This window comes from Streptacidiphilus monticola, assembly GCF_042658505.1.
GTDB classification, from domain to species: Bacteria; Actinomycetota; Actinomycetes; order Streptomycetales; family Streptomycetaceae; genus Streptacidiphilus; species Streptacidiphilus monticola.
Window position 1 is genome coordinate 11,865 of record NZ_JBHSQJ010000082.1, and the last position, 56,922, is coordinate 68,786.

Below are 56,922 nucleotides of genomic sequence, written 5' to 3' on the forward strand. Positions count from 1 at the left end.
GCCGCCAGCGCGGCCAGCGGGATGCCGACGACGAGCACGCCGGGGACCACGCCGCTGCCGCCCGGGCTGAGCAGCAGCAGGCCGAGCGGCGTGGCGGCGGGGCCGACCGCGCCGGGGATGCCCGCCTCGAGCAGCAGCCGTCCGGGGTGCAGCAGCAGCCCCAGCGACCAGGGCGCCAGCACCAGCAGCGGGACCAGCACGATCACGGCGCAGCGCGGCCCCAACTGCCGCAGCGCGCCGAGTCCTTGGCCGAAGGCGCCGCCACGCAGGTAGGCCGCGGCCAGTGCGCCGGCCGCCAGCAGCAGGCCGAGCACCCAGGCCAGCGGCACGAAGGCGGTGCCGATGGTCAGCAGCAGCGCCGCGACCCACGCGCTGCGCCAGCCGGGCCGACCGCCGCGTGCCGCGGTCTCGGTGCGGATGCCGAGGCCGACCGCGATCGCCGCGGCCCGGGCCAGCGGCGGCAGCAGCACGGCGAGGACGGCGGTGCCGAGCCGGCCCTGGGCGATCGCCCCGGTCGCGGCGGGCAGGAAGGCGTAGCAGGCGGCGGCCCAGGCGCGGACCAGCCGGGAGTCGATCAGCGGGCGGGACACCAGGTAGGCGGAGACGCCCGCGAGCGGGACGGCGAGCAGCAGGACCAGCTGGACGGCGAGCGCGGGGCTGCCGAAGGCCAGGCTGGAGAGCGCCGCGAGGATGCCGAGGTAGGGCGGGGCGCCGTTCCCGGAACCGGTGCTGACGGTCTGCCAGGTGCTCGCGTACTGGGACCACAGGTCGGTCGCGCCGTCCGGGGTCGGCAGCAGGGCGCCGCCGTAGAGCTGACCGCCGCCGAGCAGGCCGCGGCAGGCGACGAGGGTGAGCGCGAGCAGCGCGGCGAAGAGCACCGGCGCGGGCCTGCGGGCGATCCGGCGCAGCATGGCGAACTGCTCGACCTCGAGGAACTCGTTGTCCTCGTCCACCGGCCCGGACTCGACCGCGCCGTGGCGGCTGGAGAACGCCTCCCCCGCGCGGTTCCCGCCGAGTTCGGCGATCAGGTTCTCCACCGTCTGCCGCGCGCTTGCGCCCGGTGCGGGGAAGAGGCTGCGGTCGTCGAGCGCGTCGTGGCTGCGGGTGTGCCGGCGCCGGGCTCGGCCGGCCAGCACCAGCGGCAGCCGCAGCAGCACGTGGCCGAGGCCGGAGATCTCGTCGACGGCCAGGCCGCCCTGCTTGCCCAGCAGGTAGCCGAGGGTACGCAGCAGGGTGCTGAGCACGACCCGCAGCATCACGTAGGGCAGCAGCAGGGCACGGGAGTTGACGAGCAGCGTGTGCACCGCGCCGGCCTTGTCGATCCGGTGCGGGCGGTCGGAGCGGGTGACGTCGATGGGCCGCCGCTCACGGCTGGCGGCCTCGGCGTGGCGGAGCACGGCGTCCGGAGCGACGACGGTGCGGTGCCCGGCGGCGGCGACGCGCCAGCACAGGTCCACGTCGTCGCGCATCAGCGGCAGTGCCTTGTCGAAGCCGCCGAGCTGCTCGAAGACGTCGCGGCGGATGAGCATGCCAGCGCTGGAGACGGCGAGGACCGGGCGCACCTGGTCGCGCTGACCCTGGTCCTGCTCGCGGCGGTCGAGGCCGGTCCAGCGCTTGCCGCTGCGGGCGATGGAGACGCCGACCTCGAGCAGCTGCCTGCGGTCGTACCAGCTGCGGATCTTGGGACCGACGACGGCGGCGGTGGGGGTGGACTCGGCGATCTGCAGCAGCTTGCGCAGCGCGTCCGGCGCGGGCTCGCAGTCGTCGTGGAGCAGCCAGAGCCACTCGACGGGTTCGGTGGAGCCACCGGCCAGCAGCTGGTCCGCGGCGAGCTCGTCGTGGTGGCCGAGCGGGTCGCCGAATTGGTCGTGTCCGGTGGACTGGCTCGGGTCGAGCGGGTCGTAGCCGCCGCCGTGGATGGCGTAGGGCAGGTCCTCCGGGCGCAGCGCCGGGAGTTGACGGACCGTCTCGTTGACGGCCGCGCCGAAGCCGGTGCGCCGCCCGAAGTCCAGGACGTTCTCCGCGCCGAGCGACTCGGCGAGCAGGCGGGGCGTGGCGTCGGTGGAGCCCGTGTCCGCGGCGACGATCCGCTGTGCGGGCCGGTCCTGACTCAGCAGGCCCCGCAGCGCCTGCGGCAGCCAGCGCGCTCCGTCATGGGCCACGAGCACCGCTGTGACGAGGTGCCGCGGATAGGCGGGCGGCCGTCCGGCGGACGGGTACCCGGGCTGGTGGCTGTGGACAGTCATCGCGTGTGCGGACCCCGGTTCGCTGGGTGTCGGTTCCCGGCCACGCGGCGAGGCGTGCTCCGGTTCGGCGGACCACCCTAACGGGTACCGGTGTGGGCGATGTGCCCCGGCGGGCAGAAACGGTTCACTGACCCTCCGTCAGGGGCGTGCCACCGACGGAGGAAGCGCGTCACTGAGGGTTCACGCCCCCTGCCGGGGGCGGCGCAACGTCACTGAGGGTTCACGCCCCCTGCTGGGGGGCGGCGCAACGTTTCGGCAGGAGGGCGACGGGGACCGGCCCGGCTTCAGACCACGCTCTTCTTGAGGCGCCGGCGCTCGCGCTCCGACAGGCCGCCCCAGATTCCGAACCGCTCGTCGTTGGCCAGGGCGTACTCGAGGCACTCGGTACGGACCTCGCAGGCCAGGCAGACCTTCTTCGCCTCGCGGGTGGAGCCGCCCTTCTCCGGGAAGAAGGACTCGGGATCGGTCTGGGCGCACAGGGCGCGTTCCTGCCAGCCAAGCTCTTCCTCGGTGTCCTCACCGATCATCAACTCAAAGAGCTCGCTCATCAGTGCGCCTCCTGCCCCTCTGTTCTTTCATCCCCGTGAGGAGCGGTCCGTACCCGGTGCTCCTCGTGATGCGTCCGTTATCCAAAGCGACGAATGGACACGGGTGAAATTACAAGTGCGCTCTTCTCCCCCAGTCAAGCCGTGGTCTGGTATTGCCCCCGGGATTCACTCCCTGGAACCACACGGTCACCATAAGTGTGCAAATCCGGACAAACCGGCACCCCGCCTCTGAGCAGCGAAGAGACCGCTGCGCCTTGTCATCACTGGGCGGCAGGCGGCATCTGACGCACCCTCCGGCCCCGTGCACGAAATGCACCGGACGCGGGCGCCGAAACCCCTCGTACGCATTGACGATCCGTCAGCGCAAAGCGTTCCGGGGCAACCGGAAATAGCGACGCGGATCACAGCGGGATCACGGTGAGGCAACGGCCGGCGGCTTCAGCCCTGCTGCGCCGCGGGGCCGCGTCGACCTCCGTCGAAGCGCGACCTGCCCGGCCTGACGCCCCCTCAAACCAGGGGGGTGATTTTTCCGCCGATCAGGTGAGATGAGGCACTTGGGACAGGCGCAGGTTGACACACGCCCCGGTGACACGGTCTGCTTGGCCCCATGTCAGAGCACCGCGCCGCCACCACGAGCCTCCACGGGGGGCTCCGTCGTGCCGCCAGCGCGCTCTGTTGCTGCTGTTGTCGCTGACGCCGCCCTTCCCGCAGCCGAGCGCCATCGAGCGCCGACCGGTCCGGGCCGCCTCCGCGAGAGTCCGCGCCAGCCCGCCCCGGTCCTGCCCAGTGCCGGACTCCCAGCAGCCCCAAGGAACTTCGCCCCGTGTCCTCGACCTCCGCCTACCCGGACGGACTCAGCGACGTCAGCATCGCCGGCGACCCGCTCGCCTGGCCCCACCTCGCGCCCGCCCCGGTTCCGCACCCGACCACCGTCGGCGGCTTCGCCGCGCTCGCCCGCCGCGTTGCCGCGGACCGCGAGCGCTGGGCGCCCCTGGTCCGCTACGACGCGCTGACCCGCTGGTACGCGCGGCTGGAGACCGGCCCGGGCTACGAGGTCTGGCTGCTCAGCTGGCTGCCCGGCCAGGGCAGCGGCGGCCACGACCACGGCCGCTCCTCCGGTGTACTCACCGTGCTGGAAGGCACTCTGACGGAGCGTTCGCTGACGCCCGGCGCGGGCAGCGTGGAGCGTGAGCTGAGCCCCGGCGCCCAGCGCGTCTTCGCCCCCGGCTACCTGCACGAGGTGGTCAACACCTCGCTGGAGCCGGCGGTCAGCCTGCATGTCTACTCGCCCGGCCTCACCGAGATGAACCCCTACGGCACCGGCTGGCCCCTGCGCGCCACCCGCCCCTCCGTCAGGTCGCGGTGACCCCCGGGCCGCTGGGGGCTGCGAGGATGGCCCCATGCGCATCACGGTACTGGCCGGAGGAATCGGCGGAGCGCGCTTTCTGCGCGGACTGAAGGCGGCGGCCCCGGACGCCGAGATCACGGTCGTCGGCAACACCGGCGACGACATCCATCTGTTCGGGCTGAAGGTCTGCCCGGACCTGGACACCCTGATGTACACCCTCGGCGGCGGCATCCACGAGGAGCAGGGCTGGGGCAGGGCCGAGGAGACCTGGTCCGTCAAGGGCGAGTTGGCCGCCTACGGGGTCGGCCCGAGCTGGTTCGGGCTCGGCGACAAGGACTTCGCCACGCACATCGTGCGCACCCAGATGCTCGCCGCCGGCTACCCCCTCAGCGCGGTCACCGAGGCGCTGTGCGACCGCTGGCAACCGGGCGTGCGGCTGCTGCCGATGACCGACGACCGGGTCGAGACCCACGTCGTGATCGACGACCCGGACAGCGGCGAGCGCCGGGCGGTGCACTTCCAGGAGTACTGGGTGAAGCTGCACGCCGCCGTGGACGCGCACGCGATCGTGCCGGTGGGCGCGGACGGCGCCAAGCCGGGACCCGGAGTCGTCGAGGCGATCCGCGAGGCCGATGTGGTCCTCCTCCCGCCGTCCAACCCGATCGTCAGCGTCGGCACCATCCTGGCCGTCCCCGGCGTGCGGGAGGCCGTCGTCGCGACGACGGCGCCGGTCGTCGGGCTCTCGCCGATCATCGGTGGTGCGCCGGTGCGGGGCATGGCGGACAAGGTGCTGGAGGCCGTGGGCGTGGAGACCAGCGCGGCGGCCGTCGCGCTGCACTACGGCGCGAGGGCCGCGGACCGGAGCGGCGCGGGCCGGGCCCCGGCGGAGCGCCCGGCCGGGGTGCTGGACGGCTGGCTGGTGGACAGCTCCGACGCGGCCGCGGTACCGGCCGTCGAAGCGGCGGGCATCTCCTGCCGGGCGGTGCCGCTGTGGATGACGGACACCGAGGCCACCGCCGCGATGGCCCGCGCGGCGCTGGCGCTCGCCGAGGAGGTGCGCGCGAAGTGACGGGGCGTCGAACCGCCTTCGAGGTCCGGGGCGTACCGGGGCTCCCCGAGGTCGGATCCGGCGACGATCTGGCCGCGCTGCTGCTGGCGGCCGAACCGGAGCTGGCCGACGGGGACATCCTGCTGGTCACCTCGAAGGTGGTGAGCAAGGCCGAGGGCCGCGTCGTCCGGGCGGCGGACCGTGAGGCCGCGATCGACGCGGAGACGGTGCGCGTGGTCGCCCGCCGCGGCCGGACCCGGATCGTGGAGAACCGCCAGGGGCTGGTGATGGCGGCGGCGGGGGTGGACGCGTCCAACACTCCGTCAGGAACCGTGCTGCTCCTGCCCGAGGACCCCGACGCGTCGGCGCGGGCGCTGCGCAAGCGGCTGCGGGAGCTGACCGGACTGCGGCTGGCCGTCGTCGTCACCGACACCTTCGGCCGCCCCTGGCGGAACGGCCTCACCGACGTGGCCATCGGCGCCGCGGGCCTGGACGTGCTGGAGGACCACCGGGGCCGCCGGGACAGCCACGGCAACGAACTGGCGCTGACCGTGACCGCCACGGCCGACGAGCTGGCCGCGGCGGCGGACCTCGCCAAGGGCAAGGCCACCGGGACGCCGGTCGCCGTCGTCCGCGGCCTGGGCCACCTGGTCCGCGACGAGGACGGCGAGGGCATCCGCCCGATGATCCGCTCCGCGGCGGACGACATGTTCCGGCTCGGCACCTCGGAGGCGGTGCGGGAGGCGGTCTCCCTGCGGCGCACGGTACGGGAGTTCACCGACGAGCCGGTCGACGGCGCGGCGGTGCGGCGCGCGGTCGCCGCGGCGGTCACCGCCCCCGCCCCGCACCACACGACGCCCTGGCGCTTCGTCCTGGTCGAGTCCGCGGCCGCGCGCACGGAGCTGCTGGACGCCATGCTGGCCGCCTGGCGGCGGGACCTGCGGGAGCTGGACGGCTGGGACGAGGAGCGGATCGCCCGCCGGACCCGACGCGGCGACGTGCTGCGCAACGCCCCGTACCTGGTGGTGCCCTGCCTGGTGACGGAGGGCTCGCACGACTACCCCGACGCCCGGCGGGCGGCGGCGGAGCGCGAGATGTTCGTGGTGGCGCTGGGCGCGGCGGTGGAGAACCTGCTCGTCACCCTGGCCGGTGAGGGGCTGGGCTCGGCGTGGGTGTCGTCCACGATGTTCTGCCGGGACGTGGTGCGCACCGCGCTCGATCTGCCGGGCGACTGGGACCCCATGGGCGCGGTCGCCGTCGGCCGCCCCCGCCACGACGCGCCACCCCGCCCGCCGCGCGACCCCGAGGCCTTCATCGCCGTGCGGTAGGCGTGTCCTCGGGCGCGGGGCCGAGGACAGGTGCGGCGCCACCATGCCACCTGCCCCCGCCAGGAAGGCAGGCCGCGGTTGCGTCGGCCCGCCGGGGCTGCGGGCTCGCCTGCCCCAGGGCGGCGGCGCGCCGTGGCGCGGACGGCCGACGGCCCAGCACCTGACCGCCCGTCAGAACCTGCTGATGTCCAGGGGGGCGTAGCGGGGTGCACGGCGAGGAGCCGCGCCGGAGGAGAGAAGGATCAGCCGGCAGGCACGGTAGCGGTGGGGGCGGTAGGGCTCCAGCAGCTCCAGCATCTGCTCGTCGTCACTGCGCTCCCGCCCCGCCAGCGCCCAGCCGACGCTGTTGGGAAGATGCAGGTCCCCCACCGAGACCGCGTCGGTGTCGCCGTTGCTGCGCTGCAGCGTCTCCGCCGCCGTCCACAGCCCGATGCCCGGCACGGAGGTGAGGCGGGCAACGGCCTCCGCGGGCGGGAGGACTGACGCCTGCTCAAGTCGCGGAGCGAGCCGCGCGGCACGCACCACCGCCGCGGAGCGCTTGCCGTCCACCCCCGCGCGGTGCCATTCCCAGGAGGGGATGCGCGCCCAGTCCCGCGCCGCAGGGGGCGCGTGGAGGCCGCCGTGCACCGGCGTGCCGTACCGCACCACCAGCTCGCGCCACGCGCGGTACGCCTCCCCTGTGGTGACGCGCTGCTCCAGGATCGCCGGGACCAGACTCTCCATCACCAGCCCGGTCCGGCCGATGCGCAGGCCCGCGTGGCGCCGGTGCGCGTCCCGCAGCAGCCGGCTGCCACCGGGGTCGAACGCCGACGGATCGTCCTGGGCGCCCAGCAGGTCGGGCACCCGGTCCAGCAGCCAGTCCCCGCCGTCGCCCCAGGCCGTGGCATGCACCGACCCCTCCGCGGGGCGCGCCGCGAGGCGGACCACGCCGACGCCGGCCGGGGTCCGTGACGCACGCCACACCGCCCCGTCGCGGGTGCGCCGGAAGCACGGGTCGAGCCCGCCGCGCCGGAGATGACCGACCGTCAGGCCCAGGTCCAGCGGGCCCGCAGGCCGCCAGACACGCTCACGCGCCGCAGTCGCCGCACCCGTCCCAGACACCCACCCACCATAGGGGGTTCCGTGACGGAGGGGAGCACGTAGGCTTGGCGGCACCATGAGCCAGACTTCCTTCAGCGGCGCAGCCACTCCCGCCGATCTGCTGCGCTCCCTCCTCGACGCCGATCCCGCCCGACCGCTGATCACGTATTACGACGACGCGACCGGCGAGAGAGTCGAGCTCTCGGTCAAGACCTTCGACAACTGGGTCGCCAAGACCGCCAACCTGCTCCAGGACGAGCTGGCCGCCGACCCGGACGACCGGGTCGCGCTGCTGCTGCCGGCGCACTGGCAGACGGCGATCTGGCTGTTCGCCTGCTGGTCCGTCGGCGTCCTCACGGTCCCGGCCGGGGACCCCGCGAAGGCTCAGCTGGTCGTCAGCGGCCCGGACACCCTGGAGGCGGCGCAGGAGTGCCCGGGGCAGCGCGTGGCCCTGGCCCTGCGCCCCCTCGGCGGGCGCTTCCCGCAGCCGCTGCCGGACGGCTTCCTCGACTACGCCGTCGAGGTCCCCGCCCAGGGTGACCGCTTCGTGCCGTGGGCCCCGGTGGATCCCGAGCGCCCGGCGCTGGAGATCGACGGGGAGGTGCTCTCCGGCTCACACACCGTCAGTCTCGCGGCGGAGCAGGCCAAGCAGCTCGGCCTGACGGCCGAGGACCGGGTGCTCAGCACGCTGTCCTTCGACAGCTGGGACGGCCTGGCCGGCGGCCTGCTCGCACCTCTGGCGGTGGGCGGGTCGGTGGTGCTGTGCCGCAACAGCGAGAACCTCACGCCCGAAGCCCTCGACGCGCGGATCGCCTCGGAGCACGTCACCCGCACGCTGGGCTGACCCCGGCCCCGGCAGGGGCGCGAGGGACTGCGCGAGCAGCACACCACTCGGGGAGGTCCGTCCTGCAGTCAGGGTCGGACCTCCTTGAGTGGTGGGCTGGTCGCGCAGTCCCTCGCGCCCCTGCCGGGGCCGGGCGTCGGTTGCAGCCTCGCCCCCTGGCGTCGGTTGCAGCCTCGCGCCCCTGGCGGGGGCGGGTAGGGTGGCGCAGTTGCTGTACGGAACGGGAGCGGGCACGTGGGCACAAGGGGTCGGGGGCGGCGGAGGGCGCCTGCCCGTGGCGGGCCCTGGCTGGGCGCGGCCGCGGCCTTCCTGCTCGTGGCCGTCGCCGTCTTCGCGTACTTCGTCGTGCGCGGCGACCGGCACAGCAGCGCCGCCGAACCCGCGTCACCCACACCGGTGGGCAGCGCGTCCCGCGCCTGCACACCGACGGCGGCGACGACGCCCCGGGCGACTCCCCTCCCCCGGGCCGACGCCTTCGCCGCCGGAGGCAAGCACGCGGCCCCCATCGACGTCCGCGTCACCGTGCTGAACGGCAGCGGGACCTTCGGGCAGGCCGAGTCCGTGCTCAGCTGGCTGCAGAACGACCGGCACTTCCTCCGGGCCAGCAACGGCGGACCCGCCGCGCACACCCAGGCGGCGACCAGTCTCGTCTACGCGCCGGTCCACGTGGACCAGGCGCGCACGCTCGTCGCCGCACTGGGGCTGCCGGAGTCGGCGCTGCACGCCACCGGCAAGGACCGGAGCGCCACCGGGCGCATGGTGCTGACGCTGGGTCAGGACTTCCACGGGATAGGCAAGCCCTTCGCGGCCCCTGTCCCCACGGCTTCGGTCGGGACGGGCTGCGGAGGGTCGTAGCCCGTCCGGTCCGTTCCCGTCGAAGGCAGTCCCCGCCGATGACCCCTCGTCAGTTCCCCCAGCGCACCCCCCAGTCCAGCCATCCGCACCGACCGCGCCGACCGCGACGGGTGCGGCGGGCACGACCGCTGGCGCGCCGCCTCGGCTGGGCGGCGCTCGCCCTCGTCCTGGTCGTCGCCGGCGGGGCCTGGGCCTACGTCGCCCATCTGGACGGCAACATCCGCCACGGCGCGCTCAGCTTCGGCGACCAGGGCGCGGAGTCCGTGGACGCCTTCGGGCACCGGCCGTTGAACATCCTGCTCATCGGCTCGGACAGCCGGGACAGCGCCGAGGACGTCGCCCTGGGCGGCGCCCGGAACACCGCGGGCGGCCCGGTGCACGCCGACGTGGAGATGCTGCTGCACGTCTCCGCGGACCGCAGCAACGCCTCGCTGATCAGCATTCCGCGGGACACCATGGTGGACATCCCGGCCTGCACCGACCCGGCGACCGGGAGGACGTACCCCGCGACCCCGCACTCGCAGATCACCAACAGCCTGTCCCACGGCGGGCCCGGCTGCACCGTGTGGACCTGGCACCAGCTGACGGGCATTCACATCGACCACTACATGGTGGTGGACTTCGCCGGAGTGGTGCGGATGGCCGACGCCGTCGGCGGGGTGCCGGTGTGCACCACGGGCAACGTGTACGACCCGTACTCGCACCTGCGGCTGACCGCCGGCGAGCACGTCGTCAAGGGCGTGCAGGCGCTGGAGTGGCTGCGCACCCGGCACGGTTTCGGCGACGGCAGCGACCTGTACCGGACGCAGACCCAGCACATGTACCTGACCTCGCTGCTGCGCCGGCTGCGCTCGGCCGGGACGCTCACCGACCCCGGCAAGCTGTTCGGTCTCGCCGACGCCGCCACCAGGGCGCTCACCGTGGACGACGGACTGGACAGCGTCGGCAGGCTGATCGGGCTGGCCAAGGAGCTGCGCGGGATCGACCCGGAGCGGGTGACGACGGTGACCATGCCCTATGCCGCGGACCCGGCGAACCCCCGGGCCTGGGTGGTGCCCATGCCCGGCGACGCCGAGCGGCTGTTCGCGATGGTCCGCGGTGACGTGCCGCTGGACTCCTTCGGCAGGACGGCCGCCGGCTCCTCGACCGCCGCGGCCTCTCCCTCGCCTGCGGCGACGGTGGACCCGGCAGCAGTCCGGGTCACCGTGCAGAACGGCAGCGGAGTGGCGGGCCGGGCCGCGGCGGTGACGCTGAGCCTGCGTCAACTCGGCTTCGCCCACGCCGGGAACGGGGGGAACGCGGCCGTACGGCAGCGGACGACGACGCTCGACTACGCGCCCGGCGACCGGAGCCGGGCCGCGGCGCTGGCAGCGGCGCTGCACCTGCCCGCCACCGCGCTGCGGGCGACCGCGTCGGCCGGGCGGCCGCTGCTGGTCGTCGGCGCGGACTGGCCGCAGGGGTCCGTCTTCCCCCAGACCGCGCCCCCCTCGGCGGGCGCGGTTCCGACGACGGCCGCCCGGCAGAGCGGCGCGGAGCGGAAGTGCGCGAAGGTGAACCCGGTCTACGCCTGGTGAACGCGCGGACCGTGCCGTCGCGGCGCGGTCGGAGTCCCTCGACGGAACGACGCTTGACGGCCCGTCACTTCGCGGTGCTGGCGATGACCTTCCTCGCCAGCGACCGCGGGCTGGTCAGGAAGCCCCAGCCCCAGGACATGTGCATGGTGGCCAGGGCGACCGGCAGTTGGGCGCGGGCGCGCAGGGAGAGGCCGCGGCCCTCCTTGAGCGAGCCGAGCAGGATGGCGGCGACGTATCCACCGGGCAGCACCAGGGCGACCGGGCTCAGCGCCACGCCGGCGACGGTGCCCAGGGTGACGGCGGCCAGCGCGGCCGGCGGGGCCAGGTAGCGCAGGTTCACCGAGCCGCGGTGGTAGCGGGTGACCACCCGGCGCCAGCGCCCGTAGTCCTTGTACTGCTTGGCGAGTGCCCGGACGCTGGGCCGGGGCCGGTAGGTGACCTTCAGCTCGGGGGTGAACCAGATCAGCCCGCCCTCCTGCCGGATCCGGTAGTTGAGCTCCCAGTCCTGCGCCCGGATGAACTCCTCGTTGTAGCCGCCCTGCCGCTCCAGCACCTCGCGCCGGAACACGCCGAGGTACACGGTGTCGGCCGGCCCGGCCTCACCGCCGGTGTGGAAGGCGGCGTTGCCGACGCCGATCCGGGAGGTCATCGCGGCGGCGACTGCCTTCTCCCACTCGGTCTCGCCCTCGGCGTGCATGATGCCGCCGACGTTGGCGGCGCCGCGCTCCTCCAGCAGCCGTACGGCCGTGGCGATGTAACCCGGCGTCAGCAGGCCGTGCCCGTCCACCCGGACCACGACCGGGAAGCGCGAGCCCTTGATCGCGGCGTTCAGCGCGGCCGGTGTGCGACCGCTGGGGTTGGGCACGGTGTGCACCTGGCGGGAGGTCCCGGCGGTCTCCTCGACCAGCGCGGCGGCGATCTCGTCGGTGCGGTCCGTGGACGGGCCGAGCGCGATCACCACCTCCAACTCCCCGGCGTACTCCTGGTCGAGGATCCGCTCCACGGCGGTGCGCAGATGCCGCTCCTCGTTGAGCACGGGCATGATCACGGAGACGGCGGGCAGGGAGGTTGCGTCCATAGTGCAGCCAACCGTACCGCCGGGCTCCGGCTCCGGCCCAACCCCACTCGGGAGGGGGTTACGGCCCCGGCGCGCGATTCACCGCAAAGAGTTGCAAGCGCGACACCCCGAGCGCGTTGCCCGGAGGCCGGGCGGCCCGGGCCTACGATCCGACTGATGCCGCCGTCCATGCCCTCCCCTCGTCCCGCTCCACGGCCCCGCCCACGACCGGCCGCCCGGCCCCGCCCGCGTCGGACGCGCCGCTGGGGGATGTGGACCGCCGGGGCGCTGTCCGGAGCCTTGCTCGCCACCAGCGGCGTGGGTTGGGCCGTCGTCAACGGGGTGGGCGACTCGCTCGGACGGGTGGACGCCTTCCGCGGGCTGACGAACCGTCCGGCTGACGACGCGTCACAGAACTTCCTGGTGGTCGGCACCGACGACCGCGAGGGCGTGCCCCCGGCGACGCTGCGGGCCCTGCACGCCGGCGGCGAGTCCTGCCACTGCACCGACACGATGATGCTGGTACACCTGTCCGCCGACGGCGGCAGCGCGAGCGTGGTCAGCATCCCCCGGGACAGCTACCTGCCGATCCCCGGCCACGGCATGGGCAAGATCAACGCGGCCTACGGCATGGGCGGCGCCCCGCTCACCGTGGCCACGGTGGAGCAGGCGACGGGGCTGCGGATCGACCACTACCTGCAGCTGAACTTCCTGAGCTTCATCAGCACGGTGGACGCGCTCGGCGGCGTGCCGGTGTGCACCAACCGGCCGCTGCACGACCCGAAGTCGGGGCTGGACCTGCCTGCAGGAACGACACTCCTGAACGGCGCGGAGGCGCTGCGCTACGTCCGGGCCCGGTACGTGGACCCGACGGCGGACCTGGGCCGGATGCAGCGGCAGCAGAAGTTCGTGGCCCAGGTGATCCAGCAGGCGACGAGCAGCGGGACGCTGCTCAACCCGGTGAAGCTCGAGCGGGTGATGTCCTCGGTGCTGGCCTCGGTCAAGGTGGACGAAGGGCTCGACACGTCGGACCTGGTGCAGTTGGCCGGACGACTGAAGGACCTGCGGCCGTCGTCGGCGTCGTTCGCGACGGTGCCGCTGTCGAATCTCAACTACCAGGTGCCGGGGTGGGGTTCGACGGTGCTGTGGGACCAGGCGAAGGCCCGGGCCCTCTTCCTGGCACTGAAGGCCGACCGCCCGCTGACCGGGGCCGCGGCCCCGGCCCCCCGCGCGACGGCGGCGGGCACGACGGCGGCGTCAGGGGTGCCTGCTGCGCAGGTACGGGTCCAGGTGCTCAACGGGACCGGCGTCGGCGGACTGGGCGCCAAGGTCGACGGCGAGTTGCGGGCGCAGGGCTTCGCGACCACGGGGTTCGCCCGGAACGCCCCGGCGACACAGCGGACGGTGATCCGCTACGACCCGCGCTGGGACGTGTCCGTGCGGACACTGGGGGCGGCGTTCCCCAAGGCGGAGTTGGTGGGGGCTCCCGGACAGGGAGCCACCATGCAGGTGGTGCTGGGCGCGGACTACGCCGCCCCGGAAGCGTCCGCGAGCCCGCAGCCCGGCGGCGCGGTGAACGCCACCCGCGGCGATCAAGTCATCTGCCACTGAGCAACCCCGCAGGGGCCCTGGGGGCGCGGGGGGCACCTCCCGCCGTGGGGGTACCCCCGGCCGAAGGCTGGGGAAGGTGGGGGATCCCCGCGTCCCTGGCGGCTGCGCCGCTTGAGAACGGCAACCCCCGTGCTACAAAACGGCTACAGGATTCCGATATGACCGTATTGTCCATCGCACCGTCGGGAAGTGCGGGCATGCTCTGAGGCATGAGCAGCGCACAGCCTGGCTTCCACGACTGGGAGACCCACACCCGACCCATGCCGGGGCAGGCCGAGCCGCCCCTGCCGCCGGAGCTGAACCCGCGGGGGCGGAGCTCCGCTGCGCCCCTCCCCACCCAGCCCCGACCGCCGCGTTCCGGAGGACCGGGCGGACCCGGCGGGGACGGCGGGCAGGGGGGCTACAGCTCCGGGACGGTCGGCGGGGGTCCCCGCCGCCCGCGCTGGTCGCGCAAGCGGAAGATCCGCTTCACCGCCACCGTGCTCGTGGTCACGCTGCTCGCCGTCGGCGTCGGCAGCTGGTTCTGGGCCGACTCCAAGCTGAACCACGCGGATGTGCTGCAGGACTACGCGGGCCGCCCGGCCGCCGGGAAGGGCACCAACTGGCTCATCGTGGGTTCGGACAGCCGCCAGGGGCTCACCAAGCAGGACGAGCAGAGCCTGCACACCGGCGCCGCCGCCGGCGCCCGGACCGACTCGATGATGATCCTGCACATCGGCGACCACGGCGACACGCTGATGAGCATTCCGCGCGACTCCTACGTCACCATCCCGGCCTGGACCGACAGCCACGGCAAGCAGCACCACGCGTCCAAGCACAAGATCAACGCCGCCTACGCCTTCGGCGACGGTCCGCTGCTGGTGAAGACCATCGAGTACAACACCGGCCTGCACATCGACCACTACGCCGAGATCGGCTTCGCCGGCTTCGTCAACGTCGTCAACGACCTGGGCGGCGTGGACCTGTGCCTGGACAAGGCGATCAAGGACAAGGCCTCGGGCGCGGACCTGAAGGCGGGCTGCCAGACGCTGAACGGGACCCAGGCGCTCGCCTTCGTCCGCGAGCGCCACCAGGAGGCCAGCCAGGACCTGGCCCGCATGCAGCACCAGCAGCAGTTCCTCAACGCGCTCGCCAAGAAGGCCACCTCACCGGGCACCCTGCTCAACCCGTTCACGCTCTACCCCACGGTGGGCAGCGGCCTGGACATGCTGACGCTGGACAAGGACGCGGGGCTGACCGACCTGGCGTCGATGTTCTTCGCGATGAAGAGCACCAAGGGCGGCGACGGGAAGACCATCACCGTGCCGATCTCCACCGCCAACTACCAGACCCCGGCCGACGGCGTCGCCGTGAAGTGGAACATGACCGAGGCGAAGCAGGTCTTCGACGCCTTCATCAACGACACCGCGGTGCCCAGCTTCAGCAACTGACGCCACATCACCGCAGGTCACCGGTTTGCCTCAGCCGGGTCGGCACCGCCCGCCGACCCGGCTCATGCTTGCTGCATGACCGAGCCGCCCCTGCCGCCGGACCTCTCCCCGCGCCGTCAGGCGACCGCGCTGCGGACCCGTCCCCGCCCGGCGTCCGGCCGGGCGCGGCGGCGCAGGTGGCCGCGGCGGCTCGGCCTGGCCCTGCTCGCCGTGGTCCTCGTGCTGGCGATGGTCCTGCTCGGCACCTGGATCTGGGCCGACGGGAAGATCCGCCGCACCGACGCGATCGCCGACTGGCCCGGGCGGCCCGCCCACGTCGCGGGGACGAACTGGCTGCTGGTCGGTTCGGACAGCCGTGCCGGCCTGACCCGGGCACAGCAGCGCGCCCTGCACGTCGGGTCCGACGCGGGCACCAACACCGACACGCTGATGGTCCTGCACAAGGGGGCGAACGGCCCGGTGCTGCTGAGCATCCCGCGCGACTCCTGGGTGACCGTGCCCGGCCACGGCCAGAGCAAGATCAACGCAGCGTTCGCCGAGGGCGGCCCGCAACTGCTGGTCCGCACCGTCGAGTCGGCGACCGGCATCCGCATCGACCACTACCTGGAGGTCGGCTTCAGCGGCGTGACCGACACCGTCGACGCCCTGGGTGGGGTCCGCATGTGCCTGGGCTCGGCGGTCAGGGACAGCCGGTCCGGCGCGGACCTGTCGGCCGGCTGCCAGAAGCTGACCGGCCGTCAGGCGCTCGCCCTGGTCCGCACCCGCTACTCGCTGCCCGACTCCGACCTGAGCCGGATCGGCAACCAGCAGCAGTTCCTGCACGCGCTGGCGGACACGGTGGTCGCCCCCGGCGTCCTGGCCGACCCCTTCCGGCTCTACCCGTTCCTGAACGCCGCCCTCGACTCCGTGACGGTGGACCGGAGTTCGGGTCTGTGGACGCTGGCGCAGTGCGCCCGGCAACTGCAGCAGGCGTCGGGCGGCAAGGGGAAAAGCCTCACCGTCCCGCTGGCGACGCAGGACTACGCGACGCCGACGGGGCAGTCCGCCGTGCTCTGGTCCGACGCGGCGAAGACGCTCTTCACGGAGATCCGGCAGGACCGCCCGGTGGGCTGAGCGGCCGGCTGACGGACCCTCACTCCTCGGCCGCGCGGCGGATCAGCGGGTTGGAGCCGATGGAGTTGGCCACCGCGAAGCTGACCGAGCCGGAGCGGTAGCGGTCGTCGGACCATTCGATCGGGCGGCCGGCGTGCGTGGTGGTGACCCGGCGGATCCGCAGCAGCGGGCTGCCCCGGCGCACCCCGAGCAGCCGGGCGTCCTGGCTGCCGGCCGCCACGGCGTCGATGACGTGCTCGCCGTGGGCGAAGATCACGCCGGTGGCGTCGTAGAGGCCCTGGACCACCGACTCGCAGTCGGCGGGCAGGCTCTCCACCGCGGAGGCCATCCACTCCGGGTACACGTTGCGTTCCAGCAGCACCAGTTCACCGTCCAGGCCGCGGACCCGGAGCACCTGCAGGACCTCGTCGCCCTGCTCGATCTGCAGCCGGGAGGCGTCTTCGGCGGTGGCCGGGCGACGGAACTGCTCCAGCACGCGGCCGCTGGCCTGCTGGCCCATGGCCCGCGCCCACTGCGCGAAGCTGCGCAGCTCGGCGAAGCTCTGGCTGCGCCGGTTGCCCAGCACCACCCGGCGGGCGCCCTGGCGAGAGCCGATCCGGCCCTCGGCGGCCAGCGCCGAGACCGCCTGCCGCACGGTGCCGCGCGAGACGCCGTAGCGGGTCGCCAGCTCGGTCTCGGCGGGCAGGGTGCCGCCGATGCGGTAGTCGCCGCGGTCTATCGCCTGGCGCAGCTCGTCGGCGATCTCCTCGTGCCTTGCCGCCAACTGGGGCTCCCGGAACTGTGGTTGCGGAGGGCGCGGCCCCGCCGGACAGGTGCGGCGGACCTCTGACGCCGTGATCGTAGCGTTACCCCGGCCGGTCATGAACAGGCCGTCCACGCAAGGGAGTCGGGGCCGGGGAAGCCGCCGGGAAACGGCCGTCGCGCGGCAATTCCCCGTTCACCGTCGCGTCACCGTACTCGGGCGTACTGACACTCGACTTGTTCGGACAAGTGATCAACCTTCGCGTCCCGGCAGGTCCTCACCCGACGCTGACGCCTCCTCAGGAGACCATCGTGACCTCCACCCGTGCCCGGGCCGCCGCCGTAGCCGGCTGCCTGGTCGCCTCCGTGCTGACCCTCTCCGCCTGTGGCTCTGCCGCCTCCACCAGCACCGGTTCGTCCTCGGACGCGAAGAAGGCCTCCACCGCGACCTCCGCCCAGGACTTCGGCGGCATGGACGCCCTGATCGCGGCCGCGAAGAAGGAGGGCACCCTCAACGCGATCACCCTCCCGCGCGACTGGGCCAACTACGGCGCGCTGATGGACGGCTTCACCAAGAAGTACGGCATCAAGATCAACGACGAGAACCCCGAGGGCTCCAGCCAGGACGAGATCAACGCGATCACCACCCGCAAGGGCCAGGACCGCGCCCCCGACGTCGTCGACATCGGCTCCTCCTTCGCCATCGACGGCGCCAAGAGCGGCATCTTCGCCCCCTACAAGGTGGCCACCTTCTCCTCCATCCCGTCCGGCTTCGCCGAGCCGACCGGCCTGTGGGCGCACGACTACGGCGGCTACATCTCCATCGGCTGCAACGCGTCCAAGGTGAAGGAGTGCCCCAAGTCCTTCGCCGACCTGCTCAAGCCCGAGTACAAGGGCATGGTCGCGCTGAACGGCGACCCGACCCAGGCCAACGCCGCCTTCTCCGCCGTCTACGCCGCCGCCATCGCCAACGGCGGTTCGCTGGACGACATCCAGCCCGGCCTCGACTTCTTCGGCAAGCTGAAGAAGGCCGGCAACTTCAACCCGGTCCAGGCCAAGCAGTCCACGGTCGAGTCCGGCGAGACCCCGATCACCATCGACTGGGACTACCTCAACTCCGGCTACGCCGCCGAGTTCCAGTCCAAGGGCATCAACTGGCAGGTCAACGTTCCGAGCGACGGCCAGTACGCCAACTACTACAACCAGGCCATCAACAAGTGGGCCCCGCACCCGGCCGCCGCCCGGCTGTGGGAGGAGTACCTCTACTCCACCGAGGGCCAGAACCTGTTCATGGGCGGCTTCGCCCGTCCCGTCGAGTTCGACGCCATGAAGACCGCGGGCACACTGGACACCGGCGCAGCCGCCAAGCTGGCCGCCGTGTCCGGCACCCCGCAGCTGGCCACCCCGGACCAGCTGACCAAGGCCAAGGCCGTCGTCGCCGCCGGCTGGCAGAAGGCCATCGCCGGGTGAGCACCGCCGTCCGGGCGCCCCGCGTCCGCCGCCGCCCCCAGGGGGCGGCGGCGGGCCGGCTCGCCGTCCTCCCGCTGCTCCTCTTCGTCGCCGTCGCCTTCGGGCTGCCCACCCTGGCCGTGGCCTGGGGCGCGTTCAGCACCTACAACCCCGGCGAGCCGAGCCGCTTCACCACCGGCAACCTGACCGCTTCGCTGCAGGGCGGCTACCTGCAGGCGCTCCTGGGCAGCGTGAAGCTGTCCGCCCTCTCCGCCCTGATCGGCGTGGTCGCCGGGCTGCTGCTCGCGCAGGCGGTGGTGACCTCCCGGTTCACCCTGCTGCGGCACGCGGTGCTGAGCGCCTCCGGCGTGCTGGCGAACTTCGGCGGCGTGCCGCTCGCCTTCATGTTCATCACCACCCTGGGCAATGCCGGCGTGCTGACCCAGCGGCTGCACCTGGACCGCTCCGGCTGGAGCCTCTACTCCTTCAGCGGCCTGACCCTCGTCTACCTGTACTTCCTGGTCCCGCTGATGGTGCTGAGCGTCGTCCCGGCCCTCGACGGCCTGCGCCGCCAGTGGCGCGAGGCCGCGCAGAACAACGGGGCCACCACCTGGCAGTACTGGCGGCACGTCGCCCTTCCGGTGCTTGCGCCCTCGCTCCTCGGCGGCTTCGTGCTGCTCTTCGGCTCCGCCTTCGCGGCCTACGCCACCGCGGCCGCCATGGTCGGCGCCACCGTGCCGCTGATCACCCTGCAGATCGCGGTCGCCCTGAGCGGCAACGTCTCCGCCGACGCCACCAACGTGGCCCTGGCCATGAGCCTCGACATGGTGGTCGTCGCCGCCCTGGTGATGGCCGTGTACCTGCCCCTGCAACGCCGGAGCGCCCGATGGCTGGTCTGACCCTCCCCACCACGTCTGACGCGGTGTCAAAGCCCGGCCAGGCACGGCGCGGCGGCCGGATCCGGTACGGCCGGGGCTCCGTACTGCTGCTGGCCGCGGTGTACTTCGCGGTGCCGGTGCTCTGCGCGCTGTGGTTCACCGTGGACCCGGGCGGCAAGGGCTTCTCCTTCGACGCCTACGCCAAGATCTTCTCTGTGCCGGACCTGTGGCCCGCGCTCCGGCTCTCGCTGCTGCTCACGGCCGCCACCGTGCTGCTGGTCTACCTGCTGCTGGTCCCCGCCGTGGTCGCCGTCCGGCTGGGCGGCCCCCGGCTGCGCGCCGTCGTCGAACTCACCTGCACCCTGCCGCTGGTGGTGCCGGTGATCGCGCTGACGGCGGGCATCAGCTCGCTGCTGCGCTGGGGCAACGACAACCTCGCGCCCACGCCGTTCTTCCGCACCTTCGTGCTGCTGCAGAACGAGAACTTCCCGGTGGTGCTGCTGCTCGCCTACGTGGTGATGGCGCTGCCGCTGGCCTACCGCACCCTCGACGCCGGGATGCGGGCCCTGGACGTGCGCACGCTGCTGGAGGCCGCGCAGAACAACGGCGCGAGCCGGGCGCGGGCCGTCGTCACCGTCATCCTGCCCAACCTGCGCGGCGCGCTGCTGAACACCGCGTTCCTCACCCTGGCCCTGGTGCTGGGCGAGTTCACCACCGCATCGATCCTCGGTTACGTGCCCTTCGCGGTGTGGATCGTCAACGGCAACGCCGCCGGACAGGGCGCGGTCACGGTGGCCGTGTCGATGGTCAGCCTGCTGCTCACCTGGCTCGTGCTCCTCGTCCTCTCCGTCGGCTCCGCCCGCCGCACCCACACCCAGACCCACTGAGGCCCCGTCATGACCGTTGATTCCGCCGTTCCTTCCGTCGCCGCCCCGGCCGCCGAGGCGGGCGCCACCGTCGAGTTCCGCGGCCTGCGCCGGGCCTTCGGCGCGACCACCGCGCTCGACGGTCTCGACCTGACCGTGCACCCCGGCGAGCTGCTGGCCCTGCTCGGCCCCTCGGGCTGCGGCAAGACCACCGCCCTGCGCATGCTGGCCGGCTTCGAGACCCCGGACGCTGGCGAGGTGCTGGTCGACGGCGAGGACGTCACCCGCATCCCGGCGCACCGGCGCGACGCCGGCATGGTGTTCCAGTCCTACAGCCTCTTCCCGCACCTCAACGCGCGGGACAACGTCGCCTTCGGGCTGCGCATGCGCAAGGTCGGCACGGCCGAACGCCGGGCCCGGGCACAGGAGTTGCTGGAACTCGTCGGCCTGCCGGGACACGGCGACCGCTACCCGCACCAGCTGTCCGGCGGTCAGCAGCAGCGCATCGCACTGGCGCGCGCCCTGGCGCTGCGTCCCCGGGTGCTGCTGCTGGACGAGCCGCTGTCGGCCCTGGACGCCAAGGTCCGGCTGACGCTCCGCGACGAGATCCGGCGGTTGCAGCAGGAACTGGGCCTTACCACGCTCTTCGTGACGCACGATCAGGAGGAGGCGCTGTCCCTGGCGGACCGGGTGGCGGTGATGCACGCCGGCCGCCTGGAGCAGGTCGCCTCCCCGGCCGAGCTGTACGCCCGCCCGGCGACGGCCTTCGTGGCGGAGTTCGTCGGCACGATGAACCGGGTGCGCGGGACCGTGGCCCAGGACGGGACGACGGTGGAGGTGCTGGGCGTCCGGCTCCCCGTGGACGGCACGACCGCGCTGCGGGGCGAGGCGGACGTACTGGTGCGCCCCGAGAACGTGCGCCTCGCGGCTGACGGGAGCGCCACCGTGACCGGCACCACCTTCCTGGGCGCCGCCACCCGGCTGACCGTCCGGCTCCCGGACGGCACACTGGTCAAGGCCGACCTCCCCACCCACGAGGCCGCGGCCTTCCCGGCGGGGACGGGCGTCACGGTGTCCTTCCCGGACCGCCCGGTGCTCGTCGACAGCGTCAAGGACCACTGACCCCCCGCTGATCCCCGATCCTCCGGTTCCCCTGAGTGCGATCCCCGAGTGCAAAGGCAGCTCCTTGCAGAAAGAACTCCACGCGGTCCTCTTCGACATGGACGGGACGCTCGTCGACACCGAGGGACTGTGGTGGCAGGCCGTCGAGGAGGAGGCGCGGAAGCTCGGCCTGCGGCTCGGCGAGGCCGACGTGCCGTACGTGCTGGGCCGGGCGGTCGAGGACAGCGCCGCGCACCTCGCCGAGCGCGCGGGCGGCAGGACCGGGGCGGACCGGCTCTGCGCCGCGCTCGAGCGCCGTTTCGCGGAACTGGTGCGGCATCAGGTCGTCCCGCTGCCGGGCGCTTTGGAGCTGCTGGACGCGCTGGACGCCGCCGGGGTGCCCACCGCCCTGGTCTCGGCCTCGTCGCGGCCCGTCGTGGACACCGTCCTCGACGCGCTGGGCCGGCGCCGGTTCGCCGCTTCCTTCGCCGCCGGGGAGACCCCCGAGACCAAGCCCGCTCCCGACCCCTACCGGGCCGCCGTCGCCGCGCTCGGGGCGGACCCGGGCCGGTGCGTGGCCGTCGAGGACACCCCCACCGGCGTCGCCTCCGCCGAGGCCGCGGGCTGCGCCGTCGTCGCGGTCCCCTCGGTGGCCGAGATCCCCGCAGCGCCGCGCCGCACCGTCGTCCGCAGCCTGCTCGACGTGGACCTCGACCTGCTGCTCGGCCTGGTACCGGCCGCGGGTTAGCGTGGGCGACCGTGGCGTACCTCTATCTCGCTCTCGCGATCTCCTCGGAGATCTGCGCGACCGTCTCGCTCAAGTTCGCCGAAGGCTTCACCAGGCCGGTGCCGAGCGCCGTCGTGGTGCTCGGCTACCTGGCCTCCTTCGCGATGCTGGGGCAGGCCCTCAAACAGGTTCCGGTGAGCAGCGCCTACGCCATCTGGTCCGGGGTGGGCACTGCGGTCGTCGCCGCCATCGGGTTCCTCTTCCTCTCGGAGACGGTGAACACCTGGAAGCTGCTCGGCATCCTGCTCATCATCGTCGGCGTGGTCGTGCTCAATCTCGGCGGCAGCACGCACTGACGGGCCGTTAGGATCCCCGCGTGACTGAGGAGTCGGGGGAATCCGGGATCACGGAGAAGCGGGTCAGCTGGGCGGAGCTGCTGTTCGACCTCGTCTTCGTGCTCTGCGTGACGCAGGTGTCGGCGCTGCTCCACGCCCACCACGACTGGCGCGGGCTGCTGCACGCGTTCGTGGTGCTCGTGCCCGTCTACTGGACCTGGGTGGGCACCAGCGTGCTCGCGGACATCACCGACACTGAGACGCCCCGGGGCCGCCTCGGCATCTTCGCCATCGGTCTGACCGGGCTGTTCCTGGCTCTGGCGCTGCCGCAGGCCTACGGCTCCCGCGGCCTGCTGTTCGGTGCCGCCTACCTGGCGGCCCGGTGGCTGCTGGCCGCACAGATCAAGCTCGGCGAGGGCACCCTGGTCGGTCCGATGGGCGTCGGCGCCTTCCTGACCGGTCCGCTGCTGCTGGCCGGCGGCCTGGTCGACGGCTGGCCGCGGACCGCCCTCTGGGGCGTTGCCGCGGCCGCGGACCTGGCCACCCCGCTGGCCGTGCGGCGGAAACTGCTGCACATTCCGTTCCACCCGCAGCACCTGCCTGAGCGGTTCGGCCTGTTCCTGATCATCGCACTGGGCGAGACGCTGGTGTCGATCGGCATTCCTGTCGCCTCGTCAGCCCGCGTGACGGCAGCGGAGCTGGTGGCCGTGACGCTGGCCTACGTGCTGGTCTGCGCGCTGTGGTGGGTCTACTTCCACTACGCCGCCGACGCGATGCGGCACGCCATGCGGACGGCGGCGGTGCCGACGGACATCGTGCGGCAGGTGCTGTCCTACGGGCATCTTTCCCTGGTGACCGGCGTGATCGGGGTGGCCGCCGGGATCTCCGCGGCGGTCACGCACCCGGACCGGCTGCTGGGCGTGCAGACGGCGATCCTGCTGTTCGGCGGCACGGCGCTGTATCTGGCGACCTTCGAGTACACGCGCTATCGGATGTTCCGCCTCCACTCGACGACCCGGCTGGCCGGCGCGGCGGGAGTGGCCGTCGCCGCCCCCCTCGCCGCGGTGCTGCCCTCGGCCGGCTGCCTGGCCCTGATGGCGGCGCTGGTCGTCGCCCTCAACATCTGGGAGTTCCATCGCGTCCGCGCCCAGCAGGGGGCACGGGGGACCGCGTGATCAGCCCACCGCTGAGGAAGGGTCGACCCTGATTGCAGGACGAACCTCCCTGGGTGCTGAGTTGCTCGCGCCGGGGGCACCTTGCCCGATGGGTGGGGGACCCCGCACCCCCTGCCGGTTGGGACTGCCTTCCGCGCCCCCGCGACCTCCTAGCTAGTAGCCGTTGAGGGCGAGCGCCCCGCTCGCCGCGCCGATGGCGATGTGAGGGTGGGCCTTCGGGTCAAGCCACTTGAGCAGCGCGCTCATCGAGTTCGCGGGGACGGAGACGCAACCCGCCGTCGCGCCATGCCCGTTGACGTGCAGGAAGATCCCCGCTCCCCTCCCCTTCACGGGCTTGGCGTAGTTGAAGCCGATCAGCACCGCCCGCGCGTACTGCACCGGAGACGCCGCCAGCCGCTCCGACTCGCTCGCCCGGCAGTCCCGGGGCAGGGGGTCGACCCACCGGTTGTACTCCTTCGCGGGGGCGTCCTCGCACCACCACGTGGTCCGCGTCGGGCGGCGGTAGGGCATGCGCGTCCCCGCCGGAGGCGCGCTGTCGCCGAAGGCGAAGGGCAGGTCGAACAGGCCCGTGGGCGTCGTGTACGTGTTCATCCGCCGCTGCGTCCCGGCGACCAGCCCGCGGGCGCCCACACGGCCGGCCGCCTGACCCATGAGCACCCAGCGGCGGCGGCTGGTCGAGTACGTCCACCACTGGACCAGCGCGGTGGTCGCCCGCGCCGACGCCGCCCGTACCGTGATCAGCTGCGTGCCGCCGCCCGTCGCGCGCATCGCCGCCGGATCCGCGCCCGTCGCCGCCTGCGCCTCCGACGGCGCCGCGACGGCCGGCGCTCCCAGCGCCAGCACGGCCGCCAGCGCAGCCCGTCGTATCCCGCGCATGCCGCGCATGCCGCCTCCCACAGCTGACTCCCCTTCAGCAGCCCACCCCCGCAAGGGATGTGGCACATCCTCGATGAAGAGACGCCCCGACGCAGCCCCTTCGTCGCTTGTGGGATGCTCCAAAGCCTTCAACAGTCTGTTGACCCCCATCCCGGCGACTCCTACGTTTCCCTCAGGCGAAACGGAGTTACCGCACTGCGGAAACGACGGCTCGTCCCGTTCGCCGCGGGACGCGCACGCGCCTGTGCAGCGCACGTCCCTGTTCACAGGCCCGTCCCCCTGCTGACCAGGCCCCTCTCCAACTCCCCTGCGCACCAGGAGGAATCAGAGTGGCTTCCCCTGCGACCACGTCCGCCCCGAGCTCCGCCTCCGAACGGCAGCCCGTCCACCCGGTGGACGAACTGCTGCCCCCACCCAAGCTGCTGGCCTACGGCCTGCAGCACGTCGCCGCCATGTACGCCGGAGTCGTCGCCCCGCCGCTGATCGTCGGCACCGCCGTCGGACTGCGCGGGGCCGAGCTGACCCTGCTGATCGGCGCGGCGCTGCTCACCTCCGGCCTGGCCACGCTGCTGCAGACGCTCGGCGTCTGGCGGATCGGCGCCCGGCTGCCCTTCGTCAACGGGATCTCCTTCGCCGGCGTCGCGCCCATGCTGGCGATCGCCAAGCAGGCCCATCCCGGCCAGGCGCTGCCCACGGTCTACGGGGCGGTCCTGGTCGCCGGGGCCGCGGCCTTCCTCGCCGCACCGTGGTTCTGCAAGCTCAACCGGTTCTTCCCACCCGTCGTCAGCGGCACGGTGATCACCCTGATCGGCCTCTCCCTGCTGCCGGTGGCCGCCAACTGGGCCCAGGGCGGCACGCCGGGCGCCCACGGCTACGGCTCCGTCGGCAACCTCGGGCTTGCGGGGTTCACGCTGGCAGCGGTGCTCGTACTGAACCGCTGGCTGACCGGCTTCCTGGCCAGCATCGCGGTGCTGCTCGGCCTGGTGCTGGGCACGCTGGTCGCGATCCCGCTCGGCCGGACCGACTTCTCCGCGCTGGGCTCGGTCCCGGTCTTCGCGGTGCCCTCCCCGTTCCACTTCGGCGCTCCCGTCTTCGCGGTGGGCGCGGTGATCTCCATGCTGATCGTGATGCTGGTCTCGATGACCGAGAGCACGGCGGACATGCTCGCCCTCGGGGAGATCGTCGAGCGGCCCGCCGACGAGCGGACCATCGAGGGCGGCCTCCGGGCGGACGGTGCGGCCACCGTGCTCGCCGCGGTCCTCAACGGCTTCGCCGCCAGCGCCTTCGCGCAGAACATCGGCCTGATCGCGCTGACCCGCGTGCGCAGCCGCTACGTCGTCGCGGTCAGCGGCGTGATCCTGGTGCTGCTCGGCCTGTTCCCGGTCGGCGGGGCGCTGATCAGCGTCGTGCCCCAGCCGGTCCTCGGCGGCGCGGGCCTGGCGCTCTTCGGCACGGTCGCCGCCAGCGGCGTGCGCACCCTGGCCCGGGCGGACCTCGGCAGCAACGGCAACCTGCTGACCGTGGCCGTCTCGCTGGGCCTCGGCGTGCTGCCCATCGCCTCGCCGACGATCTGGGACGCCTTCCCGCCGTTGGTCCGCACCGTGCTGGACTCGGGGATCAGCGCGGGGTGCCTGAGCGCCATCGTGCTGAACCTCTTCTTCAACCACCTGCCCGGGCGGGCAGCGGAACGGACGCTACGATCTGGCGCATGAGGATCACCGTCATCGGAACCGGCTACCTGGGCGCCACCCATGCGGCCTGCATGGCCGAGCTGGGCTACGAGGTGCTGGGTCTGGACATCGACCCGGAGAAGGTCGCGGCCCTCTCCGCCGGTCGGGTTCCGATGTTCGAGCCCGGCCTGGAGGAGCTGCTGACCCGGCACGTCTCCTCCGGCCGGCTCCGCTTCACCACCTCCTGGGAGGAGGCGGGCGCCTTCGGCGACGTGCACTTCGTCTGCACCAACACGCCGCAGCGCAAGGGCGAGTTCGCGGCGGACATGAGCTACTTCGACCGGGCCGTCGACCAGCTCGCTCCCGTGCTGCGCCCGGGAGCGGTGGTCGTCGGCAAGTCCACCGTCCCGGTGGGCAGCGCGGCCCGGATCGCCGAGCGCCTGACCGAGCTGGGCCCCGGCGACGTGGCGCTGGCCTGGAACCCGGAGTTCCTGCGCGAGGGCTACGCGGTCAAGGACACCCTCCACCCGGACCGCCTGGTGATCGGCGTCGCCGAGCCCGGAGGCCGGGCGGAGCAGACGCTCCGTCAGCTGTACGCCCCGCTGACCGAGGACGGCGTGCCGCTGGTGGTCACCGACTTCGCGACCGCGGAGCTGGTCAAGGCGGCGGCCAACTCGTTCCTGGCGACGAAGATCTCCTTCATCAACGCGATGGCGGAGGTCTGCGAGGCCGCGGGCGCGGACGTCGTGCAGCTGAGCGCGGCGCTCGCCTTCGACGAGCGGATCGGCGGCCGCTTCCTCAACGCCGGCCTCGGCTTCGGCGGCGGCTGCCTCCCGAAGGACATCCGCGCCTTCATGGCCCGGGCCGGCGAACTGGGCGCGGACCAGGCGCTCACCTTCCTGCGCGAGGTCGACTCCATCAACATGCGGCGGCGCTCGCGCATGGTCGAGCTGGCCCGTGAGCAGTGCGGCGGCGGCTTCCTCGGCCGCCGGGTGGCGGTGCTGGGAGCGGCCTTCAAGCCCAACACGGACGACGTGCGGGACTCGCCGGCGCTGAACGTCGCCGCGCAGATACAGCTGCAGGGCGCCCAGGTGACCGTCTACGACCCGAAGGCGATGGACAACGCGCGCAAGCAGTTCCCGTCGCTGACCTTCGCGGACTCGGTGCTGGAGGCGTGCGAAGGCGCCCATGTGGTGCTGCACCTGACGGAGTGGCAGGAGTTCCGCGAGCTCGACCCGGAGGCCGTCGGCTCGGTGGTCGCCTCCCGGCAGATCCTCGACGGCCGCAACATCCTCGACCCCGCGGTCTGGCGCACCGCGGGCTGGACCTACCGCGCCCTCGGCCGCCCCTGATCCCCGGGGGCGCCAGGACCCTGCGGGCCGCAGGGCCCTGAGAGTCGCTGGGGACCCCCGCCCGAAGGGTGGGGAGGAACTGTGCGAGCAACACACCGCTCGGGGAGCTCCGACCCCATCTGCGGGACGAACCTCCATGGTGGTGTGTTGCTCACGCCGGGGGCGCCTCCCGCCCGAAGGGTGGGGATCCTCCCACCCTTCGGGGGCCCGTAGGATGCCGGGCATGGTTGGGGACGCGGGCGTCAGATTCGCGCTGCTGGGCAGCGTGCGGGCGTGGCGCGCGGGCGCCGAACTCGCGCTCGGCTCTCCCGCGCAGCGGCTCCTCGCCGCCCTGCTCGTCGCGGAGGAGGGCCGACCGCTCAGCGGGGACGCCATCGTCGACCGCATGTGGGGCGAGCATCCGCCCGCGCGAGCGCGAGGCGCGCTGCGGACCTACGCCTCCCGGCTCCGCGCCGTCCTCGAACGGGACCGTACCCGTCCCGAACTCCTCGTCACCGTCGGGGACGGCTACGCCCTTCGCCTGCCGCCCGACGCCAGTGACCTGGGCCGCTTCCGCCAACTCGTCGCCGCCGCACGCAATGCGCCGACCCGTGAGGCGCACGAACTGCTGCGCGCGGCGGAGTCCCTCTGGAGCGGGCCCCCGCTCCACGGCTTGCCCGGGCCCTGGGCGGAACGCCGCCGCATCCTGCTGACGGACGACCGGTTGGCCGTCCGCGAGGCCCGCCTCGGGCACGACCTGGCCCTCGGCCGCCACGCCGAGGCCGCCGCGGAGCTGGAACCGCTCTGTGCCGAGCACCCCGTGCACGAGTCGCTGTGGGCGCTGCGCATCCGCGCGCTGCTGGGCTGTGGCCGTCCGCAGGAGGCCAAGCAGGCGTACACCGCCATCGAGGCCGAGCTGGACGAGCGCCTCGGCGTCGATCCCGGCCCCGCGCTGACCTCGCTGCGGGCGCAGTTGGACGCCGGCGCGGGGGGGGCCGTCCCCTCCGCGGCCGCCACCACCCCGGCGTCCGGACCTCCACCCGGACAACTCCCGGCCGACACCGCCGACTTCACCGGGCGGACCGAACTCGCCGACCGGCTCTGCCGCGAACTCGCGGCCCGGCCGGACGCCGTCCTGATCACCGGCGGTCCCGGCGTCGGGCGGACCGCACTGGCCGTCCACGTCGCGCACCGGCTGCGCGGGCACTTCCCCGACGGTCAGCTCCACGCCGACCTGCGCGCCTCGACGTGCTCCCCCGCCGACCCCGGCGAGATCCTGGCCGACCTGCTGCACGCCCTCGGCATCCCCCCGGCCGGTCTGCCGCCCTCCACCGCGGACCGCGCGGACCGCTTCCGGGCCGCACTCTCCGGGCGGCGGCTCCTGCTGCTGTTCGACGACGTCCGGGACGCGGAGCAACTGCGTCCGCTGCTTCCGCCGCCCGACGGGGCCTGCGCCGTGCTCGTCACCAGCGACTCGCGGACGCTGCTCCCCCGAGCGGTGCCGCTGGACCCGCTGACTCCCGACGAGTCGGTGCTGCTGCTGTCCCGCATCGCCGGCGCGGAGCGGATCGGCGCCGAACCCGCGGAGGCGGCCCGGCTGGCAGCCCTGTGCGGACATCTGCCGCTCGCGCTGCGCATCGCCGGAGGGCGGCTCGCCGCACGCCCGCAGTGGACCGTCGCCCACCTGGCCGCACGCCTCGACGCCCCCCGGCGCCGCCTGCCCGAACTCCGCCTCGGCCCCCTCTCCGTGGCGGAAGCCTTCGACCGGACCCTCCTCGGCCTGCCCCCTGAACAGGCCGCGGCGTTCCGGCAGTTGGCGTCCGCCCCGGTGGAGGACTTCACCCCGGCCGAGGCCGCGGGACTGCTGGCGGTCGACCGGCCCACCGCTCTGGCGCTGCTGCAAGCGCTCGCCGACCGCTCCCTGCTGGACTCACCCGCCCCGGACAGCTACCGCTGCCCCGAACTGCTTCGGCTCCATGCCGGCGGCCTCCCCTCCGCCGACGCGGCCGCCGACCCCCGCCGCACGTCCTAGGGCCCCCGCCCCGGACGCACCGCGGAGGTCCGGCCCCCCTGTCCCCCGTTACTTGTCCCCCGTTGCCTGTCCCCCGTCGGCCGCGTGCCACCCGGCCGGACGTGCGCCGTGACGACGCGTCAGTCCTGTGTGCGGACCCGGTCCGGGTCGACGGTGCCCCCCGTGCCCCCCGTGCCGGTGGTGTCCGTGGCGGTCGCCGCGTCCGTGGTCACGGCCACGGCCTCGGCCACAACGGCCGCGGCCTCGTCCTGGCTCGTCTCCCCCGAGGCGGCCGACGTCTGATCGCTCATGTCCCCGTTGCATCCCTTCCGAGTGAATCCCCCGTCGGCACCATCTTCCTGATGCCGCTCAACGTTCGATCAACGCCCCCGCCCCGGCCGAGCGGACCAGCGTCCGGACCGGCTCCGCCTCCGGTGCGTTGAGGCCCTCGAAGAGCCGCAGGGACTCCTCCAGGCAGATGCGCGCGCGGCCCTGCTCCCGGGTGGAGCGAAGCGCCAGTCCGGTCGCCCACAGCGCCAGCGCGCGGCAGTAGGGCGAGTCCGAGCCCGCCTGGGCGTCCAGTGCCTGTTCGCCCAGCAGCAGCGCGGCGCCGGAAGCGCCGAGCTCCGCCTGGGACAGCGCCATCCGGGCCAGGGTGAGCGCCACGTAGCCGCTCCGCCGCTGCGAGCGGTACAGCGTCAGCCCCGCCGCGAAGTGCTCCAGCGCCGCCTGGTGGTCGCCGGAGCCCGCCAGTGCGTTGCCCAACTGGTAGTGGGCATCGGCCAGGCAGTGGGCGTTGCCCGAGGCCCGCGCGGTGAGCAGGGACGCCTCCGCCACCCGCCGCGCCTCCTCGACCCGCCCGGCCGCCAGGTGTCCACGCGCGATGTTGCTCAACAGCCGTGCCTCGTCCGGGAGGTGGCCGAGCCGGGCGGCGAGCAGCCGGGCCCGCTCGAGATAGGCGAGGGCCTCCTCCGCCCGGTCCGACGCGGTCAGGGTGACGGCGAGCTCGCTGGCCACCGTGTACCGGATCTCCAGGTTCTCGTCCCGCTCCAACAGTCCCAGGGCGTGCCGCAGTTCGGCCTCGGCGCGGGCGTTCTCGCCGGCGAAGCCGTGCAGGAGCCCCTGCAGATAGCGCAGTCGGCCCTCGGCGGCGGTGTCCCGGTCCGCCACGGCGCGGCCGAGGGCCTGGTCCAGCAGGCGGCCCCAGCCCTGACCGGCAGACTCGTGCTCGAACAGCCAGATGCAGCCGATGAGCAGGTCCACCACCGCGTGCAGGGCCCGCGTGGGTGCCAGCCGCAGCGCCGAAGCCGCCGCCGCGAGGATGCCCGGCCGCTCGCCGCGCAACCAGGCCCACGCGGAGTCGTCGTCCGGGAAACCCTCCACCGGGGCGCCGGCCGGGACGTGCAGCCGCCAGGCCAGCTCCTCGTCGCCCGCGAGCGGACCCTGCGCGGCGCACACCCGGGCGAGCAGGAACTCCAGCAGCCGTTGCACCGCCTGCTCGCGCGCCTCGGCGCCGTCCGCCCGCTCCGCGTGCTGGCGGGCGAAGATCCGGACCAGGTCGTGGTAGCGGTAGCGGCCGATGGCCTCGGCCTCCAGCAGGCCGGTGTCCACGAGGGACTCCAGCAGCTCCTCGGCCTCGTCCTGGTCCGCCAGCCCGAGCAGCGCGGCGGCCGACGCGGTGGCGAAGCCGGGACCGTCAGGGACCGAGAGCAGGCGGAAGGCCCAGGCCTGACGCGGGGTCAACTGCCGGTAGCCCAGCTCGAAGCTGGCCTCCACCGCCAGGTCACCGACCCGCAGCTCGGCCAGTCGGCGCTGCTCGTCGCGCAGCCGGTCGAGCAGTGCCTCGACCGACCATCCGGGACGGGCCGCCAGCCGGGAGGCGACGATGCGGACCGCGAGCGGCAGCCGGGCGCAGGCCTCGACCAGCTCGCGCGCGGCCGGGCCCTCGCCCGCGATCCGGGCGAAGCCCGCGACCGCCGCGAGCAGGTCGAGCGCCTCCAGCTCGTCGGGCGCGGCCAGTTCGTCGAGCACCGCGCCGGGGATGCCGGCCAGCCGCACCCTGCTGGTCACCAGCACGGCACTGCCCGACGTACCCGGAATCAGCGGCAGCACCTGCGCCGCGTCCCGCGCGTTGTCGAGGAGCAGCAGCACCCTCCGGTCCGCCAGCCGCGACCGCAGCAGCGCCGAGCGCTGCTCGAGCGCGTCCGGCAACTGGTCGGCGGGGACGCCCAGAGCGAGCAGGAAGTCGCCCAGCAGCGCGGCGGGTTCGGCCGGGGCGGCGGAGACCCCGCCGAGGTCGGCGTAGAGCTGGCCGTCCGGGAAGGCGGTGCGCACGCGGTGGGCGACGTGCACGGCGAGCGTCGTCTTGCCGACGCCGCCGATGCCGGAGAGGCCGTGCACGGTGACCGCGGACCGCTCGTGCGCCGTGGACAGGGACCGCGCCAGCGCCTCGACGAGCTCCCGGCGGCCGGTGAAGTCCGGCACGTCCCTGGGCAGTTGCGCCGGGACGGGGACCGCCTCCGGCGCGCCGGCCGGGGCGTCGGCCGCGGGCTCCGCCGTCGCCGGCGTGCCGGCCAGCAGCTCGGGGTCGGCCCGCAGGATGCGCCGGTGCAGCTCGGCCAGTTCGGGGCCGGGCTCCACGCCCAGCTCCTCCACCAGCAGCCGCCGGGTGTCGGTGTACAGGCCCAGCGCCTCGGCCTGGCGTCCGCTCCGGTAGAGCGCCAGCATCAGCGCGGCGCGCGGACGTTCGCGCAGCGGGTGCTCGGCGACGACCGGACCGAGCAGGGCGAGCACCTGCGCGTCGCGGCCCAGCTCCAGTTCCGTCGCGGCCAGTTCCTCGACGACCGCCAGCCGGCCCTCGGCCAGCCGGGCGCGCTCACGCTCGGCGAACGGCCCCGGCACCCCCGCCAACGGCTCGCCGCCCCACAGGCCCAGGGCCCGGGTGAACAGCGCCGCCGCTCCTGGCCCGTCCCCGGCGGCCAGCGCCGCCGCGCCCTCGATCCTGAGCCTCTCGAACTCGCGGACGTCGAGGCGCAGCTGAGGCAGCCTCAGGGCGTAGCCGTCGCCCACCGACACCAGCAGGCTCTGCCGTCCGCGGCCCGCCGCGGCCGGGTCCAGCAGGGCGCGGAGCCGCGAGACGTAGGTGCGCACCGTGCCGACCGCCCGCGCGGGCGGCTGCTCACCCCAGAGGCCGTCCACCAGATCGTCCAGCGGGACCACCCGGCCGTCCGCGAGCAGCAGCCGGGAGAGCACAGCGCGCTGCTGCGGCGACCCCAGCTCCAGCGGCTGCCCACCGCGCCGCGCGGCGACCTCGCCCAGCAGGGCGAACTCCAGCCCCGGGTCCGCCGATCGGTCCGACTCGGCCATACGTCCTCCCCGTGATGCGGGGTTGGAGCGTAGCAGCCGCCTCCGACAGCGGCGGGGCCGCGGCGGAGCGCGGGCGGGACGCGCGTTGATCGGTTGTCCATCGCCGTCTGACAGGGTGGCCGCGGCGGCTGCGGGGAAAGCGGGCCGCTCCGTGCACTCGAACACTTCGGGGGAAGTGATCATGACCACCACCATCGTCCAACTGCCGGGCCAGCGAAGGCCCCTGGACCCGCCCCGGCCGGTGCAGCCGGCCGCCCCGGCGGCGCCGGCCGCTGCCACCGCTCCGGTCGTCGCCCTGCTCGGACCGGTCCGGGCCTGGTCCTCGGGCTGCCCGTTGCTGCCCGGGCCGCCGCGCCAGCAGGCGCTGCTGGCCATGCTCGCGCTCCACGCGGGCCAGGACGTCTCGGTGCCGGAACTGGTCGACGGCCTCTTCGGCACCGAGACCTACGACCAGGACGCCGGCGGCTGGAGCGCCGACCAGGTGCACTTCCACGCCGGCCGGGTCCGCGACCTGTTCCGCGGCACCGCCGAGGTGCACAGCCGGGGCGACGGCTACCTGCTCGACCTGGCCCCCACCCAGGTGGACGCCCTCGCCTTCGAGCGGCTCGTCGGGGACGCCGCCGCCTTCGCCCCCGCCGACCCGCAGTACGCCGACGCGCTGCTGGACCGGGCCTTCTCCCTGTGGAGGGCGACCCCGCTGCTCGGCGTCCCCGGCCCCTTCGCCCAGTGGGAGCGCGCCCGGCTGCACTCCCTGCACCGCGCGGCGACCTCCCTGCGCAACCGCCTGCGGCAGCGCTGAGCCGCCCCTGCCGGCCGGAATGCCCGCGGCCGGGCAGGGGTTGTTCGGTTCAGCACGGAAGCGAAGGAGCGGACATGTACGGGGACGGCGAGACGGTCCGGCGGATCCTGCAGGACTCGGGCGACACCTGGGCGGTGGTCGGCCTGTCCAACAACACCTCGCGTGCCGCCTACGGGGTGGCCCGGGTGCTCCAGCGCTACGGCAAACGCGTCGTCCCGGTGCACCCCAAGGCGGAGACCGTCCACGGCGAGCAGGGCTACGCCTCCCTCGCCGAGATCCCCTTCCCGGTCGACGTCGTCGACGTGTTCGTCAACTCGCGCCTCGCCGGCGCGGTCGCCGACGAGGCCGTCGCGGGGGGCGCAAAGGCCGTGTGGTTCCAGTTGGGCGTCGTGGACGAGGACGCCTACGCCCGCACCCGCGCGGCGGGACTGGACATGGTGATGGACCGCTGCCCCGCCATCGAGATCCCGCTGCTCGGCGACTGACGGGTGGCTAGGGTGTCCGCGTGCGACTGGACGCCATCGGCAAGCGGTACGGCCCGCGCGGACCGTGGGTGCTGCGGGACGTCAGCCTGGAGCTGACGCCCGGTCAACTGGTGCGCGCGGAGGGCGGCAACGGCAGCGGCAAGAGCACGCTGCTGCGCATCGTCGCCGGGGCGCAGGCCCCGACCCGGGGCCGGGTGCACCGGCTGCCCGCCCGGCGGGCGTACGTCCCGGAGCGCTTCCCCGGCGAACTGCCGCTCACCGCCCGGGACTACCTGCACCACCTGGGCCGGATCCGCGGCCTGCGCGGGCGGGCGGTGCACGCCCGCGCCGCGGAGCTGCTCGAGCGCTTCGGCGCGGCGGAGCACGCCGACCGGGCGCTGCCGGAACTGTCCAAGGGCACCTGCCAGAAGGTCGCCGTCGCCCAGGCCCTGCTCTCCGCCGTGGACCTGCTCGTCCTCGACGAGGCCTGGACGGGCCTCGACCGGTCCGCCCGGGCCGAGCTGGACACGGCCGTCGCGGAGTGCCTGGACGAAGGCGCCACCGTGGTCTTCGTCGACCACGACCCGGACCGGCTGGGCCGCTTCACCGCCGCGCGCTGGCGGGTGGAGCGCGGCGGCGTGCGGGAGAGCGCCGCCGCGGCGCCGACCCGGCGGATCGTCTTCCACGGCAGCGCGGACGGCCTGGTTGCCGTGCCCGGGGTGCTCGCGGTCGAGTCGCGCGGCCCGCGCGCGGTCGTCGTCACGGTGGAGTCCGCGCACTCGGACGCGGTGCTGCGGCATCTGCTGCGCGACCCCGACAACCAAGTGGAGTCGGTGCGATGACGCTTGCGCTGACGCGCTGTCAACTGGCCCTGCTGCTCGGCTCGCAGCGATGGCTGCCGCCGGTGCTGCTGTACGCGATCCTGCTCGGTGCGGGCTGGTTCGGCGGCCAGCAGCTCGGGGACTCCCTGGGCTGGTGCGCCGCGATGCTCGTCCCCGTCTGCGGCTGGATCACCCGTGCGGCGACCGGCATGGAACCCCCGGCCGCCCGTACCGTGCTCGCCGCCGTGGCCGGCCCGCGCCAGGTCCAACTGGCCTGCCTGGCGGTCGCCCTGGGCTTCGGTGCGGTGCTGGGTGCGGCGGGCGTCACGTTCGAGACGGCGGTGAGCGGGGGCGCCACTGCGCGGGTCCTCGCCGACGGCGCGACGGCGGTGCTGGTGGGAGTGCTCACCGGCACCGCGCTGGGCACACTCTGCGGACCCCCGCTGGTGCGCCGCGGCGGCTACGGCGTCCTGGCCCTGGCCGCGCTGTCGCTCGCCGCGATGGTGGCCCCGGTCTCCCCGCTGAACCAGGCGGTCCGCGCGGTCTTCACCTCCACGCACGCCCACACCACCCTCCCCACCACGCCGGCGGCCCTGGCCGCCCTCCTGCTCGCGGCATCGGCCGCCTTGTCCGCCCGAGCGGCCCGTTAGCACCACGCCGACGACAGACCCCGCCGACCACAGGGGGTGGCGGGCACGTCCCCGGCACGGGCCGCCGGCGCCCTCGGGCCGAAGTCCGCGGCATGCCCAGGACCGAAGGCCGGGCAGCACGGACCGGCCCCGCAGGGGAACTCCGTTCCCTGCGGAGGCGATGCCGCGCGCAGGGAGCGCGGCCGTGCGCGGATCGCAAGCCAGCAACGGGGCACCCCCGCGCCGAAGGCCGAGCCCGCCCGACGCCGAAGCCGGGCCCGGAGGCCGGGCGGGATGGACGCGCCCCGGGGGTGCTCCGCTCCACCGGCGAAGGCGGCGCCGGACCGGGACCGAAAGCCGGGCCCGCCCGGGGCCGAAAGCCGGGCAGAAAGGACGCGCCCCGGGCGGGGGTCCCCCGCTCCACCGGCGAAGGCGGCGCCGGACCAGGGCCCCACCCGGACCGAAAACCGAGGCCTGCCCGAGGCCGAAGGCCGGGCAGAAAGGACGCGCCCCGGGCGGGGGGGTGCTCCGGTACGCGCGGAAGTGGCACTCTGCGCAGCGGTGTCCCACGCGCCCGCGCCGAAAGCCGGCAGGCGGCGCACCTGGGGCGGGGCGTTCCCCTTCCGCTGCGGGCGTCACCGCTCACGCCGGAGCGAGGCCGGGCGGGACGGCACGCCGGCCGAGGGGGTCGCGCCGAAGCGCGCAGGCGCTCCGGGCCGGCCTCCCTCGGGGGGCGTCCCCCGGCAGGGCCCGCGGCGCCCGCACCGGGCGTCAGAGCGTGGCCAGGCTCGGGGGGAGGTTCACCAGGGCGCGGGAGACATCCTCCGCGTCGCGGAGGACGCGGACCGCGTTCTGCCAGGTCAGCTTGGCCAGGTCGGCGGGCGACCAGTGCCGCCGCAGCAACTCCTCGACCAGGTTGGGATATCCGGCCACGTCGTCCAGGCCGGTCGGGGTGAACGCCGTGCCGTCGTAGTCGCCGCCGATGCCCACGTGGTCGATGCCGGCCACCTCGCGCATGTGGTCCAGGTGGTCCGCCACGGTCGCCGGCGTGGCCAGCGGACGCGGGTGGCCTGCCTCGAAGGCGCGCTGCACCTCCAGCCCGGCCGGGCTCAGGTCCAGGGGGTCGAAGCCGTGCTCGCGCATGTTCGCGTCCGCCGCCTGGGTCCAGGCGATCGCCTCGGGCAGGATGAACTTCGGCACGAACGTCGCCATCGCGACGCCGCCGTTCTCCCGAAGCGACTCCAGCACGTCGTCAGGGATGTTGCGCGGATGGTCGCACACCGCCCGTGACGAGGAGTGCGAGAAGACCACCGGCGCGCCGCTCACCCGGATGGCGTCGCGCATCACGTCGGCGGACACGTGGGAGAGGTCGACCAGCATGCCGAGCCGGTTCATCTCCCGCACCACGTCCTCGCCGAACGCGGAGAGCCCGCCCAGCTTCGGCTCGTCCGTCGCGGAGTCCGCCCACGGCACGTTGTCGTTGTGAGTGAGCGTCAGATACCGCACGCCGAGCGTGTACAGCGCCCGCAGCGTGGCCATCGAGCAGTCGATGGAGTGGCCGCCCTCCGCGCCCATCAGCGAGGCGATCCGGCCCTCCGCCCGCGCCGCCTCCATGTCGTCCGCCGTCAGGGCCAGCCGCAACTGATCGGGGTAGCGGGCCACCAGCCGGTGCACGCAGTCGATCTGCTCCAGCGTCGCGCTGACCGCGTGGTCCCCGGCCAGGGACGAGGGGACGTAGACCGACCAGAACTGCGCGCCGACGCCGCCCGCCCGCAGCCGGGCCAGGTCGGTGTGCAACACGCCGGTCTGGTCCGCCGCGAGGTCCAGCGCGTCGAGGTCGTAGCGGACCTGCTCGCGCAGTGCCCAGGGCAGGTCGTTGTGCCCGTCCACGACCGGCCACGCGGCCAGCAGTCGCCGCGCCTCGGCCCCGAAGTCCCGCTCCCCGCCGGTCACCTGACTCAGCTCCCGAAGCCGAAGGCGTTCTGGCCGGCCACCTTCGCCCGCAGCTTGCGGCCCTTCTCGGTGGCCTGCTGGTTCAGCTCCTGCTGGAACTCGCCCATCCGCTGGGCCAGATCCGCGTCGTACGCCGCCAGCACGCGCACCGCGAGCAGGCCCGCGTTGCGCGCACCGCCCACCGAGACGGTGGCCACCGGGACGCCGGCCGGCATCTGCACGATGGAGAGCAGCGAGTCCATCCCGTCCAGGTACTTGAGCGGCACCGGGACGCCGATCACCGGCAGTGTGGTGACCGAGGCGAGCATGCCCGGCAGGTGGGCCGCGCCGCCCGCGCCGGCGATGATCGCCTTGAGCCCGCGGCCCGCGGCCTGCTCACCGTAGGCGACCATCTCGCGGGGCATCCGGTGCGCGGAGACGACGTCCACCTCGTAGGGGACCTCGAACTCGTCCAGCGCCTGGGCGGCGGCCTCCATGACCGGCCAGTCGGAGTCGGAACCCATGACGATGCCGACCAGAGGCTGCTGCTCGCTCATTCGGTGATGTCCCCTCGCAGGTAGGCGGCCGCGTGGCGGGCGCGCTCGCGCACCTCGTCCAGGTCGTCGCCGAAGACTGTGACGTGGCCCACCTTACGGCCGGGCTTCACGTCCTTCCCGTACATGTGGATGCGCAGCCCGGGGTCGCGCGCCATGCAGTGCAGGAAGGCGTGGTACATGTCCGGGTAGTCGCCGCCGAGGACGTTGACCATGACCGTCCAGGGAGCACGCGGACGCGGGTCGCCCAGCGGCAGGTCCAGCACGGCGCGGACGTGGTTCTCGAACTGCGAGGTGACGGCCCCGTCGATGGACCAGTGGCCGGAGTTGTGCGGGCGCATGGCCAGCTCGTTGACCAGGATGCGACCGTCACGGGTCTCGAACAGCTCCACCGCCAGGTGGCCGGTGATCCCGAGCTCGCCCGCGATGCGCAGGGCCAACTGCTGGGCCTCGGCCGCGAGTTGGGGCGACAGGCCGGGGGCGGGCGCGATCACCTCGTGGCAGATTCCGTCCTTCTGCACGGACTCGACGACCGGGTAGGCCACGGCCTGCCCGTGCGGGGAGCGCACCACGTCGGCGGCCAGCTCGCGGGCGAAGTCCACCTTCTCCTCGGCCAGCACCGGCACCCCGGCGCGGAACGGCTCGGCCGCCTCGGCCTCGTCCCGCACCACCCAGACGCCCTTGCCGTCGTAGCCGCCGCGCACGGTCTTCAGCACCACCGGGTACCCGTCGCCCTCCGCGGCGAAGGCGGTCACGTCCGCCGGGTCGGCGACGATGCGGTGGCGCGGGCATGGGACGCCGAGGCTGTCCAGCTTCGCCCGCATCAGCCCCTTGTCCTGGGCGTAGACGAGCGCCTCCGGCCCGGGCCGGACCGCGACGCCCTCGGCCTCCAGGGCGCGCAGGTGCTCGGTGGGGACGTGCTCGTGGTCGAAGGTGACCACGGCGCAGCCCTCCGCGAAGGCGCGCAGCGTGTCCAGGTCCCGGTAGTCACCGAGGACCACGTCGTTCACCACCTGGGCCGCCGAGTCCTGCGCGGTGTCCGCGAGGAGCCGGAACCTGATGCCAAGCGGGATCGCCGCCTGGTGCGCCATGCGGGCCAGCTGCCCGCCGCCGATCATGCCGAGCCTGGGGAAAGTCACACGCAAAGGATAACGAGGGCCTTCTTCTCTCATCCGCGCAGGCCAGACCGGCACGGATGGCAAGCGCCCAGCGGGGCGCACCCGCTGGACGCCCGTTGTCCGCCGTACGGTCACCTGCGGACTTGCCTACTCGGGCTGTGACGCGAGTTACTAGCATTGTCGCTGGGCGAGCGCGAGCGCCGGACACCGGCTCCGCGACCCCGCCCCTGCACCGAGAGAGACGGACAGCTGCCATGAGCCCCACACCGCCACAGGCGTCAGCGCCTGCGTCCGGCGTGATCTCCCGGCTCGCGACCGAGGTCGCGAAGTTCGGGGTGGTCGGTCTGATCGGCGTCCTGGTCAATCTCGGTGCCTTCGCCGTGCTGCAGGACTTCATGCAGACCGGCCGCGCCAACGCGCTCTCGACGGCGATCTCGATCGCCACCAACTACGTGGGTTACCGGTACTGGGTCTACCGGGACGCCGACCGGAAGACCCGGACCCGGGAGATCTCGCTCTTCCTGGTGTTCAGCCTGATCGGTGCGGTGATCCAGGTCGGCGTGGTCTACGCGTCGAAGTACTGGCTCGGCCTCGACACCAAGCTCGAGCTGATGTTCGCGGCGGTGGCCGGCATCGGTCTGGCCACGGTGTTCCGCTTCATCGCGTACCGCACGTGGGTCTTCCGCATCCTGCCCGCGGAGCAGGCAGTGGAGGCGGCGGAGCAGATCCTCGCCAAGGAGAGCGCCAAGCAACCCGCCACGAAGCGGTAGCCGCCCGGCACCGCCCCACGAGAGGGCGTAGCCCTCAGGGGCGCGAGGATCTCCCACCCCGCGGGCGGGAGGTGCCGCCGGCGCAACCAGCCCGCCACTCGGGGAGGTTCGTCCCGCAGATAAGGGTCGGACCTCCCCGAGTGGTGTGTTGCTCGCGCAGTTCCTCGCGCCCCGAGGGTGCAACTGCAGGTCAGTCCACATGCCTCGCCAGGAAGAGGGCGAAGACAGGCGGCCGGAGGGAGAGCAGTTCCAGACGGCCGCCGTCCGCCTCGGCGAGGTCCCGGGCGACGGCGAGCCCGATGCCGGTCGAATTGTGGCCACTGACCGCCCGCTCGAAGACCCTCGCGCCCAGCTCGTCGGAGACGCCCTCGCCCTCGTCCTGGACCTCGATCACCACTCTCGTGTCCCGCACCCGCGTGCGGATCGTGACCGCACCGTCCCCGTGCATCAGCGAGTTCTCGATCAGGGCCGCCAGCACCTGGGCCACCGCTCCGGGCGTCCCCACCGCGAACAGCCCGGGCGGCCCCTCCAGGTACAGCACCCGCCCCGCGCGGCGCAGCGCCGGGCGCCACTCCTCCGCCTGCTGCTTGATGACCTCGTCCACGTCGAACGCGACCGCCGAGGCGTTGCGCGAGTCGCGGCTGTTGGTCAGGAGCCGCTGCACCACGTCCGTCAGCCGCTCGACCTGGGTGAGGGCGATCGCGGCCTCCTCCTTCACCGTGGCCGGGTCGTCCGTCTCCGCGATCTCCTCCAGGCGCATCGACAACGCCGTGAGCGGGGTGCGCAGTTGGTGCGAGGCGTCGGCCGCGAGGCGCCGCTCCGCCGTGAGCATCCGGCCGATGCGCTCCGCCGAGGCGTCCAGTACCTCGGCGATGCGGTCCAACTCGGCTGTCCCGTACCGGCGCTGACGGGGCCTCGGATCTCCGGACCCCAGGCGTTCCGCGGTCTGGGCCAGCTCGGTGAGCGGACGCGCCAGCCGACGCGACTGCCACACCGCCAGAGCCGCCGCCGCGGCGATCGTCGCCACCGCGACGCCCGCGAGCAGCAGCAGCATCCGCCGGATGTCACGGCTGACCGGTCCGCGGGACTCCTCCACGGTCACGGTCTCGCTGTGCGGCCCCTGCTCGACCGCCCGGACCGGGTCGCCGCCGTCCGGCGGGGTGCCCAGGGTGATCGGCGTCTGGCCGGGCAGGTGGATGACGGCGTACCGGCTCGCGTCGGTGCCGGTGAGCCCGGACAGCGCCTCGGCGTCGATGGGCTCCCCGGCCACGAGGCGGTTCTCGACGACGCCGAGCAGGTGCAGCGCCTCGGTGCGGACGGCGTTCTGCGCGCTGTTCTCGATGCTCTGCTTCTCCAGCAGCGCGAGCGGCACGCAGAACAGCACGACGACGACGAGCACGACGCCGAGCGTCGAGTTGATCAAGCGGCGCTTCACCGAGGTCCGTCAGCTCTTCTCGAAGCGGAAGCCGACCCCGCGCACGGTGGTGATGTACCGGGGGTTGGCCGCGTCGTCGCCGAGCTTCTTGCGCAGCCAGGAGATGTGCATGTCCAGGGTCTTCGTCGAGGTCCACCAGGTGGTGTCCCAGACCTCGCGCATGATCTGCTCCCGGGTCACCACCCGGCCGGCGTCCCGGACCAGGACGCGCAGCAGCTCGAACTCCTTGGCCGACAGCTGCATCTCCTCGTCACCGAGCCAGGCACGGTGCGAGTCCACGTCGATCTTGACGCCGTGCGCGCCGGTGGACAGGTCGGCGGTGCCGCGGCGGAGCAGCGCCCGGACCCGGGCCAGCAGCTCGGCCAGCCGGAAGGGCTTGGTGACGTAGTCGTCGGCGCCGGCGTCCAGGCCGACGACGGTGTCCACCTCGTCCGCACGCGCGGTGAGCACGAGCACCGGGAAGCTGTGGCCCTCGGCGCGCAGCCGGCGGCACACCTCGAGGCCGTCCATGCCGGGCAGGCCCAGGTCGAGCACCACCAGGTCCACGCCGCCTGCGGCGGAGGCGGTCTCCAGCGCGCTCGGGCCGTCCTCGCGCACCTCGACCTCGTACCCCTCCCGCCGCAGGGCGCGGGCCAGCGGTTCCGAGATGGCGGTGTCGTCCTCGGCCAGCAGTACGCGCGTCATAGGGCGATCGTAGTCCGGCCCTCGGGGCGAGAGCATCGTCACAGGGTCGACCTCGTCCGTGGTTCCTACCACTCCCCTACTTTCGCCGTTTTGGCTTCGAATGTGGTGCACTAGGCGGCATTGGACCAAAGATTCTGAGGTAGGCTGACCAATCGCGGCAAAATTCGCAGATCGTTCAAAATCGCACCAATGCGACAGTGCAACAAGATCGCTACAAATGGTGACCTATCGTTGAAGCCGTAACCGTGTCACCGTTGCGCGGCTCTCCCTCTCTCGTTCTCGCCACAGCCGCGCGACGCCGGACCGGGATGCCGCGCGGCACGCAAGCGAGGACTCACGATGCCGCCGATCCAGACCCAGCCGGTCGACCCGGCTCTGCTGCGGCCCGCCGGCTCCGCCCCGGGCAAGACCTTCTTCGGTCACCCGCGCGGCCTGGCGACGCTCTTCATGACGGAGATGTGGGAGCGCTTCAGCTTCTACGGCATGCGCGCCCTGCTGGTGCTCTACCTGGTCGCACCCGCCGCCAAGGGCGGTCTCGGCTTCGCCGCCGCGACCGGCGCCGCCATCTACTCCGTCTACAACGCCATGGTCTACCTGCTCGCCCTGCCGGGCGGCTGGATCAGTGACCGCTTCTGGGGTCCGCGCCGGACCGTGCTCATCGGCGGCACGATCATCATGATCGGCCACGCGCTGCTGGCCGTGCCGGTGGAGTTCTCCTTCTTCATCGGCCTGGGCGCGATCGCGCTCGGCTCCGGCCTGCTCAAGGCCAACATCTCGACGATGGTCGGCCACCTCTACCCGGACCGGAACGACCCGCGCCGGGACGGCGGCTTCACCATCTTCTACATGGGCATCAACCTCGGCGCCTTCGCGGCCCCGCTGGTGATCGGCACCGTCGGACAGAGCGTCAACTGGCACCTGGGCTTCGCCCTGGCCGCGGTCGGCATGGCGCTGGGCCTGGCCCAGTACGTCTTCGGCGGCCGCCATCTGAGCCCGAAGTCCTCGGTGGTGACCTCCCCGATCGGCCGCGCCGAGCGCAACGCCGTGCTGCGCAAGGCGGGCTTCTGGGCCGCCCTGGCCGTGGTCTTCTACGCCATCGTCGCGCTGACCGGCCACTACAGCATCAACTGGGTCATCTGGCCGCTGACGCTGGTGGGCCTGCTCATCCCGATCCTGGTCTTCGCCAGGATCAAGCGGGACAAGGACCTGAGCAAGGACGAGCAGGGCAAGATGTCCGGCTACATCTGGTTCTTCGTCGCCGCGGCCGTGTTCTGGATGATCTACGACCAGTCCGGCTCGACGCTGACCGTGTTCGCCGACGACCACACCGGCAGCTCGCTGTTCGGCTGGAACTTCCCGTCCAGCTGGTTCCAGTCGCTGAACCCGCTCTACATCATGGCGCTGGCCCCGGTCGTCGCCTGGCTCTGGGTCTGGCTGGACCGCCGCCGGAAGAACCCGAGCACCGCGGTCAAGTTCGGCCTCGGCCTGGTGCTGATCGCGCTGTCCTTCGGCGTGATGATGCTGGCGATGGCCGCGGCGTCCGGCGGCGCCCGGGTCACCCCGCTCTGGCTGGCGGTGGTCTACCTGGTCCAGACGGTCGGCGAGTTGACGCTGTCCCCGGTCGGACTGTCCGTCACCACCAAGCTGGCGCCCGCCAAGTACGCCAGCCAGATGATGGGCATCTGGTTCCTCGCCGTCACCGCCGGCGACTGCGTGGCGGCCGTGCTGCAGCAGTTCATGGGCGACGCCTTCCTCAGCACCACGGCCTTCGCCATCCAGGGCGTGGCCGCGCTGGTGGCCGGCCTCGGCGTGGTCATGTACCGCAAGCGGGTGCGCGGGCTCATGGGCGACGTCCACTAGCCGCTCCGCAGCAGGCGGTTGTCCACAGGGGCACGGGTTCTCCCGTGCCCCTGTGGCGTGTCCGGGGAAAATCGGCGCAGGACGAGCCCGAGTGGATCGAGCCGGGCCAGGAAAAATCTTCGCGGCCCGTGCAGCGGAATCCCGGATCCAGGTCGTCAGCCGGGTGACAAGGACTGCAGAGGGGGGAGGAGAGCCCGGTGGGAGCGGAGGAGGACGAGGCCTTCAGTGCCTTCGTCGCCCAGACGCACGGTCAATTGCACAGATCCGCCCGGCTGTTGACGGGTGACTGGCACCGTGCGGAGGACTTGGTCCAGGCGACGCTGATGAAGGTCTACCGGCGCTGGCGCCGGGTGCAGGCGGCGGATTCGGCGCAGGCCTTCGCCCAGCAGATGATGCTCAACCTGTTCCTGACCTCGCTTCGGCGGCGCTGGAACGGTGAGGTGCCCAAGGGTGAACTCCCCGAGCCGGGCCGGTCCGGCGATCCGGAGACAGCCTTCGACCGGAGGGACGCCCTGTCCCGGGCGCTGCAGTCGCTGCCCAAGCGGCAGCGGGCCGTGGTCGTGCTCCGGTACTACGAGGATCTGTCGGTGGAGCAGACCGCCGCGCTGCTGGCGTGCTCCGAGGCCACTGTGCGCAGCCAGGCCGCCCGCGCCCTGGCGAAGCTGCGTGCCGATGCGGGGCTGGCGCTGTTGGAGGTGGAGGCGTGATGAGCGGCGAGAGCGAACTGCGCGAGCAGTTGCAGGCCCTGGTGAGCGAGCGGCCCGAGGTGCCGTCCCCGGCGCCCATGGTGATGGGCCAGGTGCGTCGCAGCAGGCGCCGTCGGCGGTCCGTCGGCGTGCTGGCGATCGCGGCGGCGGTCGCCGGCGGCGTGCTGGTCGGGGTCGACCGGCCGGCGGCCCAGCAGGGCCCGGCAGCGCCGGGGGCCTCCCGGCTCTGCCGGGTGGAGCTGCCGGCGGGGTGGGTCCACGCCTTGCAGCCCGGCGTCTACCGGGTGACGCAGGGTCAGGTGCTGGCCGCCTCGCCGGACGGTCAGGTGATCTTCCTGCGGGACGGGGAGCGGATCCTCCAACTGGTCGGCGGCCGGGAAACGGTGGTGCTGAGCCTCCCCCCGGGCCACGAGTGGCGGGTGGACGGCAGCACGGAGGGGGCCTGGTTCGCCTTCGGACTGCGCACCAGCAGCGAGCCCGACTACACCCGGTTCTTCCTCTGGAACACGGCGACCGCGAAGCTGCGCCAGATCCCCCTGTCCACGTCGGGCAAGCCCGCACGCGTGCTGACCTCCTGGACGCTGGGAGCGTCCTACCTCGCCTGGGAGACGGCGGTCTCGCCGGTCCCCGGAGGCATGGAGGAGCAGCAGCGCCAGGTGATGCGCCTGAGCGACGGAGCGGTTCGATCGCTGCCGCAGCTGCCCCTCTTCTACGCGGGCGCTACCACCTACTCCGTGACGGACGGTCGGATCACCGCCGCGGACGCCTGGACCCAGCAGCCCGCCGCTGTGCCGAAGGCCCTTGCCGCGGCCTTCCACATGAACGGGACGATCTCGTACCGCGCGGTGGACGGCACCTTCGGCTGGGGCGAGGGCAACAGCTCGGCCACCGGCGGTCCCGCCACCCAGAACGTCTGGGACTCGGCGAGCGCCACACTCACCGAAGTCCGCGCTTCCCCAGGCGACTTCGTCCGCGGCGTCGATCCGCTGGGCGACGGCTACGCGCTGGCCTCCTTCGCGGTCAAGGGCCATCAGGAGGCGGCGCAGACGTGGCTGATCGACCTGCGCAGCCACGGCTACGCACCGCTGACGGACCAGCAGGCGGGCAGTCTCTCCAGCCCGGACCGCGTGATACCGCTGACCCAGCTCTCCCGGCTGCCCGGCTGCGGCAGTTGAACCCGCGTCAGACCTCGCGCACGCCGCCCCGCCAGACCGCGGAGACCAGCGGGACGCCGGGGCGGTAGGCGAGGTGGACGTGGGAGGGGGCGTCGAGCAGCACCGCGTCCGCGCGCAGACCGGGGGTGAGCCGGCCGAGGTCCTCGCGGCGCAGCGCACGGGCGCCGCCCGCGGTCGCCGACCACAGCGCCTCGTCCGGGGTCATCCCCATGTCGCGGACGGCCACGGCGATACAGAAGGGCACCGAACTGGTGAAGCTGGAGCCGGGGTTGCAGTCCGTGGACAGGGCGACGGTCGCACCCGCGTCCAGCAGCCGCCGGGCGTCCGGGTAGACGGCCCGGGTGGAGAACTCGGCGCCGGGCAGCAGGGTGGCCACAGTCGCCGAGTGGGCCAGGGCGTCCACGTCGGCATCGCTCAGGTGCGTGCAGTGGTCGGCGCTGGCGGCGCCCAGCTCCACGGCGAGCTGCACGCCGGGACCCTCGGTCAGCTGGTTGGCGTGCACCCGGGGGATGAGCCCGCGCTCGGCGCCGGCCTTCAGGATCGCCCGGGCCTGGTCGCCGTCGAAGGCGCCGCGCTCGCAGAAGACGTCCACCCAACGCGCGTGCGGCGCACAGGCGTCCAGCATCGGGCCGGTCACCAGGTCCACATAGGCGGCAGGGTCGTCCGCGTACTCGGGGGCGACGACGTGGGCGCCGAGGTAGGTGGTCTCGGGCGTGTGCCGGGAGGCCAGGCGCAGCGCCCGGGCCTCGTCCTCGACGGTGAGGCCGTAGCCGGACTTGCACTCGACGGTCGTGGTGCCCTGCCGCAGCGCCTCCCGCACCAACCTGCGCAGGTTGGCGTCGAGTTCCTCGTCCGTCGCGGCGCGGGTGGCGGCCACCGTGGTGCGGATGCCGCCCGCCGTGTAGGGCTTGCCGGACATCCGGGCGTTGAACTCGGCGGTGCGATCGCCCGCGAAGACCAGGTGGGCGTGCGAGTCGACGAAGCCCGGGACGACGGCCCGTCCGGCGGCGTCCACGACGCTGTCGGCGGCGGGGGCCGCGTCTGCGGGGCCCAGCCAGACGACGGTGCCGGTGTCCGCGTCAAGCACCAGGGCGGCGTCCCTGAGCAGTCCGAGGGGGCTGCCGTCGCCCAGCTCCGGGTCGTTGGTGACCAGTGAGCCGATGTCCGCCAGAAGGGTGGTGGTCATGGTGGTGTCAGTTCTCCCCGGCTCAGCGGCTGTTGAGGACGGTGATGGCGCGGTGCAGCGCCTCGCCGACGTCCGGCACCAGCTGGTGCATCCCGTCGCGGACGACGGCCGCGCCGCCCACGATCACGTCGCGGACGTCCGCGGCTCCGGCCGCGAAGACGGCGGTCTCGGCGCCGTAGCGGGGCGAGGGTCCGGCGGTCCGCGGGGTGTCCAGGGCGATGGTCACGAAGTCCGCGAGCGCGCCCGGGGCCAGACGCCCGGCCTCCGGGAGACCGAGCGAGGCGTGGCCGGCCTCGGTGGCGGCGTGCAGCAGCGCGTTGGCGGTCCAGTGGCCGCGCTGCTGGGTGGCCAGCCGCTCGTTGAGCTCCATCGCCCGCGCCTCCTCGAACAGGTCGATCACGGCGTGGCTGTCGCTGCCCAGCGAGACGGGGCAGCCGGCGGAGGCCAGGGCGCGGGCCGGACCGATGCCGTCGGCCAGGTCCCGCTCGGTGGTCGGGCACATGCAGATGACGGTGGAGGTGTCGGCCAGCAGCCGCTGGTCCTCGCCGGTGAGGTGGGTGGCGTGGACCGCGGAGGTGCGCGGGCCCAGTACGCCGTGGCGGGCCAGCAGTTGAGTGGGCGTCAGGCCGTAGGCGTCCATGCAGGCGTCGTTCTCCGCCGTCTGCTCGGACAGGTGCACGTGCAGCGGCGCCTCGCGGTCCTTCGCCCACGCCGCCACGGTCGCCAACTGGTCGGCGGGCACGGCCCGCACCGAGTGGATCGCGGCGCCGATCCGCGCGTGCGGCCGATCCTTCACGTCGAGGGCGCTTACCCGCTCGGCCCACGCCTCGGCGCTGCCGTCGCTGAACCGCCGCTGGTGGGCGTTGGGTTCGAGTCCAAAGCCGGACGAGAGGTAGCAGGTGTCCAGCAGCGTGATTCGGATTCCGGCCCGCGCGGCCGCCTCGATCAGCGCCTCGCCCATCGCGTTCGGCTCGGCGTAGGGCGTGCCGTCCGGCTGGTGGTGCAGATAGTGGAACTCGCCCACCGCGGTGATCCCGGCCAGCGCCATCTCCGCGTAGACGGCGGTGGCCAGCTCGAGGTAGAGCTCCGGATCGAGCGCGTCGGCAGCCCGGTACATGGTGTCGCGCCAGGTCCAGAAGGTGCCCGAGCCGACCTGCACCACGCCGCGCAGCGCACGGTGGAAGGCGTGCGAGTGGGCGTTGGCCAGGCCGGGCAGCAGCAGCCCGCCGAGTTGCACGGCCCCCACCGGGGCCGGCCCGGAGTCGGGGGTGACCGAGCTGATGGTGCCGTCCGCGGCGACCTCCACCAGCACCTGGTCCTCGACGGCGGGCAGCGCGGACGGGGTGCGCCGCATCCACGCGTGCGGAGCCCAGTAGGTCACGGGGCGGGCGGTCATGGCTCTATGCCTCCAACAGGTTCTGCAGCACGTCGGCGAGGGCCGCCGCGCCGGCCAGGCAGTCGGGCTCGGTGGCGGTCTCGGCCGGGGAGTGCGAGACGCCGGTGGGGTTGCGCACGAACAGCATCGCCGTCGGGATCACCTCGGAGAGGATGCCCGCGTCATGTCCGGCCCCGGTGGGCAGCACCGGCGTGTCCGGCCCGAGAACGGCGGCCAGGCGGTCCCGCAGCGGCCGGTCGAATTCGACCACCGGCGTCCACGACTCGCGCACCACCTCGGCGCGCACGCCGTCCTCCTCGGCACGCTCGAAGGCGGCCTCGGCGATCGCGGCCACGAGCGCCTGGAGCGTGGCCTCGTCCGCTGCCCGGGAGTCGAGCCAGCCGCGCACCAGCGAGGGGATGGCGTTGGTCCCGTTGGGCTCGACGCTGACCTTGCCGAAGGTGGCCAGCGCCCCGGCCGTCCGGGCCTTCTTGCGGGCGGCGAGCACGGTGGCCGCGTAGGCGAGCATCGGGTCGCGTCGGTCCTGCAAGCGGGTGGTGCCCGCGTGGTTGGCCTCGCCGTGGAAATCGAAGCGCCAGCGGCCGTGCGGCCAGATGGCCGAGGCGACACCGACGGCATGGGGTCCGTCCGCCAGGAACCGGCCCTGCTCGACGTGGAGTTCGACATAGGCGCGGACGCGGGCCAGCCGCTCCTCGTCCTTGCCGATCAGGCTCGGGTCCTGCCCGGCCGCCTCCATGGCGTCGAGCATCCGCAGGCCGCTGCCGTCGCGCAGCGCCGCCGCCTGATCCGGCGTCAGCACCCCGGCGCTGAGCCGGGATCCGACACAGGCCACGCCGAAGCGGGCGCCCTCCTCGTCGCCGAAGTTGGTGATGGCGAGCGGGCGGTCCGGCCGCAGGCCCCGCGCCCGCAGCACGTCGAGCGCGGTGAACGCGGAGACGACGCCGAGCGGCCCGTCGTACGCCCCGCCGTCCGGCACGGAGTCCAGATGGGAGCCGGTGACGACGGCGTCCTCTCCGTCCGGATCGCCGTACCAGGCCCACTGGTTGCCGTTGCGGTCCACCTCGTAGTGCAGTCCGCGCGCGGCGGCCTGCTCGGCGAACCAGGCTCGGCACTCGGCGTCGGCCGCCGACCACGCGAAGCGGCGGTAGCCGCCGCTGGCGTCGAAGCGGCCGACGGGGAGCAGCTCGGCCCACATCCGGCGGAAGCCGTCCGCGGCATCCCCCGCCAGCTCCTCCGTCGTCAGACCCACGGTCACTCGCCCTCGCGCATCGGGACGCGGACGCCGCGCTCGGCGGCGACGTCGGCGGCGATGTCGTAGCCCGCGTCGACGTGGCGGATGACGCCCATGCCCGGGTCGTTGGTGAGCACCCGGCGGATCTTCTCGCCCGCCAGCTTGGTGCCGTCGGCGACGGTGACCTGGCCGGCGTGGATCGAGCGGCCGATGCCGACGCCGCCGCCGTGATGGATGGAGACCCAGGAGGCGCCGGACGCGACGTTGACCATGGCGTTGAGCAGCGGCCAGTCGGCGATGGCGTCCGAGCCGTCGAGCATGGCCTCGGTCTCCCGGTAGGGGGAGGCCACCGAACCGCAGTCGAGGTGGTCGCGGCCGATGACGATGGGCGCGGAGAGGGTGCCGTCGGCGACCATCTCGTTGAACCGCTCGCCGGCCTTGTCGCGCTCGCCGTAGCCGAGCCAGCAGATGCGGGCGGGCAGGCCCTGGTAGTGGACGCGCTCGCCGGCCATCTTGATCCAGCGGGCCAGCGACTCGTTCTCCGGGAACAGGTCGAGGATCGCCTGGTCGGTCTTGGCGATGTCGGCCGGGTCGCCGGAGAGCGCGGCCCAGCGGAACGGGCCCTTGCCCTCGCAGAACAGCGGGCGGATGTACGCGGGAACGAAGCCGGGGAAGTCGAACGCCCGCCCGTAGCCAGCGAGTTGGGCCTCACCGCGGATCGAGTTGCCGTAGTCGAAGACCTCGGCGCCCTTGTCCTGGAAGCCGACCATCGCCTCGACGTGCTTGGCCATCGCCTCGCGGGAGCGCCGGGTGAACTCCTCCGGCTTCTCGGCCGCATAGCCGGCCATGTCCTCGAAGGCCACGCCGATCGGCAGGTAGGCCAGCGGGTCGTGGGCGCTGGTCTGGTCGGTCACGATGTCGATCGGGGCGTCCATCGCCAGCAGCGCCGGGACCAGCTCGGCCGCGTTGCCGAGCAGGCCGATGCTGAGCGACTTGCGCGCGTCGCGCGCCTCGACCGCGAGGTCCAGGGCGTGCTTGAGGTCCTTGGCCTCGACGTCCAGGTAGCGGTGCTCGATCCGGCGCGCGATGCGGCTCGGGTCGCAGTCGATGCAGATGGCGACGCCGTCGTTCATGGTGACGGCCAGCGGCTGGGCGCCGCCCATGCCGCCGAGTCCCGCGGTCAGGGTGATGGTCCCGGCCAGCGAGCCGTTGAACCGCTTGGCCGCGACGGCGGCGAAGGTCTCGTAGGTGCCCTGCAGGATGCCCTGGGTGCCGATGTAGATCCACGAACCGGCGGTCATCTGGCCGTACATGGTGAGACCGAGGGCCTCCAGTCGCCTGAACTCCTCCCAGTTGGCCCAGTCGCCCACCAGGTTGGAGTTGGCGATCAGCACCCGCGGCGCCCACTCGTGCGTCTGCATGACGCCGACGGGGCGCCCGGACTGCACGAGCATCGTCTCGTCCTGCTTGAGCGTCTGCAGGGTGCGGACCATGGCGTCGAAGGAGCGCCAGTCACGCGCGGCCTTGCCGGTCCCGCCGTAGACGACGAGCTTCTCGGGATGCTCGGCGACCTCCGGGTCCAGGTTGTTGCTGAGCATGCGGAGGGCGGCCTCCTGCTGCCAGCCCTGCGTGCTCAGCGCCGTCCCGCGTGCCGCCCTGACCGTACGCGGGCCGCTCTGCTGCTGCGCCATGTCCGCCCTCCTCGCTGGATGGATTCATTCACGATGCGCTGTGTTGAAGATAGCCAATCATTCAGCTGGCCACCAGAGGCAGTCGGTCCCGCATGCTTCTCTTTGCTCCGATATGCACCTTATTCCGCACGGAAACGCCACGGGCACAGCACCGGCCAGGCGCTGCGCCCGTGGCGTTTCGGCCCTGACGGGCCGTCAGTCGAGTGAAATCACTATGCGCCCCGAGGAGGCGCGCGGAGCGCGCCCTCGGCGGACAGGGAGGAAGCGTGCCACCCGAACGGAGCGAGGCGGCAGCACGGCCCAACGCCCCGGCGGCGGCCGGGGATGAAACGCGGCAACGCAGCCCCCAGCGGAGGTCGACCCGCCGCCTCAGGGCGCCGGCGCGCCCGCCGACCGCTCGGCGCCGCGCCCCGCACAGCGGCGAAGTCGCCCCGGGCGGGCCCCCGCCGCCGGTCAGTGGACGCGCCGAAGTCCTGCCTCAACTCGGGGCCCAACGCCCCGGCGGCGGCCAGGGGATGAAACTCGGCAACGCAGCGCCCGAAGGGTGCGGCGCGGCAACGCAGCGCCCGAAGGGTGCGGCGCGGCAACGCAGCGCCCGAAAGGGTCCGAGACGGCAGCGCAACCCGCCGGCCCCGGCGGCGTGCGCCCCCGCCCCCAGGTGCGGGCGCGCACGCCGAGCGCTCCACGTGACGCCCGTACGGGGACGGAGCCGCCCCGCCCGCGCGGGTGCCCCCCGCCGCCGGTCAGGGGGGCGGGGGCGCCGAAGTCCCGCCTCAGCTCGGGGCTTTGACCACCGGGCGAACCCGGTCCGCCGCGGGGCCTGTGGTGACGAAGGGGCCACGGGGGCGGCGGCCGTCCTCCGAGGGGGTCCACAGCAGGCACTCGTGCTTCCGCTCCCACCGCGCGAGCACGCGCGTCTGCAGCCACAGCCCGGCGGCCCAGCCGAGCACCAGCAGGCCGGCCGCGGCGCCGCCGACGACGCCCAGTCCGCAGACGAGGATGCACCCGACCAGCACGATCCACGCGCTGACCCGGCGCAGCCGGAGCCGCGTCAGGTGCGGGGGCTCCAACGTCACCGCGAACGCGGCCCGCTCCGCGGCCGCGGCCCGCCGCCGGTACCAGGTCGAACGGCCCAGCGCCGCGACCGCGCAGGCCAGCACGAGCAACGCGCAGCCCAGCAGCAGGCCGCGCACCCTTCCGGTCAGGCTCGGGATCAGCAGCCCCGCGAGCACGCCGACGACGCCCACCCAGAGGAGGGGGCGCACCGCGGCATCCCGCACCACGACAACCCGAGCACGCGCATAGGTTCCACGAGGCATGGCGGGACGATAGCGCGCACGCGTGAAAAGCGGATGAGAGTGCGCAGGAATCCGTCGTGCGCAGTTCCCGTTCGCCGGCGTGCGCAGTTCCCGTTCGCCCTCCGCGCGGGTCCCACACGTCGCCACCACCCGCCGTCCACAACCCCGGGCACCCCTCACCACCGGGAACCTGATTGTCATGCAAACATCAGCAATACGTAACGCTCGGGCCCTGTCAGTCCGCTGTCTACGCGCGAATACTTCTGTCCGACGCTCCGTCAGACTCCCCAGGAGGACGCGCACATGAGACTCCCGCTCCGTGCACCCGTCGCCCCCGTCGCCCTCGCCGCCACCGTCCTGCTCGGCGGCGCCGCAGTCGGCCTGGCCGCCCCCGCACCGCAGGCGCACGCCGCGACCCTGCACCGGGTGCTGTTCGACAACGCCCACGCCGAGACGGCCGGGAACGCCGACTGGATCATCTCGACCAGCCAGCCCGACCCGCTCGCGCAGAACGCCAATCCCTCGACGGAAACCGACTGGACCGGCGCGCTCTCCTCCTGGGGCGTCGCGCTGCAGCGGACCGGCGGCTACAGCCTGAAGACGCTGCCCAGCGGCAACGCCTTCAGCTACGGCACCAGCGCCTCGCTGGACCTGAAGAACTTCGACACCGTGGTCATCGACGAGCCCAACACGGTGTTCACCACGGCGGAGAAGACCGCCCTGATGAACTTCGTCAAGAACGGCGGCGGCCTCTTCCTGATCTCCGACCACACCGGCTCGGACCGCAACAACGACGGCTGGGACTCCCCCGCCATCATCAACGACCTGCTCACCAACAACAGCGTCGACAGCACGGACCCCTTCGGCTTCTCCGTCGACCTGAAGAACATCACCACGGACAACCCGCCCGCCATCAGCGACTCCACCGACCCGGTGCTCAACGGCCCCTTCGGCAAGGTCACCGGCAGCATCCTGCGCAACGGAACGACGTTCACGCTCAAGCCGGCTGACAACCCGTCGGTCAAGGGCCTGCTGTACACCACCGGCACTGCGGCAGGCAGCACCACCAACGCCTTCTTCGTCACCTCGACCTTCGGCTCGGGCCGCGTCGCCATCTGGGGCGACAGCTCCCCCGTCGACGACGGCACCGGCCAGTCGGGCAACACGCTCTACGACGGCTGGAACGACCCGGCGGGAACCGACGCCGCGCTCGCCCTCAACGCCACCGCCTGGCTCGCCGGGAGCGGCGGCTCCGGCGGGGGCACCGGCTCGGTCAGTCTGACCAACCCCGGCAGCCGCACCGCCACCGTGGGCACCGCCACCAGCCTGCAACTGTCCGCCACCGACACCGCGGGCGGCACGCTCGGCTACAGCGCCACCGGGCTGCCCACCGGGCTGAGCCTCAACGCGAGCACCGGCCTCATCAGCGGCACACCGACGACTGCCGGCACCTACGCGGTCACCGCCACGGCCACGGATTCCACCGGGCCGTCCAGCAGCGCGAGCTTCACCTGGACCGTCTCCTCCTCCGGCGGCAGCGGCTGCACGTCCGCGCAGCTGCTCGGCAACCCCGGCTTCGAGACCGGCTCCGCCTCGCCGTGGACCGCGAACAACAGCAGCATCCTCTACAGCGGCTCCACCGAGCCCGCCCGCAGCGGCAGTTGGGACGCCTGGCTGGACGGCTACGGCACCGCCACCACCGACACGCTGGCCCAGACGGTCACCCTGCCGACCGGCTGCAGCAGCTACACGGCGAGCTTCTGGCTCCACGTCGACACCGCCGAGACCACGACCACCACGGCCTACGACACGCTCAAGGTCCAGGTGCTGAACAGCTCGGGCACGGTGCTGGCGACCCTCGCCACCTACTCCAACCTCAACGCGGCCTCGGGCTACCAGCAGCACAGTTTCAGCCTGGCCGGCTACGCCGGGCAGACGGTCACCCTGAAGTTCACCGGCGTCGAGGACTCGGTCAAGCAGACCTCGTTCGTCGTGGACGACACGGCGGTCAACGTCTCCTGACCTGCCGCATCAGCGGCGGGCACCGCGGCAGGCGGTCACCCGAGGAACAGGCCCCGGGTGGCCGCCTGCTGCTCGAACTCCTCCAACCGCCGGACGGCGCCGGGCAGTTCGTCGCACATGGCCTGGAGCAGCACCCGCCCCAGCATCATCGGCGCGCACGCCGTGTCGAAGACCAGGCTGCTCCCGACGGCCGCGGGCAGCAGCAGGTCGGAGACGGACCCCATCGGCGCGAAGGCACTGTCGGCGACGGTGACCACGGTGAGCCCGGCCGACTTGGCGAAGGTGAGCGCGTCCATCAACTCCCGCGGATAGCGCGGCAGGGCGAAGCAGATCAGGCTGCTCGCCCCCGCCTCCACGGCCCGCTGCAGCCGGTCCTGCAGCATGCTGCCGCCCTCGTCCAGCAACCGGACGTCGGGATGCACCTTGGCGGCGAAGTACGCGAACCCGGCAGCCTGCGCGGATGCCGCGCGCAGCCCCAGCACCGGCAGCGGCCGGGAGGCCGCGAGCAGCCGGGCCGCCTGCAGCACCGGCTCGGGGTCGGCGAGCACGGCGGCCAGGTGCTGCAGGTTGGCGATCTCGGCGAGCACCGCCTGCTGCTGCTCGTTGCGCATGGCGTCGTTGGGCGACTCCCGCACCGAGCCGGGCTCACCGCCCTCAGTGAGCCCCAACTCGCGCAGCTGGCGGCGCAGGGCGGGATACCCGTCGAACCCGAGGGCCACCGCGAAACGGGTCACCGACGGCTGGCTGACACCCGCCAGTTCGGCCACCTCGACGCTGGAGAGGAACGGCGCGTCAGCGGCGTTGCGCACGAGGCAGTGCGCGATGCGCCGCTGGGTCGGCGTGAGCCGGTGCCCCTCGAACAGCTGGAGCAGGCGGGCCGAAGGCCCCGACTGCACCGGGACCGAGACCGTCGTACTGCTCATGGTCGGACTCCTCAGTCGCACTCGGCGGGTCGGGTGGTGGCCCGACTCTGCATGACCCCATACAGACTCAGCAAGTGCCTTTCCATCCAGCGGACACCCCCTCCAGCGGGGCCGAAGGCCCCGCCCGGGGCGCTGGGGGTCCCCCCGGCCGGAGGCTGAGGGAGGACCTGCGCGAGCAGCCCACCACCCTGGGAGGTTCGTCCCGCACATGCGGCCGAACCTCCCCGAGTGGTGTGTGCCCTCGCTCTGGCGCCTCCCCCGAAGAGCGGGAGTGCCCCGCGCTCGAGGGTGCTCACGCCAGCGGGCCCGTGACCTTTTCGACCGCGCGCACCAGCGCGCCCCCGCGGACGAACTCGTAGGCCGCCTCCAGGTCGGGCGCCAGGAAGCGGTCGCGGCCGGGGCCGCCGACACCCGCCTCGCGGGCGGCCTGCACGGCAGCGTCCGTCGCCGGGGCCAGATGACCGCTGCCGGCCTGCTGGCGCAGCTCCAACGCGCGTGCCGACGCGACCAGTTCGACCGCCAGCACGCGGGCCAGGTTGTCCACGGCCTGGCGCAGCTTCCGCGCCGCGGACCAGCCCATGGAGACGTGGTCCTCCTGCATCGCCGAGGAGGGGATGGAGTCCACCGAGGCCGGCACGGCCAGCCGCTTGTTCTCGCTGACCAGCGCCGCCTGCGTGTACTGGGCGATCATCAGGCCGGAGTCCACGCCCGGGTCGTCCGCCAGGAAGGGCGGCAGGCCGTGCGAGCGGTTCTTGTCGAGCAGCCGGTCGGTGCGGCGCTCGGCGACGGAGCCGAGGTCGGCCGCGGCGATCGCGAGGAAGTCCAGCACGTAAGCAACGGGCGCGCCATGGAAGTTGCCGTTGGACTCGACCCGGCCGTCCGGCAGCACGACCGGGTTGTCCACGGCGGCGGCCAGCTCGCGGTCGGCGACCAGCTGGGCGTGGGTGAGGGTGTCCCGGCCCGCTCCGGCGACCTGGGGGGCGCAGCGGATCGAGTACGCGTCCTGGACGCGCGGCGCGTCGTCCTGGTGGTGGCCGGTGAGGCCGGAGTCCTGAAGGACCTTCAGCATGTTGGCGGCGCTGGCCGCCTGGCCCGGGTGCGGGCGGATGGCGTGCAGCTCGGGCGCGAGCACCTTCTCGGTGCCGAGCAGCGCCTCCAGCGACATGGCGGCGGTGATGTCGGCGACGGTGAACAGGCGGCCGAGGTCGGCGATGGCCATGACCAGCATGCCGAGCATGCCGTCGGTGCCGTTGATGAGGGCCAGGCCCTCCTTCTCGCGCAGTTCGATCGGCTCGATCCCGGCCTCCGCGAGCAGCTCGCCGGCCGGCCGGACGTCGCCGTCGGGGCCGTAGGCGAGGCCCTCGCCCATCAGCACCAGCGCGCAGTGCGAGAGCGGGGCCAGGTCGCCGGAGCAGCCCAGGGAGCCGAACTCGTGGACCACCGGCGTGATTCCGGCGTTGAGGATGGCGGCCATCGTCTCGGCGACGACGGGGCGCACACCGGTCCGACCGGAGGCCAGCGTCTTCAGCCGCAGGAACATCAGCGCCCGGGTGACCTCGCGCTCGACCTGGGGGCCCATGCCGGCTGCGTGCGAGCGCACCAGGGAGCGCTGCAGCTGC

The 56,922-nt window shown here is 73.4% G+C and carries 48 protein-coding genes (1 of these 48 cut by a window edge); 28 read left to right on the plus strand and 20 right to left on the minus strand.

The window, feature by feature from the left end; all coding sequences use genetic code 11:
* Both ACFP3V_RS19495 and ACFP3V_RS19500 read right to left on the minus strand, forming a co-directional pair.
* On the minus strand, window positions 1-2,246 hold a 2,246-nt coding region (locus ACFP3V_RS19495), incomplete at its 3' end, for a glycosyltransferase family 2 protein (protein WP_380585141.1).
* 284 nt (window positions 2,247-2,530) lie between these two features.
* A complete protein-coding gene (locus ACFP3V_RS19500; protein WP_380585143.1) occupies window positions 2,531-2,794 on the minus strand; it encodes a WhiB family transcriptional regulator in 264 nt (87 codons plus the stop codon).
* A gap of 823 nt (window positions 2,795-3,617) precedes the next feature.
* Here ACFP3V_RS19500 and ACFP3V_RS19505 point away from each other — a divergent pair.
* From ACFP3V_RS19505 to ACFP3V_RS19515, 3 genes are read left to right on the plus strand one after another with little or no spacing between them, the layout of a single operon-like run.
* Window positions 3,618-4,160: a cysteine dioxygenase gene (locus ACFP3V_RS19505; RefSeq protein ID WP_380585145.1), complete on the plus strand. Its 543-nt coding sequence runs from the start codon at window positions 3,618-3,620 to the stop codon at window positions 4,158-4,160.
* Between the two features lie 34 nt (window positions 4,161-4,194).
* Window positions 4,195-5,211: a 2-phospho-L-lactate transferase gene (gene cofD, locus ACFP3V_RS19510; protein ID WP_380585147.1), complete on the plus strand. Its 1,017-nt coding sequence runs from the start codon at window positions 4,195-4,197 to the stop codon at window positions 5,209-5,211.
* The gene (locus ACFP3V_RS19515) at window positions 5,208-6,518 is read left to right on the plus strand and encodes a coenzyme F420-0:L-glutamate ligase (RefSeq protein ID WP_380585148.1); all 1,311 of its coding nucleotides are present in this window, start codon (window positions 5,208-5,210) and stop codon (window positions 6,516-6,518) included. Before cofD ends, ACFP3V_RS19515 begins: the two co-directional genes overlap by 4 nt.
* A 171-nt stretch (window positions 6,519-6,689) precedes the next feature.
* Here ACFP3V_RS19515 and ACFP3V_RS19520 read toward each other — a convergent pair whose 3' ends face one another.
* A complete protein-coding gene (locus ACFP3V_RS19520) occupies window positions 6,690-7,676 on the minus strand; it encodes a DNA-3-methyladenine glycosylase family protein (protein ID WP_380585150.1) in 987 nt (328 codons plus the stop codon).
* Here ACFP3V_RS19520 and ACFP3V_RS19525 point away from each other — a divergent pair.
* From ACFP3V_RS19525 to ACFP3V_RS19535, 3 genes are all read left to right on the plus strand, one after another.
* Window positions 7,675-8,442, plus strand: a complete 768-nt coding sequence (locus ACFP3V_RS19525; protein ID WP_380585152.1) for a TIGR03089 family protein — start codon at window positions 7,675-7,677, stop codon at window positions 8,440-8,442. The two genes, ACFP3V_RS19520 and ACFP3V_RS19525, sit on opposite strands and share 2 nt — an antisense overlap.
* A 234-nt stretch (window positions 8,443-8,676) precedes the next feature.
* The gene (locus tag ACFP3V_RS19530; RefSeq protein ID WP_380585154.1) at window positions 8,677-9,297 is read left to right on the plus strand and encodes a LytR C-terminal domain-containing protein; all 621 of its coding nucleotides are present in this window, start codon (window positions 8,677-8,679) and stop codon (window positions 9,295-9,297) included.
* 38 nt (window positions 9,298-9,335) lie between these two features.
* A complete protein-coding gene (locus ACFP3V_RS19535; protein ID WP_380585156.1) occupies window positions 9,336-10,871 on the plus strand; it encodes an LCP family protein in 1,536 nt (511 codons plus the stop codon).
* 64 nt (window positions 10,872-10,935) lie between these two features.
* Here the strand turns inward: ACFP3V_RS19535 and ACFP3V_RS19540 are convergent, their stop codons facing one another.
* On the minus strand, window positions 10,936-11,949 hold the full coding sequence (locus ACFP3V_RS19540) for a glycosyltransferase family 2 protein (protein ID WP_380585158.1): 1,014 nt from the start codon (window positions 11,947-11,949) through the stop codon (window positions 10,936-10,938).
* A gap of 168 nt (window positions 11,950-12,117) precedes the next feature.
* Here ACFP3V_RS19540 and ACFP3V_RS19545 point away from each other — a divergent pair, with 168 nt between their 5' ends.
* From ACFP3V_RS19545 to ACFP3V_RS19555, 3 genes are all read left to right on the plus strand, one after another.
* Window positions 12,118-13,539 carry an LCP family protein gene (locus tag ACFP3V_RS19545; RefSeq protein WP_465270103.1) on the plus strand — a complete coding sequence of 474 codons (1,422 nt, stop codon included), beginning with the start codon at window positions 12,118-12,120 and terminating at the stop codon, window positions 13,537-13,539.
* Between the two features lie 209 nt (window positions 13,540-13,748).
* On the plus strand, window positions 13,749-14,969 hold the full coding sequence (locus tag ACFP3V_RS19550; RefSeq protein WP_380585161.1) for an LCP family protein: 1,221 nt from the start codon (window positions 13,749-13,751) through the stop codon (window positions 14,967-14,969).
* Window positions 14,970-15,044: 75 nt separating this feature from the next.
* Window positions 15,045-16,082 carry an LCP family protein gene (locus ACFP3V_RS19555; RefSeq protein WP_380585163.1) on the plus strand — a complete coding sequence of 346 codons (1,038 nt, stop codon included), beginning with the start codon at window positions 15,045-15,047 and terminating at the stop codon, window positions 16,080-16,082.
* 19 nt (window positions 16,083-16,101) lie between these two features.
* Here ACFP3V_RS19555 and ACFP3V_RS19560 read toward each other — a convergent pair whose 3' ends face one another.
* Window positions 16,102-16,845, minus strand: a complete 744-nt coding sequence (locus ACFP3V_RS19560; RefSeq protein WP_380585165.1) for a GntR family transcriptional regulator — start codon at window positions 16,843-16,845, stop codon at window positions 16,102-16,104.
* A 290-nt stretch (window positions 16,846-17,135) separates the two neighbouring features.
* Between ACFP3V_RS19560 and ACFP3V_RS19565 the strand changes: the two genes are divergently transcribed.
* The 7 genes from ACFP3V_RS19565 to ACFP3V_RS19595 all read left to right on the plus strand — a co-directional run bounded on the left by ACFP3V_RS19565 (window position 17,136) and on the right by ACFP3V_RS19595 (window position 23,354).
* Window positions 17,136-18,293 carry an ABC transporter substrate-binding protein gene (locus ACFP3V_RS19565; protein ID WP_380585167.1) on the plus strand — a complete coding sequence of 386 codons (1,158 nt, stop codon included), beginning with the start codon at window positions 17,136-17,138 and terminating at the stop codon, window positions 18,291-18,293.
* Window positions 18,290-19,171: an ABC transporter permease gene (locus ACFP3V_RS19570; RefSeq protein WP_380585169.1), complete on the plus strand. Its 882-nt coding sequence runs from the start codon at window positions 18,290-18,292 to the stop codon at window positions 19,169-19,171. Before ACFP3V_RS19565 ends, ACFP3V_RS19570 begins: the two co-directional genes overlap by 4 nt.
* Complete coding sequence (locus tag ACFP3V_RS19575; protein WP_380585170.1) at window positions 19,159-20,037, plus strand: ABC transporter permease; 879 nt, start codon at window positions 19,159-19,161, stop codon at window positions 20,035-20,037. The genes ACFP3V_RS19570 and ACFP3V_RS19575 overlap by 13 nt, the downstream gene beginning before the upstream one ends.
* A gap of 9 nt (window positions 20,038-20,046) precedes the next feature.
* Complete coding sequence (locus ACFP3V_RS19580; protein WP_380585172.1) at window positions 20,047-21,138, plus strand: ABC transporter ATP-binding protein; 1,092 nt, start codon at window positions 20,047-20,049, stop codon at window positions 21,136-21,138.
* A gap of 64 nt (window positions 21,139-21,202) precedes the next feature.
* The gene (locus ACFP3V_RS19585) at window positions 21,203-21,865 is read left to right on the plus strand and encodes an HAD family hydrolase (protein WP_380585174.1); all 663 of its coding nucleotides are present in this window, start codon (window positions 21,203-21,205) and stop codon (window positions 21,863-21,865) included.
* Between the two features lie 11 nt (window positions 21,866-21,876).
* Complete coding sequence (locus ACFP3V_RS19590) at window positions 21,877-22,200, plus strand: DMT family transporter (protein WP_380585176.1); 324 nt, start codon at window positions 21,877-21,879, stop codon at window positions 22,198-22,200.
* 20 nt (window positions 22,201-22,220) lie between these two features.
* Entirely contained in the window at window positions 22,221-23,354 is a 1,134-nt protein-coding gene (locus ACFP3V_RS19595; RefSeq protein ID WP_380585178.1) for a low temperature requirement protein A, read from the plus strand.
* A 153-nt stretch (window positions 23,355-23,507) separates the two neighbouring features.
* On the opposite strand, the gene ACFP3V_RS19600 is transcribed toward ACFP3V_RS19595, so the two are convergent.
* A complete protein-coding gene (locus tag ACFP3V_RS19600) occupies window positions 23,508-24,239 on the minus strand; it encodes a L,D-transpeptidase family protein (RefSeq protein ID WP_380585180.1) in 732 nt (243 codons plus the stop codon).
* Window positions 24,240-24,559: 320 nt separating this feature from the next.
* On the opposite strand from ACFP3V_RS19600, the gene ACFP3V_RS19605 reads away from it, so the two are divergent.
* The 3 genes from ACFP3V_RS19605 to ACFP3V_RS19615 all read left to right on the plus strand — a co-directional run bounded on the left by ACFP3V_RS19605 (window position 24,560) and on the right by ACFP3V_RS19615 (window position 29,263).
* Window positions 24,560-25,942 (plus strand): nucleobase:cation symporter-2 family protein, encoded by a 1,383-nt coding sequence (locus ACFP3V_RS19605; RefSeq protein WP_380585182.1) that lies wholly within the window; start codon window positions 24,560-24,562, stop codon window positions 25,940-25,942.
* Entirely contained in the window at window positions 25,939-27,252 is a 1,314-nt protein-coding gene (locus tag ACFP3V_RS19610; protein WP_380585184.1) for a UDP-glucose dehydrogenase family protein, read from the plus strand. Before ACFP3V_RS19605 ends, ACFP3V_RS19610 begins: the two co-directional genes overlap by 4 nt.
* 223 nt (window positions 27,253-27,475) lie before the next feature.
* A complete protein-coding gene (locus ACFP3V_RS19615) occupies window positions 27,476-29,263 on the plus strand; it encodes an AfsR/SARP family transcriptional regulator (RefSeq protein ID WP_380585186.1) in 1,788 nt (595 codons plus the stop codon).
* Between the two features lie 119 nt (window positions 29,264-29,382).
* Here ACFP3V_RS19615 and ACFP3V_RS19620 read toward each other — a convergent pair whose 3' ends face one another.
* Both ACFP3V_RS19620 and ACFP3V_RS19625 read right to left on the minus strand, forming a co-directional pair.
* A complete protein-coding gene (locus tag ACFP3V_RS19620; protein WP_380585188.1) occupies window positions 29,383-29,553 on the minus strand; it encodes a hypothetical protein in 171 nt (56 codons plus the stop codon).
* Between the two features lie 58 nt (window positions 29,554-29,611).
* Window positions 29,612-32,608: an AfsR/SARP family transcriptional regulator gene (locus ACFP3V_RS19625; RefSeq protein WP_380585190.1), complete on the minus strand. Its 2,997-nt coding sequence runs from the start codon at window positions 32,606-32,608 to the stop codon at window positions 29,612-29,614.
* A gap of 181 nt (window positions 32,609-32,789) precedes the next feature.
* On the opposite strand from ACFP3V_RS19625, the gene ACFP3V_RS19630 reads away from it, so the two are divergent.
* From ACFP3V_RS19630 to ACFP3V_RS19645, 4 genes are all read left to right on the plus strand, one after another.
* The gene (locus ACFP3V_RS19630) at window positions 32,790-33,407 is read left to right on the plus strand and encodes an AfsR/SARP family transcriptional regulator (RefSeq protein ID WP_380585192.1); all 618 of its coding nucleotides are present in this window, start codon (window positions 32,790-32,792) and stop codon (window positions 33,405-33,407) included.
* A 74-nt stretch (window positions 33,408-33,481) separates the two neighbouring features.
* Entirely contained in the window at window positions 33,482-33,892 is a 411-nt protein-coding gene (locus tag ACFP3V_RS19635; RefSeq protein WP_380585194.1) for a CoA-binding protein, read from the plus strand.
* A 20-nt stretch (window positions 33,893-33,912) separates the two neighbouring features.
* A complete protein-coding gene (locus ACFP3V_RS19640; protein ID WP_380585196.1) occupies window positions 33,913-34,713 on the plus strand; it encodes an ATP-binding cassette domain-containing protein in 801 nt (266 codons plus the stop codon).
* Complete coding sequence (locus ACFP3V_RS19645) at window positions 34,710-35,342, plus strand: ABC transporter (protein WP_380585198.1); 633 nt, start codon at window positions 34,710-34,712, stop codon at window positions 35,340-35,342. Before ACFP3V_RS19640 ends, ACFP3V_RS19645 begins: the two co-directional genes overlap by 4 nt.
* Window positions 35,343-36,092: 750 nt before the next feature.
* On the opposite strand, the gene ACFP3V_RS19650 is transcribed toward ACFP3V_RS19645, so the two are convergent.
* From ACFP3V_RS19650 to ACFP3V_RS19660, 3 genes are read right to left on the minus strand one after another with little or no spacing between them, the layout of a single operon-like run.
* Entirely contained in the window at window positions 36,093-37,274 is a 1,182-nt protein-coding gene (locus ACFP3V_RS19650; RefSeq protein WP_380585200.1) for a dipeptidase, read from the minus strand.
* A 5-nt stretch (window positions 37,275-37,279) separates the two neighbouring features.
* A complete protein-coding gene (gene purE, locus ACFP3V_RS19655) occupies window positions 37,280-37,810 on the minus strand; it encodes a 5-(carboxyamino)imidazole ribonucleotide mutase (protein WP_380585202.1) in 531 nt (176 codons plus the stop codon).
* The gene (locus tag ACFP3V_RS19660) at window positions 37,807-38,979 is read right to left on the minus strand and encodes a 5-(carboxyamino)imidazole ribonucleotide synthase (protein ID WP_380585204.1); all 1,173 of its coding nucleotides are present in this window, start codon (window positions 38,977-38,979) and stop codon (window positions 37,807-37,809) included. The genes purE and ACFP3V_RS19660 overlap by 4 nt, the downstream gene beginning before the upstream one ends.
* 200 nt (window positions 38,980-39,179) lie before the next feature.
* Between ACFP3V_RS19660 and ACFP3V_RS19665 the strand changes: the two genes are divergently transcribed.
* Complete coding sequence (locus ACFP3V_RS19665; RefSeq protein WP_380585206.1) at window positions 39,180-39,695, plus strand: GtrA family protein; 516 nt, start codon at window positions 39,180-39,182, stop codon at window positions 39,693-39,695.
* A gap of 190 nt (window positions 39,696-39,885) precedes the next feature.
* Here ACFP3V_RS19665 and ACFP3V_RS19670 read toward each other — a convergent pair whose 3' ends face one another.
* Both ACFP3V_RS19670 and ACFP3V_RS19675 read right to left on the minus strand, forming a co-directional pair.
* Entirely contained in the window at window positions 39,886-41,130 is a 1,245-nt protein-coding gene (locus tag ACFP3V_RS19670; protein ID WP_380585208.1) for an ATP-binding protein, read from the minus strand.
* 9 nt (window positions 41,131-41,139) lie between these two features.
* Window positions 41,140-41,814: a response regulator transcription factor gene (locus ACFP3V_RS19675; RefSeq protein ID WP_380585210.1), complete on the minus strand. Its 675-nt coding sequence runs from the start codon at window positions 41,812-41,814 to the stop codon at window positions 41,140-41,142.
* A gap of 339 nt (window positions 41,815-42,153) precedes the next feature.
* Here ACFP3V_RS19675 and ACFP3V_RS19680 point away from each other — a divergent pair, with 339 nt between their 5' ends.
* The 3 genes from ACFP3V_RS19680 (at window position 42,154) to ACFP3V_RS19690 (ending at window position 45,556) form a co-directional block, all read left to right on the plus strand.
* Window positions 42,154-43,674: a peptide MFS transporter gene (locus tag ACFP3V_RS19680; RefSeq protein ID WP_380585212.1), complete on the plus strand. Its 1,521-nt coding sequence runs from the start codon at window positions 42,154-42,156 to the stop codon at window positions 43,672-43,674.
* A gap of 197 nt (window positions 43,675-43,871) precedes the next feature.
* Complete coding sequence (locus ACFP3V_RS19685) at window positions 43,872-44,381, plus strand: SigE family RNA polymerase sigma factor (protein WP_380585214.1); 510 nt, start codon at window positions 43,872-43,874, stop codon at window positions 44,379-44,381.
* Entirely contained in the window at window positions 44,381-45,556 is a 1,176-nt protein-coding gene (locus ACFP3V_RS19690) for a hypothetical protein (protein WP_380585216.1), read from the plus strand. The genes ACFP3V_RS19685 and ACFP3V_RS19690 overlap by 1 nt, the downstream gene beginning before the upstream one ends.
* Before the next feature lie 7 nt (window positions 45,557-45,563).
* Here ACFP3V_RS19690 and hutI read toward each other — a convergent pair whose 3' ends face one another.
* The 5 genes from hutI to ACFP3V_RS19715 form a co-directional block, all read right to left on the minus strand.
* Window positions 45,564-46,742 carry an imidazolonepropionase gene (gene hutI / locus ACFP3V_RS19695; protein ID WP_380585217.1) on the minus strand — a complete coding sequence of 393 codons (1,179 nt, stop codon included), beginning with the start codon at window positions 46,740-46,742 and terminating at the stop codon, window positions 45,564-45,566.
* Between the two features lie 22 nt (window positions 46,743-46,764).
* Window positions 46,765-48,138, minus strand: coding sequence for a formimidoylglutamate deiminase (locus tag ACFP3V_RS19700; protein WP_380585219.1), 1,374 nt, complete (start codon window positions 48,136-48,138; stop codon window positions 46,765-46,767).
* 4 nt (window positions 48,139-48,142) lie between these two features.
* Window positions 48,143-49,333, minus strand: coding sequence for an allantoate amidohydrolase (locus ACFP3V_RS19705; RefSeq protein WP_380585313.1), 1,191 nt, complete (start codon window positions 49,331-49,333; stop codon window positions 48,143-48,145).
* Between the two features lie 56 nt (window positions 49,334-49,389).
* Window positions 49,390-51,060, minus strand: coding sequence for a urocanate hydratase (gene hutU / locus ACFP3V_RS19710; protein ID WP_380585221.1), 1,671 nt, complete (start codon window positions 51,058-51,060; stop codon window positions 49,390-49,392).
* Window positions 51,061-51,833: 773 nt separating this feature from the next.
* Window positions 51,834-52,325 carry a hypothetical protein gene (locus tag ACFP3V_RS19715; protein WP_380585223.1) on the minus strand — a complete coding sequence of 164 codons (492 nt, stop codon included), beginning with the start codon at window positions 52,323-52,325 and terminating at the stop codon, window positions 51,834-51,836.
* Window positions 52,326-52,661: 336 nt separating this feature from the next.
* Here ACFP3V_RS19715 and ACFP3V_RS19720 point away from each other — a divergent pair, with 336 nt between their 5' ends.
* Complete coding sequence (locus ACFP3V_RS19720) at window positions 52,662-54,380, plus strand: putative Ig domain-containing protein (RefSeq protein ID WP_380585225.1); 1,719 nt, start codon at window positions 52,662-52,664, stop codon at window positions 54,378-54,380.
* Window positions 54,381-54,415: 35 nt separating this feature from the next.
* On the opposite strand, the gene ACFP3V_RS19725 is transcribed toward ACFP3V_RS19720, so the two are convergent.
* Together ACFP3V_RS19725 and hutH are read right to left on the minus strand one after the other, a co-directional pair.
* Window positions 54,416-55,303, minus strand: a complete 888-nt coding sequence (locus ACFP3V_RS19725) for a MurR/RpiR family transcriptional regulator (protein ID WP_380585227.1) — start codon at window positions 55,301-55,303, stop codon at window positions 54,416-54,418.
* 292 nt (window positions 55,304-55,595) lie between these two features.
* Window positions 55,596-56,922 carry the 3' portion of a histidine ammonia-lyase gene (hutH, locus tag ACFP3V_RS19730; protein WP_380585229.1) on the minus strand. The gene runs 230 nt beyond the window's last position, so the window shows 1,327 of its 1,557 coding nt (coding positions 231-1,557); its start codon lies off the right edge, out of view; it ends in the stop codon at window positions 55,596-55,598.

Excerpts from the sequence above, each read along its gene's own strand:
- ACFP3V_RS19500 (WP_380585143.1), bottom strand. The coding sequence starts at position 2,794 with ATGAGCGAGCTCTTTGAGTTGATGATCGGTGAGGACACCGAGGAAGAG.
- cofD (WP_380585147.1), top strand. The coding sequence starts at position 4,195 with ATGCGCATCACGGTACTGGCCGGAGGAATCGGCGGAGCGCGCTTTCTG.
- ACFP3V_RS19525 (WP_380585152.1), top strand. The coding sequence starts at position 7,675 with ATGAGCCAGACTTCCTTCAGCGGCGCAGCCACTCCCGCCGATCTGCTG.
- ACFP3V_RS19520 (WP_380585150.1), bottom strand. The coding sequence starts at position 7,676 with ATGGTGCCGCCAAGCCTACGTGCTCCCCTCCGTCACGGAACCCCCTAT.
- ACFP3V_RS19535 (WP_380585156.1), top strand. The coding sequence starts at position 9,336 with ATGACCCCTCGTCAGTTCCCCCAGCGCACCCCCCAGTCCAGCCATCCG.
- ACFP3V_RS19540 (WP_380585158.1), bottom strand. The coding sequence starts at position 11,949 with ATGGACGCAACCTCCCTGCCCGCCGTCTCCGTGATCATGCCCGTGCTC.
- ACFP3V_RS19545 (WP_465270103.1), top strand. The coding sequence starts at position 12,118 with ATGCCCTCCCCTCGTCCCGCTCCACGGCCCCGCCCACGACCGGCCGCC.
- ACFP3V_RS19550 (WP_380585161.1), top strand. The coding sequence starts at position 13,749 with ATGAGCAGCGCACAGCCTGGCTTCCACGACTGGGAGACCCACACCCGA.
- ACFP3V_RS19555 (WP_380585163.1), top strand. The coding sequence starts at position 15,045 with ATGACCGAGCCGCCCCTGCCGCCGGACCTCTCCCCGCGCCGTCAGGCG.
- ACFP3V_RS19575 (WP_380585170.1), top strand. The coding sequence starts at position 19,159 with ATGGCTGGTCTGACCCTCCCCACCACGTCTGACGCGGTGTCAAAGCCC.
- ACFP3V_RS19580 (WP_380585172.1), top strand. The coding sequence starts at position 20,047 with ATGACCGTTGATTCCGCCGTTCCTTCCGTCGCCGCCCCGGCCGCCGAG.
- ACFP3V_RS19600 (WP_380585180.1), bottom strand. The coding sequence starts at position 24,239 with ATGCGCGGCATGCGCGGGATACGACGGGCTGCGCTGGCGGCCGTGCTG.
- ACFP3V_RS19610 (WP_380585184.1), top strand. The coding sequence starts at position 25,939 with ATGAGGATCACCGTCATCGGAACCGGCTACCTGGGCGCCACCCATGCG.
- ACFP3V_RS19615 (WP_380585186.1), top strand. The coding sequence starts at position 27,476 with ATGGTTGGGGACGCGGGCGTCAGATTCGCGCTGCTGGGCAGCGTGCGG.
- ACFP3V_RS19620 (WP_380585188.1), bottom strand. The coding sequence starts at position 29,553 with ATGAGCGATCAGACGTCGGCCGCCTCGGGGGAGACGAGCCAGGACGAG.
- ACFP3V_RS19625 (WP_380585190.1), bottom strand. The coding sequence starts at position 32,608 with ATGGCCGAGTCGGACCGATCGGCGGACCCGGGGCTGGAGTTCGCCCTG.
- ACFP3V_RS19630 (WP_380585192.1), top strand. The coding sequence starts at position 32,790 with ATGACCACCACCATCGTCCAACTGCCGGGCCAGCGAAGGCCCCTGGAC.
- ACFP3V_RS19635 (WP_380585194.1), top strand. The coding sequence starts at position 33,482 with ATGTACGGGGACGGCGAGACGGTCCGGCGGATCCTGCAGGACTCGGGC.
- ACFP3V_RS19645 (WP_380585198.1), top strand. The coding sequence starts at position 34,710 with ATGACGCTTGCGCTGACGCGCTGTCAACTGGCCCTGCTGCTCGGCTCG.
- purE (WP_380585202.1), bottom strand. The coding sequence starts at position 37,810 with ATGAGCGAGCAGCAGCCTCTGGTCGGCATCGTCATGGGTTCCGACTCC.
- ACFP3V_RS19660 (WP_380585204.1), bottom strand. The coding sequence starts at position 38,979 with ATGAGAGAAGAAGGCCCTCGTTATCCTTTGCGTGTGACTTTCCCCAGG.
- ACFP3V_RS19665 (WP_380585206.1), top strand. The coding sequence starts at position 39,180 with ATGAGCCCCACACCGCCACAGGCGTCAGCGCCTGCGTCCGGCGTGATC.
- ACFP3V_RS19675 (WP_380585210.1), bottom strand. The coding sequence starts at position 41,814 with ATGACGCGCGTACTGCTGGCCGAGGACGACACCGCCATCTCGGAACCG.
- ACFP3V_RS19680 (WP_380585212.1), top strand. The coding sequence starts at position 42,154 with ATGCCGCCGATCCAGACCCAGCCGGTCGACCCGGCTCTGCTGCGGCCC.
- ACFP3V_RS19690 (WP_380585216.1), top strand. The coding sequence starts at position 44,381 with ATGAGCGGCGAGAGCGAACTGCGCGAGCAGTTGCAGGCCCTGGTGAGC.
- hutI (WP_380585217.1), bottom strand. The coding sequence starts at position 46,742 with ATGACCACCACCCTTCTGGCGGACATCGGCTCACTGGTCACCAACGAC.
- ACFP3V_RS19700 (WP_380585219.1), bottom strand. The coding sequence starts at position 48,138 with ATGACCGCCCGCCCCGTGACCTACTGGGCTCCGCACGCGTGGATGCGG.
- ACFP3V_RS19705 (WP_380585313.1), bottom strand. The coding sequence starts at position 49,333 with ATGTGGGCCGAGCTGCTCCCCGTCGGCCGCTTCGACGCCAGCGGCGGC.
- hutU (WP_380585221.1), bottom strand. The coding sequence starts at position 51,060 with ATGGCGCAGCAGCAGAGCGGCCCGCGTACGGTCAGGGCGGCACGCGGG.
- ACFP3V_RS19720 (WP_380585225.1), top strand. The coding sequence starts at position 52,662 with ATGAGACTCCCGCTCCGTGCACCCGTCGCCCCCGTCGCCCTCGCCGCC.
- ACFP3V_RS19725 (WP_380585227.1), bottom strand. The coding sequence starts at position 55,303 with ATGAGCAGTACGACGGTCTCGGTCCCGGTGCAGTCGGGGCCTTCGGCC.